The organism is Alistipes montrealensis, from assembly GCF_018362775.1.
Lineage (GTDB): Bacteria > Bacteroidota > Bacteroidia > Bacteroidales > Rikenellaceae > Alistipes > Alistipes montrealensis.
In genome coordinates this window covers 57,672-115,342 of record NZ_JAGYXY010000004.1, presented here as the reverse complement: position 1 = coordinate 115,342, position 57,671 = coordinate 57,672, and the positions used below count along the sequence as shown (strand labels likewise).

General features: G+C 58.8%; 48 protein-coding genes and 5 tRNA genes (2 of these 53 cut by a window edge). 17 read left to right on the top strand and 36 right to left on the bottom strand.

Annotated features, from left to right (window positions below):
- The 4 genes in view from KG007_RS09525 to KG007_RS09510 are tightly spaced (at most 26 nt apart) and all read left to right on the top strand, a layout consistent with a single transcriptional unit that may run on beyond the window.
- Positions 1 to 465, top strand: the 3' portion of a protein-coding gene (locus KG007_RS09525; RefSeq protein ID WP_213348470.1) for a SusC/RagA family TonB-linked outer membrane protein. 2,907 nt of this gene lie to the left of the window's left edge; only the last 465 of its 3,372 coding nucleotides appear in the window; its start codon lies beyond the left edge, outside the window; its stop codon occupies positions 463 to 465.
- Positions 466 to 484: 19 nt separating this feature from the next.
- Positions 485 to 2,371 (top strand): RagB/SusD family nutrient uptake outer membrane protein, encoded by a 1,887-nt coding sequence (locus KG007_RS09520; RefSeq protein WP_213348469.1) that lies wholly within the window; start codon positions 485 to 487, stop codon positions 2,369 to 2,371.
- Between the two features lie 21 nt (positions 2,372 to 2,392).
- Complete coding sequence (locus KG007_RS09515) at positions 2,393 to 3,715, top strand: BT_3987 domain-containing protein (protein ID WP_213348467.1); 1,323 nt, start codon at positions 2,393 to 2,395, stop codon at positions 3,713 to 3,715.
- 26 nt (positions 3,716 to 3,741) lie between these two features.
- Positions 3,742 to 5,364 carry a putative Ig domain-containing protein gene (locus KG007_RS09510; protein ID WP_213348465.1) on the top strand — a complete coding sequence of 541 codons (1,623 nt, stop codon included), beginning with the start codon at positions 3,742 to 3,744 and terminating at the stop codon, positions 5,362 to 5,364.
- Between the two features lie 430 nt (positions 5,365 to 5,794).
- Here the strand turns inward: KG007_RS09510 and KG007_RS09505 are convergent.
- The 3 genes from KG007_RS09505 to KG007_RS09495 form a co-directional block, all read right to left on the bottom strand.
- A tRNA-Val gene (locus KG007_RS09505) sits at positions 5,795 to 5,869 on the bottom strand.
- Positions 5,870 to 5,955: 86 nt separating this feature from the next.
- Positions 5,956 to 6,030 (bottom strand) — tRNA-Val (locus KG007_RS09500).
- A 114-nt stretch (positions 6,031 to 6,144) separates the two neighbouring features.
- A tRNA-Asn gene (locus KG007_RS09495) sits at positions 6,145 to 6,218 on the bottom strand.
- 125 nt (positions 6,219 to 6,343) lie between these two features.
- On the opposite strand from KG007_RS09495, the gene KG007_RS09490 reads away from it, so the two are divergent.
- Positions 6,344 to 7,102, top strand: a complete 759-nt coding sequence (locus tag KG007_RS09490; RefSeq protein WP_213348463.1) for a DUF1573 domain-containing protein — start codon at positions 6,344 to 6,346, stop codon at positions 7,100 to 7,102.
- 106 nt (positions 7,103 to 7,208) lie between these two features.
- Here the strand turns inward: KG007_RS09490 and KG007_RS09485 are convergent.
- Positions 7,209 to 7,283: transfer RNA gene (locus KG007_RS09485), tRNA-Val, on the bottom strand.
- Positions 7,284 to 7,397: 114 nt separating this feature from the next.
- A tRNA-Asn gene (locus KG007_RS09480) sits at positions 7,398 to 7,471 on the bottom strand.
- A gap of 125 nt (positions 7,472 to 7,596) precedes the next feature.
- On the opposite strand from KG007_RS09480, the gene KG007_RS09475 reads away from it, so the two are divergent.
- The 5 genes from KG007_RS09475 (at position 7,597) to KG007_RS09455 (ending at position 12,561) form a co-directional block, all read left to right on the top strand.
- Entirely contained in the window at positions 7,597 to 8,676 is a 1,080-nt protein-coding gene (locus tag KG007_RS09475) for a DUF1573 domain-containing protein (RefSeq protein WP_213348461.1), read from the top strand.
- 24 nt (positions 8,677 to 8,700) lie between these two features.
- Positions 8,701 to 9,585: a sulfide/dihydroorotate dehydrogenase-like FAD/NAD-binding protein gene (locus KG007_RS09470; protein ID WP_195461047.1), complete on the top strand. Its 885-nt coding sequence runs from the start codon at positions 8,701 to 8,703 to the stop codon at positions 9,583 to 9,585.
- A 3-nt stretch (positions 9,586 to 9,588) separates the two neighbouring features.
- Positions 9,589 to 10,980: an NADPH-dependent glutamate synthase gene (gene gltA, locus KG007_RS09465; protein ID WP_213348459.1), complete on the top strand. Its 1,392-nt coding sequence runs from the start codon at positions 9,589 to 9,591 to the stop codon at positions 10,978 to 10,980.
- Positions 10,981 to 11,010: 30 nt separating this feature from the next.
- On the top strand, positions 11,011 to 11,583 hold the full coding sequence (locus KG007_RS09460; protein WP_213348457.1) for a lipocalin-like domain-containing protein: 573 nt from the start codon (positions 11,011 to 11,013) through the stop codon (positions 11,581 to 11,583).
- 135 nt (positions 11,584 to 11,718) lie between these two features.
- Entirely contained in the window at positions 11,719 to 12,561 is an 843-nt protein-coding gene (locus KG007_RS09455; RefSeq protein ID WP_213348455.1) for a phosphodiester glycosidase family protein, read from the top strand.
- Between the two features lie 80 nt (positions 12,562 to 12,641).
- Here the strand turns inward: KG007_RS09455 and KG007_RS09450 are convergent, their stop codons facing one another.
- The 10 genes from KG007_RS09450 to KG007_RS09405 form a co-directional block, all read right to left on the bottom strand.
- Positions 12,642 to 13,574, bottom strand: coding sequence for a sugar phosphate isomerase/epimerase family protein (locus KG007_RS09450; RefSeq protein ID WP_213348453.1), 933 nt, complete (start codon positions 13,572 to 13,574; stop codon positions 12,642 to 12,644).
- Between the two features lie 57 nt (positions 13,575 to 13,631).
- Positions 13,632 to 15,392, bottom strand: a complete 1,761-nt coding sequence (locus tag KG007_RS09445) for a right-handed parallel beta-helix repeat-containing protein (protein WP_213348451.1) — start codon at positions 15,390 to 15,392, stop codon at positions 13,632 to 13,634.
- Between the two features lie 12 nt (positions 15,393 to 15,404).
- Positions 15,405 to 16,349, bottom strand: coding sequence for a phosphodiester glycosidase family protein (locus KG007_RS09440; protein WP_229095448.1), 945 nt, complete (start codon positions 16,347 to 16,349; stop codon positions 15,405 to 15,407).
- A 36-nt stretch (positions 16,350 to 16,385) separates the two neighbouring features.
- Complete coding sequence (locus tag KG007_RS09435) at positions 16,386 to 17,669, bottom strand: RagB/SusD family nutrient uptake outer membrane protein (protein ID WP_195461040.1); 1,284 nt, start codon at positions 17,667 to 17,669, stop codon at positions 16,386 to 16,388.
- An 11-nt stretch (positions 17,670 to 17,680) separates the two neighbouring features.
- Positions 17,681 to 20,992, bottom strand: a complete 3,312-nt coding sequence (locus KG007_RS09430; RefSeq protein WP_288331643.1) for a SusC/RagA family TonB-linked outer membrane protein — start codon at positions 20,990 to 20,992, stop codon at positions 17,681 to 17,683.
- A 95-nt stretch (positions 20,993 to 21,087) separates the two neighbouring features.
- On the bottom strand, positions 21,088 to 22,110 hold the full coding sequence (locus tag KG007_RS09425) for a FecR family protein (protein ID WP_213348447.1): 1,023 nt from the start codon (positions 22,108 to 22,110) through the stop codon (positions 21,088 to 21,090).
- Between the two features lie 16 nt (positions 22,111 to 22,126).
- Complete coding sequence (locus KG007_RS09420) at positions 22,127 to 22,699, bottom strand: RNA polymerase sigma-70 factor (RefSeq protein WP_213348445.1); 573 nt, start codon at positions 22,697 to 22,699, stop codon at positions 22,127 to 22,129.
- Between the two features lie 5 nt (positions 22,700 to 22,704).
- Positions 22,705 to 24,372, bottom strand: coding sequence for a DUF4886 domain-containing protein (locus tag KG007_RS09415; RefSeq protein WP_213348443.1), 1,668 nt, complete (start codon positions 24,370 to 24,372; stop codon positions 22,705 to 22,707).
- Between the two features lie 216 nt (positions 24,373 to 24,588).
- Complete coding sequence (locus KG007_RS09410) at positions 24,589 to 25,716, bottom strand: glycosyltransferase family 9 protein (RefSeq protein ID WP_249413298.1); 1,128 nt, start codon at positions 25,714 to 25,716, stop codon at positions 24,589 to 24,591.
- Positions 25,700 to 26,305, bottom strand: coding sequence for a DUF4254 domain-containing protein (locus tag KG007_RS09405; protein WP_195461034.1), 606 nt, complete (start codon positions 26,303 to 26,305; stop codon positions 25,700 to 25,702). Before KG007_RS09405 ends, KG007_RS09410 begins: the two co-directional genes overlap by 17 nt.
- A 69-nt stretch (positions 26,306 to 26,374) precedes the next feature.
- On the opposite strand from KG007_RS09405, the gene KG007_RS09400 reads away from it, so the two are divergent.
- The 4 genes from KG007_RS09400 (at position 26,375) to KG007_RS09385 (ending at position 31,113) form a co-directional block, all read left to right on the top strand.
- Positions 26,375 to 27,379 (top strand): glucosaminidase domain-containing protein, encoded by a 1,005-nt coding sequence (locus KG007_RS09400; RefSeq protein ID WP_213348441.1) that lies wholly within the window; start codon positions 26,375 to 26,377, stop codon positions 27,377 to 27,379.
- Between the two features lie 11 nt (positions 27,380 to 27,390).
- Positions 27,391 to 28,077 (top strand): hypothetical protein, encoded by a 687-nt coding sequence (locus KG007_RS09395; RefSeq protein ID WP_195461032.1) that lies wholly within the window; start codon positions 27,391 to 27,393, stop codon positions 28,075 to 28,077.
- A gap of 203 nt (positions 28,078 to 28,280) precedes the next feature.
- Complete coding sequence (locus tag KG007_RS09390; protein WP_394369668.1) at positions 28,281 to 30,416, top strand: S9 family peptidase; 2,136 nt, start codon at positions 28,281 to 28,283, stop codon at positions 30,414 to 30,416.
- A gap of 223 nt (positions 30,417 to 30,639) precedes the next feature.
- Entirely contained in the window at positions 30,640 to 31,113 is a 474-nt protein-coding gene (locus tag KG007_RS09385; RefSeq protein ID WP_213348439.1) for a methylated-DNA--[protein]-cysteine S-methyltransferase, read from the top strand.
- A 99-nt stretch (positions 31,114 to 31,212) separates the two neighbouring features.
- Here KG007_RS09385 and KG007_RS09380 read toward each other — a convergent pair whose 3' ends face one another.
- The 13 genes from KG007_RS09380 to KG007_RS09320 all read right to left on the bottom strand — a co-directional run bounded on the left by KG007_RS09380 (position 31,213) and on the right by KG007_RS09320 (position 42,515).
- Positions 31,213 to 32,640, bottom strand: coding sequence for an NADH-quinone oxidoreductase subunit N (locus KG007_RS09380; RefSeq protein ID WP_213348437.1), 1,428 nt, complete (start codon positions 32,638 to 32,640; stop codon positions 31,213 to 31,215).
- Between the two features lie 6 nt (positions 32,641 to 32,646).
- Entirely contained in the window at positions 32,647 to 34,131 is a 1,485-nt protein-coding gene (locus KG007_RS09375) for a complex I subunit 4 family protein (RefSeq protein WP_195461029.1), read from the bottom strand.
- Positions 34,132 to 34,143: 12 nt separating this feature from the next.
- Positions 34,144 to 36,036, bottom strand: a complete 1,893-nt coding sequence (nuoL, locus tag KG007_RS09370; protein ID WP_213348435.1) for an NADH-quinone oxidoreductase subunit L — start codon at positions 36,034 to 36,036, stop codon at positions 34,144 to 34,146.
- A gap of 22 nt (positions 36,037 to 36,058) precedes the next feature.
- A complete protein-coding gene (gene nuoK, locus KG007_RS09365; RefSeq protein WP_195461027.1) occupies positions 36,059 to 36,367 on the bottom strand; it encodes an NADH-quinone oxidoreductase subunit NuoK in 309 nt (102 codons plus the stop codon).
- Between the two features lie 12 nt (positions 36,368 to 36,379).
- Positions 36,380 to 36,889 (bottom strand): NADH-quinone oxidoreductase subunit J family protein, encoded by a 510-nt coding sequence (locus KG007_RS09360; RefSeq protein ID WP_195461026.1) that lies wholly within the window; start codon positions 36,887 to 36,889, stop codon positions 36,380 to 36,382.
- Positions 36,890 to 36,892: 3 nt separating this feature from the next.
- Positions 36,893 to 37,333, bottom strand: a complete 441-nt coding sequence (locus KG007_RS09355) for a 4Fe-4S binding protein (protein ID WP_213348433.1) — start codon at positions 37,331 to 37,333, stop codon at positions 36,893 to 36,895.
- Between the two features lie 2 nt (positions 37,334 to 37,335).
- Positions 37,336 to 38,412 carry an NADH-quinone oxidoreductase subunit NuoH gene (gene nuoH, locus KG007_RS09350; protein WP_195461024.1) on the bottom strand — a complete coding sequence of 359 codons (1,077 nt, stop codon included), beginning with the start codon at positions 38,410 to 38,412 and terminating at the stop codon, positions 37,336 to 37,338.
- Between the two features lie 12 nt (positions 38,413 to 38,424).
- Positions 38,425 to 39,972 (bottom strand): NADH-quinone oxidoreductase subunit D-related protein, encoded by a 1,548-nt coding sequence (locus tag KG007_RS09345; RefSeq protein ID WP_213348770.1) that lies wholly within the window; start codon positions 39,970 to 39,972, stop codon positions 38,425 to 38,427.
- Positions 39,973 to 40,034: 62 nt separating this feature from the next.
- Complete coding sequence (locus KG007_RS09340; protein WP_195461023.1) at positions 40,035 to 40,694, bottom strand: NADH-quinone oxidoreductase subunit B; 660 nt, start codon at positions 40,692 to 40,694, stop codon at positions 40,035 to 40,037.
- The gene (locus tag KG007_RS09335; protein ID WP_009599057.1) at positions 40,685 to 41,035 is read right to left on the bottom strand and encodes an NADH-quinone oxidoreductase subunit A; all 351 of its coding nucleotides are present in this window, start codon (positions 41,033 to 41,035) and stop codon (positions 40,685 to 40,687) included. Before KG007_RS09335 ends, KG007_RS09340 begins: the two co-directional genes overlap by 10 nt.
- A 107-nt stretch (positions 41,036 to 41,142) precedes the next feature.
- Positions 41,143 to 41,505 carry a hypothetical protein gene (locus KG007_RS09330; RefSeq protein ID WP_249413297.1) on the bottom strand — a complete coding sequence of 121 codons (363 nt, stop codon included), beginning with the start codon at positions 41,503 to 41,505 and terminating at the stop codon, positions 41,143 to 41,145.
- 183 nt (positions 41,506 to 41,688) lie between these two features.
- Positions 41,689 to 42,300, bottom strand: coding sequence for a superoxide dismutase (locus tag KG007_RS09325; RefSeq protein WP_213348431.1), 612 nt, complete (start codon positions 42,298 to 42,300; stop codon positions 41,689 to 41,691).
- A 32-nt stretch (positions 42,301 to 42,332) separates the two neighbouring features.
- Complete coding sequence (locus tag KG007_RS09320) at positions 42,333 to 42,515, bottom strand: rubredoxin (RefSeq protein WP_195461021.1); 183 nt, start codon at positions 42,513 to 42,515, stop codon at positions 42,333 to 42,335.
- 127 nt (positions 42,516 to 42,642) lie between these two features.
- On the opposite strand from KG007_RS09320, the gene KG007_RS09315 reads away from it, so the two are divergent.
- Entirely contained in the window at positions 42,643 to 44,019 is a 1,377-nt protein-coding gene (locus KG007_RS09315; RefSeq protein WP_213348429.1) for a tryptophanase, read from the top strand.
- A 9-nt stretch (positions 44,020 to 44,028) separates the two neighbouring features.
- On the top strand, positions 44,029 to 45,453 hold the full coding sequence (locus tag KG007_RS09310) for a sialate O-acetylesterase (RefSeq protein WP_213348427.1): 1,425 nt from the start codon (positions 44,029 to 44,031) through the stop codon (positions 45,451 to 45,453).
- A gap of 85 nt (positions 45,454 to 45,538) precedes the next feature.
- On the opposite strand, the gene KG007_RS09305 is transcribed toward KG007_RS09310, so the two are convergent.
- From KG007_RS09305 to KG007_RS09280, 6 genes are all read right to left on the bottom strand, one after another.
- Positions 45,539 to 46,759 (bottom strand): site-specific integrase, encoded by a 1,221-nt coding sequence (locus tag KG007_RS09305; RefSeq protein WP_213348426.1) that lies wholly within the window; start codon positions 46,757 to 46,759, stop codon positions 45,539 to 45,541.
- A 159-nt stretch (positions 46,760 to 46,918) separates the two neighbouring features.
- Positions 46,919 to 47,404 (bottom strand): hypothetical protein, encoded by a 486-nt coding sequence (locus tag KG007_RS09300; protein WP_195460997.1) that lies wholly within the window; start codon positions 47,402 to 47,404, stop codon positions 46,919 to 46,921.
- A 48-nt stretch (positions 47,405 to 47,452) separates the two neighbouring features.
- Entirely contained in the window at positions 47,453 to 48,445 is a 993-nt protein-coding gene (locus tag KG007_RS09295; protein WP_213348424.1) for an aspartate-semialdehyde dehydrogenase, read from the bottom strand.
- A gap of 201 nt (positions 48,446 to 48,646) precedes the next feature.
- Positions 48,647 to 51,049 (bottom strand): transglycosylase domain-containing protein, encoded by a 2,403-nt coding sequence (locus tag KG007_RS09290; RefSeq protein ID WP_195460995.1) that lies wholly within the window; start codon positions 51,047 to 51,049, stop codon positions 48,647 to 48,649.
- Positions 51,050 to 51,093: 44 nt separating this feature from the next.
- The gene (locus KG007_RS09285) at positions 51,094 to 54,033 is read right to left on the bottom strand and encodes a hypothetical protein (protein ID WP_213348422.1); all 2,940 of its coding nucleotides are present in this window, start codon (positions 54,031 to 54,033) and stop codon (positions 51,094 to 51,096) included.
- Position 54,034: 1 nt separating this feature from the next.
- The gene (locus KG007_RS09280) at positions 54,035 to 54,382 is read right to left on the bottom strand and encodes a translation initiation factor (RefSeq protein WP_213348420.1); all 348 of its coding nucleotides are present in this window, start codon (positions 54,380 to 54,382) and stop codon (positions 54,035 to 54,037) included.
- Positions 54,383 to 54,466: 84 nt separating this feature from the next.
- Here KG007_RS09280 and KG007_RS09275 point away from each other — a divergent pair, with 84 nt between their 5' ends.
- A complete protein-coding gene (locus KG007_RS09275) occupies positions 54,467 to 55,564 on the top strand; it encodes a DUF4435 domain-containing protein (RefSeq protein WP_195460992.1) in 1,098 nt (365 codons plus the stop codon).
- A gap of 72 nt (positions 55,565 to 55,636) precedes the next feature.
- Here the strand turns inward: KG007_RS09275 and KG007_RS09270 are convergent, their stop codons facing one another.
- Entirely contained in the window at positions 55,637 to 56,893 is a 1,257-nt protein-coding gene (locus KG007_RS09270) for an aspartate kinase (protein ID WP_213348418.1), read from the bottom strand.
- Positions 56,894 to 57,056: 163 nt separating this feature from the next.
- A protein-coding gene (locus KG007_RS09265; RefSeq protein WP_213348416.1) for a prolyl oligopeptidase family serine peptidase crosses the window boundary here: on the bottom strand, positions 57,057 to 57,671 show its 3' end. It continues 1,521 nt past the right edge of the window; only the last 615 of its 2,136 coding nucleotides appear in the window; its start codon lies off the right edge, out of view — the gene reads right to left on this strand; it ends in the stop codon at positions 57,057 to 57,059.

Sequence of the window (57,671 nt, the reverse complement as noted above, 5' to 3'; positions counted from 1 at the left end):
TTCGGATTTTCGCTGCAATGGAAGGCATTCGACCTGTCGGCCTTCTTCCAGGGCGTCGCGCATGTCAATTTTTCGATCATGAACGACCAGACCCAGCCATTCATCGCCCGCAATCCCAAAGAGGCAGGCGTCTTCGCAGACATCTACAACAACTACTGGACACCGGACAATCTCGACGCCAAGTATCCGCGGCTGACGACCGGAACCAACCCCAACAACAGCCAGTTGTCTACTTTCTGGATGGTCAACGGACGTTACATGCGCCTGAAAAACCTCGAAATCGGCTATACGCTGCCCAAACGCATCGCCAGCAAGATCGCCATGCAGAATCTGCGCATCTACCTTTCGGGCGTCAACCTTCTTACTTTCAGCCCCTTCAAGTTGTGGGACCCCGACCTGCAGACCGGCGCCACCAACTACCCGAACAACCGGATCATCAACATCGGTCTTACGATCGGTTTCTAATCCCTAACCGGCAACAATCATGAAAAACACAATCAAGATATTCATTCTGTTCCTGACCGCCGGGGCCTTGCTCGCCTCCTGCGATTCATACCTCGACCGTCAGCCCGACGAACCGCTGACCTCGAAGGACATCTTCAAAAAACAAAAGACCACCTACCAGTATCTGGTCAACATCTACTCCTGGCAACCGTTGTACGATCAACCGGCCTGCGTTTCGGCGTCGACCGGCAACCTTCCCTGGGAAGCCTGCTCCGACGAAACATCGTTTGCCTACCTGAACCGATACTATACCCAGATCAATTACGACTCCTGGACCCCGGCTCTCAATCTCTACCGCAATGCCACGTACAACAACCTGTACAAGGGCATCCGCGAAGCCAATTATTTCATGCAGCACGTTTACGAGTGCCCGCCGGAGGAACTGGGCGATGTCGACAAAGGTTACTATTACAACGAAGCCCGTTTCCTGCGTGCGCATTTCTACGCCATGATGCTGCCTGTTTTCGGCCCCGTCTTCCTCGTCGGCGACGACCCGGTCGACTTCACGCAGACCGGACTCGACGAACGCGAGCGCAATACGTGGGACGAATGCGTCAATTACGTAGCGAACGAGCTGTGGGAGGCGTCGAAAGGGCTGCCCGACAGTTGGCCGACCCACTTCTACGGCCGCGCGACCAAAGGCGCCGCCCTGGCGGCCCGCGCCCGCCTGCTGCTCTACTCGGCCCGCAAACTCTTCAACGGCAACGACCTCTATAACGGGGTAGTCAACAAATACGGCGACCACCTTTTCCCGACCCAATACGACGAAAAGAAGTGGGAAAAGGCCGCCCAGGCCGCCAAAGACGTGATGGATCTGAACCTCTACACCCTGGTCGGCGCCGACGGCGAAGATCCCTACGGCAGTTTCAATTCGCTTTTCACGTCGGTCGGCTCGGAAAAAGGCGCCGTGGAAAAAATCTACACGTTTATCGCCAGCGGCTACCAGGCGCGCGTCGTCGCCACACCCCCGAAGGTCGGCGGTACGGCCTACGGCGGCTACGGTGTAACCCAGAAAATGGTCGACGCATTCGCCATGTCCAACGGCCGCTATCCCATCACGGGTTATACCAACGACGATCAGTCGCAGCCCATCATCGATCCCGACGCAGGTTATAGCGAAACCGGATTCTCGAAATTCAAGCATCCGATCTACGGCGACGAACTCGACACCTACAAAATGTACCAGAACCGGGAACCCCGTTTTTACATCAACGTATTCTGGAGCGGCATGACCTGGCACGGTGCAAATAAGAAAACCGCCGATATTCAGTTTTTCACCAACGGCAACTCCGGACCGGGCGCTTCCCACAACTATCCTCCGACGGGTTATCTGGCTCACAAGTTCATCAATCCGGCGCTCGACACCTCCGTGGGCGGAACCGGTACGAACGTATTCGGATTCATCGATTTCCCGGTGTTCCGTTATGCGGAAGTCCTGCTCAACTACATCGAATCGCTCAACGAATACGATCCGTCGAACACGGACATCACGCTCTACCTGAACATGATCCGCAAGCGCGCCGGCGTTCCCGACATCGAGGAGGTTTATCCCGACGCCGTCGGCGACCAGACCAAGATGCGCGAACTGATCCGCCGCGAGCGCCAGGTCGAGCTGTGCTTCGAGAACCTGCGCTATTTCGACACACGGACCTGGATGACCGCCGAGACGGACAACAACATGCCCGTTTACGGCATGAATATCTCGGCCAAAGACCACAAATCGACCGGCGAATTCTGGCAGCGCGTCGTCTGCAAGTACGACGGCGGCCGCGACGGCAACCGCGTCTTCACCAAGCGCGGCTACCTCTTCCCGATCTCCCAGGAGGAACTCGATCGTGTGAAATGCACGCAGAATTACGGCTGGTAAACCACACTAATCCGGATAATTATGAAACTGAAAAATATATTGCTTCCCTTCGCCGGCATCCTGCTGCTGACCGCCTGCGAAAAAGACCACCGCAACGACAACCTGGTAGACCCGCGTGTCTACATCGTCAACAACGGGGCGCAGACTGCGACCTATTACGACGTGGAAGAGACGCTCGACTACAACATCTATGCTTACAGCAGCGGCTATTTCGGCCAGGCATCGGAGGTAAAGATCGTGCTCGACCCCGACGCCATCGGAGCCTTTAACGCCGCAAACGGTTCCTCCTACTCGCTGCTCGGCGAGGATTGCTACCAGATCATCAAAAGCTCCGGCTCGATCACGGCCGAAGGACGGCGTGCAACCTTCTCCGTACGACTCAACTGCCCGAAGATCATGAAGCTGCCCCAGATGAACGACTACGTCATCCCGTTCCGGCTTACGGCTGCGGGAACCGAAGTCAACGAAGAGCTGAACACGATCCTGGTCAATCCCCGCATGCAGCAGACCGAGGTGCTCGTCAGGAATGCCGGCCTCGTGGAATCCGACCTGAGCGCCGCCGACGCCAACACCCTCGAATTCGTCACCTACACCGAATTCAACAACAAGTGGGACACCGAGAGCACATACGATCACGGCAACGACGTGCTGGCCGAATACAATGCGGCGAACGGCACGCAGTATATCCCCCTGCCGGCCGATTCGTATACGTTCACCGAAGGCCAGCTGACAGCCGGACACAACGAAGCCGTATCGACGATCAAGGTCGACAAATCGAAACTCAGCACGGACCGTTACTACACGCTGGCCGTAAAACTCAAAAGTAATTCTAAATTCAAGATCAGCGAGAAAAACACGGTCCTTTTCCACATCTCGCTGCTCCCGATCGCAGACAACCGGAAAGAGTGGAAACTCATCCTGTGCAGTTCCTACTACACCGGCCGCGGTCCCGAACTGATGATCGACGGCGATCTGGTAACCCGCTGGGAAAGCCGTTACAACAACACCGGGCAGGGCGACATCAACCCCGATGAAGCGGCGACCGTCTGGGACATGGGCAAAACGTACTACTGGTGCGGCATGACGCTTGTCCGCCGGAGCGATTCGTACGTTACCGACCTCCGCGCCGGCTACGTCGAACTGTCGGACGACGGGGAGAACTGGACCAAAGCGCAGGATTTCGATTTCGGCGACAAGACCAACACCTCGACCACCGGAACATACTCCACCGAGCAGTGGACCGTTTCGGGCCGCTACATACGCCTGGCCGTAAATGCCAGCAACCGCAACAAGCTGTACTCCGTATCGGAATTTATCCCGGTACTGGCGGAGAAAACCGAATAACCGCAAATTCCATTTTTTCCAACCCGATGAAAAAAACGATTATTCTTTGCCTGACGACCCTCGCCCTCGCCGCACTCTGCGGCGGGGCGGCGGCCGGGCAGGCCACGGCGCAGACTGCGCCCGACATGTCCCGGTATATCCTGACCCCGAAACCCGCCGACACACCGCGCATCAACGGAGCGCGCATCTTCGGCGTCCGTCCCGGTTCGGAATTCCTCTACACGATCGCCGCTACCGGCGTCCGTCCGATGACCTTCTCCGCCGAAGGGCTTCCCAAAGGGCTGAAGCTCGACGCCAAAACCGGACGGATCACAGGCCGCGTAGCCGCTCCGGGCGAATACACCGTGAAACTGAAAGCCGAAAATGCACTGGGCAGCTACGACCGCGACCTGAGGATCGTCGTCGGGAGCGAAATCGCACTCACCCCGCCCATGGGCTGGAACAGTTGGAACTGCTGGGCGCGCGATGTCACGCAGGAACAAGTACTCTCGTCGGCACGCGCCATGGTCGAAAGCGGGCTTATCAACCACGGTTGGTCCTACATCAACATCGACGACGGCTGGCAGGGCAAACGCGGCGGCAAGGACAACGCGATCCAGCCGAACACGAAATTCCCCGACATGAAGGCCCTCACGCGCGAGATTCACGACATGGGCCTGCGGGTGGGCATCTACTCCACACCGTGGGTCGGAACCTACGCCGCACACATCGGCAGCTATTCGGACAACCCCGACGGCGAAAACGAATGGATCAAGAAAGGCCAGCACAACGAGCACTACCGCTATCAGAAGGAGGGCGGAAATTACTGGAAAGACCGCCGCGAGTATTACCACCTCGGCGCTTACTCGTTCGTAAAACCAGACGTAAAGCAGTGGGGCGAATGGGACATCGATTACCTCAAGTACGACTGGAGCCCGCTGGACTACTACCACGTCAAGGAGATGCACGACGCCCTGCAAACCCTCGACCGCGATGTCGTTTACAGCCTCTCTAACAGCGCGCCTTACGGCGACGCACCGCAGTGGATGCAGTATTCCAACTGCTGGCGCACGACGGGCGACATCCGCGATACGTGGGAGAGCGTCAGCAGCATCGGATTCAGCCAGGACCGCTGGCTGCCCTTCAACCGCCCGGGCCACTGGGCCGATCCCGACATGCTGGTTATCGGCATGGTCGGCTGGGGCCCGAAACTCCACTACACACAACTGACGGCCGACGAACAGTATACGCACATCAGCCTCTGGTCGCTGCTGGCAGCACCCCTGCTGATCGGCTGCGACATGGCACAGATGGACGACTTCACGCGGAGCCTGCTGACCAACGACGAGGTGATCGACGTTAACCAGGACCCGCTGGGCCTGCAGGCCGTACCCGTCTGGCAAGAGGGCGACCAGGTGATCTACGCCAAGCACCTCGACGACGGCTCGATGGCCGTCGGGCTTTTCAACCGGGGCTGGCAGCCCGTGAAGATGACCCTCACGCTCCGCATGCTGGGACTGCGCGGCCAGCAGACCGTGCGCGACCTGTGGCGGCAGAAGGACCTCGCACAGTGCACCGACAAGTTCGAGGCTACCGTCGCACCCCACGGCGTCGTCCTGCTGAAGTTCTATCCCGGCAACATCCGCGAAGAGATGCCTGAAAAACGCTGACCTTCGGGAAACGACCTCGGATTCGGAGCTCAAACCGCATCCGGAATACTTTAAACAAAAACCGCCCTGCTTTCGCAGGGCGGTTTTAAATTAGCGGTCAAACCCGAATCACTTCCCGAATCGGAATGGTCAGGTTTATCAGCCCGACGCCTGGACCGCGGCTCAGCCGCATCCGCATCCGTGAAATTACGCATACCCGCTCAGAAACAGAATAGGACTTATTTCAGTCACAAATATAGCGCATTTTCGAAGAAAAGAATCTCCGGCACGCGGGATTCCTGAAAAATAAAAAACCACTCTTCCGAGTGGTCTGATTTTCTTTCGATCGGTGGGAGCTGAGGGATTCGAANAAGAAAAGAATCTCCGGCACGCGGGATTCCTGAAAAATAAAAAACCACTCTTCCGAGTGGTCTGATTTTCTTTCGATCGGTGGGAGCTGAGGGATTCGAACCCCCGACCCTCTGCTTGTAAGGCAGACGCTCTGAACCAGCTGAGCTAAGCTCCCGAAAGACTCTCCCTTGCGGGAAAGTGGAAATATGTAAGCGGCTGCAAGGCCGACAAAAAAGCCACCCTTATCATACGGTGGCTTCGTGGGAGCTGAGGGATTCGAACCCCCGACCCTCTGCTTGTAAGGCAGACGCTCTGAACCAGCTGAGCTAAGCTCCCCTAAAAATGGCTTGGGACTGCAAAGGCAATCTTCCGATTACCCGAAAAAGCCATTACTGACCTCTTCTGCAGGCGTTTTTTTGAAAGAACCTTTACGCAACCCTCGCGCATCTGCGCCTGAACAAGGACTTGAACCTAGGACCCCATGATTAACAGTCATGTGCTCTAACCAACTGAGCTATTCAGGCTTTTTGAAACAAATTGTTTCGTTGTTTCGGAGTGCAAATATATAGCAAATTTTCATTCCCGCAAAATTATTGCACGAATTTTTCGTAAAAAAAGTATCTTTGCATGTCGCACAAATCATAAAGAAATGATCACAAAACGCGTTATTTCCCTTATTCTCTTGGCGCTATGCGCTTTAACGGCCCCGGCGCAGGAACGCCTGACATTCCAGCCCGCCGAATGGGACTTCGGTACGATCCGCGAGTCCGACGGCCGCGTGAGCCATACGTTTACGGGTGTAAACCGCAGCGACACCCCTTTGGTAATCCTCGACGTAGTGACCACCTGCGGCTGCACGGTCCCCGATTTTTCGAAAAAACCGATCCTTCCGGGCGAAAAGACGCAGGTCACCGTCACCTACGACCCCGCCAACCGTCCGGGCGCCTTCACCAAAGAACTGTGGGTCTACTCTTCGGAAAAGCGGAAAATCGCCACGCTCACCATCCAGGGCAGTGTCACGCCCCGGCAGAAAAGCGTCGAGGAACTCTACCCCGTCGACGCCGGCGGAGGGCTACGGCTGGCCGCGACGCTCAACGCCTTCTCCTATATATACCAAGGACAGCAGGTGCAGGGAACCATCGGTTATGCGAACACCTCCAAACGCCCGGTCCGCCTCGAACTGCGGCCCGAAACCACGAGCGGACTGCTCCGGAGCGACTATCCGAAACAGGTCGCACCGGGTGAACAGGGCGAAATCAACTTTTCCTACCTCATCCCCGCCGACAAGCCCCGCTACGGAACCGTACGCGATGCGCTGGCAGTCGTAGTCGACGGACGCAGCAACGGTGCAACGATCGTCACGCACGGTATCGGAGTCGATCCGCAGCCCGCGGATGCAACANTCTGAACCAGCTGAGCTAAGCTCCCGAAAGACTCTCCCTTGCGGGAAAGTGGAAATATGTAAGCGGCTGCAAGGCCGACAAAAAAGCCACCCTTATCATACGGTGGCTTCGTGGGAGCTGAGGGATTCGAACCCCCGACCCTCTGCTTGTAAGGCAGACGCTCTGAACCAGCTGAGCTAAGCTCCCCTAAAAATGGCTTGGGACTGCAAAGGCAATCTTCCGATTACCCGAAAAAGCCATTACTGACCTCTTCTGCAGGCGTTTTTTTGAAAGAACCTTTACGCAACCCTCGCGCATCTGCGCCTGAACAAGGACTTGAACCTAGGACCCCATGATTAACAGTCATGTGCTCTAACCAACTGAGCTATTCAGGCTTTTTGAAACAAATTGTTTCGTTGTTTCGGAGTGCAAATATATAGCAAATTTTCATTCCCGCAAAATTATTGCACGAATTTTTCGTAAAAAAAGTATCTTTGCATGTCGCACAAATCATAAAGAAATGATCACAAAACGCGTTATTTCCCTTATTCTCTTGGCGCTATGCGCTTTAACGGCCCCGGCGCAGGAACGCCTGACATTCCAGCCCGCCGAATGGGACTTCGGTACGATCCGCGAGTCCGACGGCCGCGTGAGCCATACGTTTACGGGTGTAAACCGCAGCGACACCCCTTTGGTAATCCTCGACGTAGTGACCACCTGCGGCTGCACGGTCCCCGATTTTTCGAAAAAACCGATCCTTCCGGGCGAAAAGACGCAGGTCACCGTCACCTACGACCCCGCCAACCGTCCGGGCGCCTTCACCAAAGAACTGTGGGTCTACTCTTCGGAAAAGCGGAAAATCGCCACGCTCACCATCCAGGGCAGTGTCACGCCCCGGCAGAAAAGCGTCGAGGAACTCTACCCCGTCGACGCCGGCGGAGGGCTACGGCTGGCCGCGACGCTCAACGCCTTCTCCTATATATACCAAGGACAGCAGGTGCAGGGAACCATCGGTTATGCGAACACCTCCAAACGCCCGGTCCGCCTCGAACTGCGGCCCGAAACCACGAGCGGACTGCTCCGGAGCGACTATCCGAAACAGGTCGCACCGGGTGAACAGGGCGAAATCAACTTTTCCTACCTCATCCCCGCCGACAAGCCCCGCTACGGAACCGTACGCGATGCGCTGGCAGTCGTAGTCGACGGACGCAGCAACGGTGCAACGATCGTCACGCACGGTATCGGAGTCGATCCGCAGCCCGCGGATGCAACACAAAAAGCCCCGAAAGCCGATTTTTCAGAAAATATCCTTAAATTTGGCCCGGTTAAGCATGCGGGGCCGGTTCGGAGAATGCACTTTATGCTCTCGAATACGGGTGATGCGGATCTGATCGTACGGGCCGTCGAGGGCGAAGGACGCGTAGCCACGACATTCGCCCCGGGCCGGAAAATCGCCCCCGGGGATTCGCTCCGCTGCGAAATACTGCTCGATCCCCGGACACAGGACTACGGCGTGCTGACCGAACACCTCGTGGTGGTGACCAACGATCCCGTGCGACCCATGCGGCGCATCCGGGTAACGGCGATCATCGAAGAGTGACACACAAACACATAACGGATTATAATGTACCCCATTCTTGAAAAAAGGCTCCTTGCTGAGGGCATCTGGCTGATGAAGATTCTCGCGCCGCGCGTTGCCCGCTCGGCACAGCCCGGACAATTCGTCATCGTGCGCGTCGACGAACACGGTGAGCGCATTCCGCTCACTATCTCCGATTTCGACGCCGCGGAGGGCAGCGTGACGATCGTCACGCAGGCCATCGGCGCCTCGACGCGCAAAATCTGCGCCCGGGAACAGGGCGAGGCCCTCGCCGATTTCGCAGGTCCGCTGGGCCACCCGTCGGAATTCGTCAACATTCCCCTCGAAGAGCTGCGCAAACGGCACTACCTCTTCGTAGCAGGCGGCGTGGGCACGGCCCCGGTCTATCCGCAGGTCAAATGGCTCCGGGAGCACGGCGTAAAAGCGGATGTCATTATCGGCGCCAAAAACAAACAGATGCTCATCTACACCGACGCCATGCGCGCCGTCGCCGAAAACCTCTATATCGCCACCGACGACGGTTCCGAAGGCTTCAAAGGACTCGTGACGGCCCTGATCGGGGAACTGATCGAGAAAGAGGGTAAACACTACGACGAATGTATCGCCATCGGGCCGATGATCATGATGAAATTCGTTGCCCTCACCACGAAGAAATACGGCCTGAAAACCACCGTGTCGCTCAACGCGCTGATGGTCGACGGTACGGGCATGTGCGGAGCCTGCCGCGTGACGGTCGGCGGCAAAACGCGCTTCACGTGCGTCGACGGCCCGGAGTTCGACGCCCACGAGGTCGACTTCGACGAGGCGATGCGCCGCCAGGGCATGTACCGCACCCAGGAGCAGCGCGCCGCAGCCATCGAAGCTGAACGCGTAGCAGGACATCAATGTAAGATCGGATTGGACAAATAAATTATGGCAAACAAGATACCGCGCGTTCCCGTGCGCGAACAAGACCCAAAACTCCGTGCAGCCAACTTCGAGGAGGTCTGCTACGGCTACAACCTCGAAGAAGCCACGCTCGAAGCCTCCCGCTGCCTGCGCTGCAAGAATCCCCGCTGCGTAGCGGCCTGCCCCGTAGGCATCCGCATCCCCGACTTCATCGCCGCATTGCACGAAGGCCGGCTGCAGGAGGCCGCCGACATCATCTCCGAGGACAGTTCGCTGCCTTCGATCTGCGGCCGCGTCTGCCCGCAGGAGAGCCAGTGCGAAGGTTCGTGCATCCTGGACATCAAGAGCGAACCGGTCGCCGTGGGTAAACTCGAACGTTTCGTCGGCGACTGGAAACTTGAACACGGCGCCCCCGTACAGCCCGCCGCAGCCCGCAACGGCCATAAAGTCGCCGTCATCGGCAGCGGCCCGGCCGGACTGGCCTGCGCCAGCGACCTGGCCCGCATGGGCTACGAAGTGAAAATCTTCGAGGCACTGCACAAGGTGGGCGGCGTATTGGTCTACGGCATCCCCGAATTCCGCCTCCCGAAGGAGCGGATCGTGGCGCGTGAAATCGCACAGGTCGAACGGCTGGGCGTCGAAATCGAAACCGACGTGATCGTGGGACGCACCGTGACGATCGACTCGCTGCTCGAAGAGGAGGGTTACGACGCCGTCTTCATCGGCTCGGGCGCCGGACTGCCCCGCTTCATGGGCATCCCGGGCGAGAACCTCAACGGCGTGGTTTCGGCCAACGAATTCCTCACGCGCGCCAACCTGATGCACGCTTACGACAAGGAGTACGACACCCCGATCTACGTCGGGCAGCGCGTCGTGGTCGTAGGCGGCGGCAACGTGGCGATGGACGCCGTGCGCACGGCCAAACGGCTGGGCGCAGAGGCGACGATCGTCTACCGCCGTTCGGAAAAGGAGCTCCCGGCGCGCGTCGAGGAGGTCCACCACGCCAAGGAGGAGGGCATCTGTTTCCGCATGCTGACCAACCCCACCGAGGTCCTCGGCGACGAAAAAGGCTGGGTCACAGGACTGCGCTGCGTGGAGATGGAGCTGGGCGAACCCGACGAAAGCGGCCGCCGATCGCCGGTCGTCAAGGAGGGTTCGGATTTCGAAATCCCCTGCGACGTGGTAATCATGGCGCTGGGCACTTCGCCCAACCCGCTGCTGGCCGCCACAACCGCCGGACTGGAAACCTCCCGCCGCGGCTGCATCACGGCCGACGAACACGGCGCAACGACCCGCCCGGGCGTTTTCGCCGGCGGCGACGCCGTGACGGGCGCCGCAACGGTCATCCTGGCCATGGGCGCAGGACGCACCGCGGCCAAAGCCATCGACGAATATGTAAAAAACGGAGCAAACTAGAAAACATGCAAATCCCTAAATAACAGCTTCATGAAAAACATCAAATCCCTGTTTGCCCTCCTGGCGGTCTGCGGCCTGGCCGCCTGCGCTGACAACACCCCCAAGACCTTCTCGGGAGTCATTACCGACGCCTCGATGAACACCGTCACCGTCCGCGCACTGACCGCCGACGATACCTACACCTTCTCGACCATGGACGCCGACAAGACCGACGCCAACGGCCTGCTGCTCGGCGCCCCGATCACCGTGGACTATACGGGCAAGCTGGAGGAAGGAACCGCTGCCACGAAGGTGGCCACCGACCCCACTTACGCCAAAGCCGTCGGCACATGGACGATGCCCGACCCGATCAACCCCGAGTCCGTCATGGGCGTCGAAATCATGGTCGAAGGCGAAGCCAAGTCGGTCAACATGGCGACGCTGGTCTACGCCTCGTGGGAACTCCAGGGCGAAGCCGATAAAATCCTGCTCAAGGGCCAGAGCCTCGGCAACGGCCAGACCATCGATTTCACCGAAACGGGCGTGATCGCCCGCAACGCCGAGGGCGACTACACCCTCACGATCGAAGGCTCCGGCACGGTCTACACCAAGGCCAAGCAATAAGCGGTTTTCAATCCCGAACAGAGCGCCTCCGAATACCCGGAGGCGCTTTCTTTTCGGAAAAATAGCAGCCCGCAAACTTGCGAAATCGGAGCTAAATGCGTAAATTTGTGGATACTAACTCCGTTTACTGAAACCATGAACAAAACCCTGCTGGGAGCCCTGGCGCTCCTCTGTTCTTTCACCGCCGCGGCGCAGACTCCCCGCGACTCGATTGCATTCGCTGCCGCCGAATGGCGCACGACCGACCTCGGCGACGGCGCCGAATGCCGCTATGCACAGATCGACATGTTCGGTTCGTGCCAGAGCATCTCCGTCGCCACCTACCCCGGGCGCAGTTTTACGACTGCCATCGTCCACCTCGACCGCAAGGCGGAGGCTACGAGCGCCCTGGGCAAAGCCGCCGGGGCCGAGATCGCCGTCAACGGCAGCTACTTCAACGTCAAGACCTTCGCTCCCGTCACCTTCGTGCTGCTGGACAAAAAAGTCGTAGGTCGAACCACCCCCGAAGAGCTGATGCGCACCAACGGCATCGTGGCTTTCAAGGACAAGAAGGGCCGCAAGATGGATATTTTCCCCTGCGACACGGCGCAATATCCCGACGTGGTGCGCCGCTACCGTTCGGCCCTGGCCGCCGGGCCCGTGCTGATCGATAACGGGAAGACGGTCGAATACACCTCCGGCGACAGTTTCTACACCCGCCGCCATCCCCGCACGCTGATTGGCAAGCGCGCCGACGGTACGGTCGTAATGGCCGTGATCGACGGACGTTTCAAGGGCCAGGGCGACGGCGCGACCATCGCCGAAACGGCCTACATCGCCCGCCAACTGGGCCTCACCGAGGCGCTGAATCTCGACGGCGGCGGCTCCTCGACGCTCTGGACTGCCAAGGAAGGCGTGCTCAACCATCCCTACGACAACCGCCGCTTCGACCACGAAGGCGAACGCGGCGTGCCCAACTGCATCGTAGTCCGCAAATAAGCGGCACACGATCCCGAAATCAAAAAACGCGGGTTGATGAAATCTCATCAACCCGCGTTCCCATTAACCTTAACACCTTTCTATTGCTTCGACTGCACGTACTGTTCGTACATCTTGTCGTAGCAGGCTTTCAACTCCGGGAATTCCGCCTTCTTGACTTCGTACATGAAAACGCCCCGGTAACGGGCATCCTCGTACAACGCTTTCAGGACAGCCACCCAGTCGTTGTCACCCCTGCCCTGCCAGGGCAGTTCGTGGCACTCGTTGCGGCCGTCGCCGTCGCTGACGTGGATCGTCTTCACCCGCGTGCCGAGCGCCTCGATCAGCAGTTCCGGATTGTCGATGTGGTTGGTATCAACCGCAGCATTCACCTCCCGGGGCATCAGCGACATGATGTGCAGCACCTCCTCGACCGTCCGGTTCAGCGGACGCTCGTAGTTCTCGTCCTTGACCAGTTCGTAACCCAACATGTTCTCGATAACCACCTCGGCGCCGATCTTCTTCGCATCCGGGAGCAACTCCCCGACCGACCGCACCAGGCAGGCGATCCGCGCGTCACGCTCCCCGTGGCCGAGATACCAGCTCGGGTGGAACAGCACGATCCGGGGCGACAGGATGCGGCAGAAACGCAGTACGCGCCGGTTCAGCTCGACGCTTTTTTGCCGGACAGCTTCGTCCGTCTGTGAAAGGTCGATCTCTTTGCCGTAAGGCATGTGCACCGACCAGATTTCAATCCCGGCTCGTTTGAGGTCGCGTTTCAACCGCCAGCAGCGCGCTTCGATCTGCTTATCGTCGGTCATCTCCTTGTCCAAAAACAGCTTCGAAGCGCTGATCTCGATGGCATCGATACCGGCCTTCTTCGCCTCGGCAAAGGTTTCGTAGGTCCAGTTGGAGACCGGCCCGAAAATCCCGGACGAAGAGCCCACCTTCAGCCGCGGTGCAGGCTGGCCTGCAAACACGGGGATGCCGACCAGGAGAACGAGCAGTGACACCGCTGTTTTCAATGATTTCATCGTTCGAAAAATTAAAAAAGGGCGTACCGAACTGCCGGCACGCCCCTGTGAATAACCTTATTTCACGACGGCTCCGATCACCGTCTTGCCCGTGCGCGATCCGCCGATCTGGTCGACCGTGCTGATCGCCTCGCCGAACGCCGGGTCGAGCGTTTCGCCCAGGATCTTCAGGTCCGAAGCGGACATTCCATACTGGCGGGCGGGATTTCCGTCACCGATCAGTACGCAGGTCTTCGTCACTCCGCCGTTATCGTTCAGCGGGCTGAGCATCGAAGCCGGATCGAACGACGCTCCTGCAACCACTCCGCCGTCGGCGTTGTAAACCGTGTTGCCGATGATCGAGCTGGCCACCTTGTAGTTGCTGCCTGCCCACACGACGTTGTCCTCCACGCCGCCCTGCGAGTTGCCCGCAACCAGCGTGTTGTAAACCTCCACAGCTCCGTAGGCATTCACCTGCTGGATACCCGGACCGCTCGCAGCCGTCACGTTGGTATTACCTGCAATCGTACAGCTGACAATCACGGTTTTGCTTGCCTTGGCTGCCGAACCGTAGACTGCGATACCGCCGCCCTTTCCGGCATGGTTGCCGTAAACCGTCGAATTGACGATCACCAGATTGCCGTTCTCGCGGACGTAGATACCACCGCCGTTCTTAGTGGCATGTTCGGGATTGACACTGTTGTTCGAGATCGTGGTGTTGCTGATCAGCACGTTGGTCTTGCCGCCCGTATCGCCGAAAATATAGATACAGATGCCGACGCCCGAGGTCTTATTGTTGTTAAAGGTACAGTTGTTGATTCGCAGCAAGTTGGCTCCGTCGACCCACAGACAGCCGCCGTTGTACGCTGCCGTCGATTTGGTTGCATTGTCCACAACCTGACAGTTGTCGAACAGCGCCTCGGCCCCCGCGTCGACGCGGATAGCACCCATACGGATATCCGTATTGTCCTTGATCTTGCAATTCAGCACATCCACCGTCGAATTACCGATGAAAATACCTGCGCCGTAACTTTGGTAGAATTTCACGCCGCCGATTGTCGTACTTCCCACCGTGCCGAACTGCGACGAACCGTTCTTGATCGTGAAACCGTTGAGCGTAGCCTTCATGCCGGCCATCTTGGCAGCCGTTACCGTAACCACGTGGCACACGGCCTTGTTACCATCCAGAATCGTTTCGTTCGCTTCGGGATCGGCCTCGGCGCCCGTGGCCGCATCGGCCGGATAACCGCCGATCATCGAGAAGTTGCTGTGGATTTCGAACGTGTTGTCCAGCGCCGTCTTCATACCCGTCAACGGAACCGAAGGCACGTAGGAACCGGCGGCCACGTGGATCACGTCGCCGTTCATCGCCAGTTCGATGGCGTTGTCGAGCGAAGTGGCCGTCTCCCACGTCAGACCGTCCTTGTCGGCCGTGGCATCGGCCTTGACATAGTAGTGCGTCGCGAGGTCCGAAGCGCTCGCAGCAGCCTGCTTCACGGGCAGGGAAGTATTCTCACCCTTGATGACATAGGCCGAGATCGTCGCCGTACGCTCGCTGAGCGTGCGGTTGGCGGCCACCGTCACCGTGATCGTAGCGTCACCGGAACCGAACGAGGGATCGAATGTCACCCAGTCCTTGTCGGCTTCGATACGCCAGGGAAGGTTGGACTTGATCGTAAGTTGATAGTCTCCGGTCGCTTTTCCGGCATCGATGCCGGATTCCACGAACGAGAGTTCGGGCGTCTCCGGCGTGAACGCCGAATCGTCGCTGAAATCCTGACAGGCTCCGAACGCCGCACATGCGGCAGTCAGGAGCAGGTATTGAAAAATCGTTTTCATCTGTTCCGTCGTTTATTGTTCAACAATCGCCAATCCGGTCGCTACTTTACGCATGACGCCGCCGTTGTCGGTCGGCCAGTTCAACAGTTTCAGTTCGCCCGATTCAATGTCTTTGGCAATGAAGGTCGAGGAACCGCCGCCGTCGAGGTTCAGGGCGTCGCTGGCGCCGCAGGCCGACATCAGGTTCATCAGGTCCAGCAGGTCGGCGCCGTTCGAATAGTAGAAGTTGCGGCCGTCGACGACCATCAGGTAAACCTCCTTGCCGTCCTGCGACACGCCGATTGCGGTGCGCGGCTCCATCGTCGCGGCAGGCATCGTGTTGGAACTCTGGTCCAACTGCTCGCCGTTCTTGAGCAGCAGCGTACTGCGGCCGCAGACCGCCTCGCGGACCTGATCCTTAAAGAGGGTATACTCCTCCGTCGTGAGGCAGTAGGCCGTATTGTCTTTCGATATCACGAAGACATTGCAGTCCTCGCGGCTGAACGAAGTCTTCACCGCCACGCCGTCGCGGTAGCATACGCCGTATGGAATGTAGGTCGTCGTATTGAAGAAGTCGGCGTTCGTGCCGCCCAACACCTTCTTTCCGTTCTTCTGCATCGCTTCGAGCTGGTTCATGATCGTCTGGCCGGTTCCCACCGCGTCCTTATCATTGGCAAGGGTCGTACGCAGGGTAATCCGGTCGCTCAGCGCGATTTTGAACAGGAACATCTGCATGGCAAGGCCGTCGTCGGCCAGGAAAGCCATCTCCAGCACATCCACGCCGTTCGCCAGGGTGTAGGTTTTGTCGCTCTTTACGTGAGCCACATAACCGTTCGATCCGTTGACGATGCTCTGCCCCCAGGCCGTCTCCGCCGTAGTATCGAATTTAGCATACTCGTCGAAACGGTTCGAGTTGTCGCACGACATCAGCAGCCATGCGCATAGGAGCATCCCAATCATATATTTATATAATCTCATCGTTTTCATAATTTTATCTCTATTGGACGATCCTTGTTAATAACCCGGATTGTTAGGTTTGAGATTCGGGTTGTAAAGCAGTTCGCGGCTCGGAAGCGGCATCAGGCACTGATAGTCTTTCGTCCCGAGCGTCTGCGTAGCCTTTCCGGTGCGCACCAGGTCGTACCAGCGGAAACCTTCGGCCAGGAACTCCAGGCGACGCTCCTGCAGGACAGCATCGAGGAACTCGGCTTCGTTGGCCGGACTCACCTTTTCAAGGCCGCGTTTCTCGCGCAGTTCGTTGAGCCGGTCGAGACCGCCGTTCAACCCCTGCGCCTCGGCACTGATCAGGTACATCTCAGCGAGGCGCGAAATGACCACGGGGTCGGACCCGGTCTGCCCGCTGGGGTACTTGTTGATGAAATTCAGGTTGTCGAGCGTGGTGATCGATATGTCTTTGCGCAAGTCGTTATCGGCGTACATCGTCATCACGTCGCCCGCAGGACGGTAGTTATAGCTGCCCTTGTTGGGGTGGTTGTACGAGTAGAACTGGTTGGAAATCTTGATCGACGAACCGTCCTCGGTCAGGCACGAGAAGGCAAAGATCACCTCCGTATTGGCCTTGCCGCGGAAAATTTTGCTGAAGTCGTCGAGCGCATAACGCGGATTCTCGATCAGGCTCTCGGCCAGCTCCTTCGCTTCGCCCTTTTTGCCCATGTAGAGCTTCACGCGGGCCTTCAAAGCGGTCACGGCAAACGGCGATACGTAGTAGTAGCTGTCGGCGGTCAGTCCGTTCAGGAAACCCGTAGCTGCGTCGAGATCCTCCTCGATCAGCGCCCACGCCTCCGATGCCGGATCGCGGGAAACCTTGTCCTGAGTGTTCTGGCGCAATACGGGCACGTCGCTGAAACGGGTCACCAGGCAGAGGTAAATGTAGGCCCGGAAATAGTGACACTCGCCCAGCACCCGGTTCCGCGTAGCGTTGTTGGGAAGCCCCTCGGCGATCGACATGACGTTGTTCACCTGCAAAAGCGCCTTGTAGTAGCCGTTCCACTGGCTGCTGATAAACGAATGCAGTGCATTGGAGAGCGAGTTGATCAGGTCGATCGGACGCCCCGTACTGGTCATCAGTTCACCGCCGAAAAGGTCGAAGGCGATGTAGGAATAATAGGTCGGGTTCTCCTGGACCTGGCTGTACATGCCCACACGCAGCGCTTCGATATCGCCGGAACCGACGACTGTCGGGGAGACCGCCGAGTGCGGTTCGATGTCGAGCATACTGCCACAGGCTCCCATCAGGGGCAGTAAGGCAAGCAATATGATTTTATGCAACGATTTCATGATTGTCGGATTTAAAAAGTGATGTTAAGGCCTACCTTGAAGATACGCGGCTGGGGAACGCCGTCGTTATCCTCGCCGTAGAAGCGCGGATCGAGGTTCACGCTCGTCTCGGGGTCCCAGCCGGGATAACGCGAGCAGAGGAAGAGGTTGTCGCCCTGGGCATAGAGCCTCAGTCCCTTCAGGTGAATCTTGTTGATCATCCGCTGCGGGAAGGTGTAACCCAGCGTCAGCGAACGCAGGCGGATGAACGAGCCGTCGGTCAGCAGGTTCGTGCCGTTCTTGGAGTTCCAGCCGCTGTACGAATAGATCGCACGGGGATATTCGTTCGTCGTGCCGGGACCCGTCCAGCGGTTGTCGGCAAACTGTTTCAGCAGCGAGCGGGTATAACCCGGTTTGGCGCAGGGAGTCATCCACGATGCGAAAACGTCGTTTCCGTAGCTGTACGTAAAGAACAGGCTCAGCTCCCAGCCCTTGTACTTGAAGGTATTGTTCCAGCCGCCCGAGAATTTGGGGTTGGGGTTGCCCGTAACGATACGGTCGTCGTCGGTGATGTCGCCGTCGCCGTTCCGGTCCCAATACTTGACATCGCCCGCGCGTACGCCCTTGTCGTAGAGTGCCTGGGGAACCTCGCCGTCGTACTGGTAGATGCCGTCCTTGCGGAAAATATACCACGATCCGACCGTTTTGCCGATTTTCAGCGCACGGTTCGAACCGATCGCCAGCATATCGTCTTCGAGCAGCGAAGTCAGCTTGTTGACGTTGCGCGCAATGTTGAGCGACGAACTCCACGCGACCTTGCCCAGGTTGAAATGGGTGTTGATCGTAAACTCGACACCCTTGTTGCGCATCGAACCGATGTTGCTCAGGATCGAGGTCTCGCCGGTCGTGGCGTGCACGGGCTTCGAATAAAGCAGGTTGTTCGTATTCTTCAGGTAAACGTCGGCGATCATGTTGATCTTGCCGCCCAGGAAACTCAGGTCGAATCCGGCGTTGTACTGGTCGGCGGTCTCCCACGTCAGTTTATCGTTGCCGCTCGACGAGATGGCAATACCGCTCTGCCCGCCGTAGTTGACGCCGCCGCTGATCAGGGCCTGCCATCCGTAGTTGCTGATTCCGTCCTGGTTACCCGTACGGCCATAGCTGGCACGGATTTTCAGTTCGGTCTTATCGGCATCCCAGAACGGCTCGTTCGAGACATTCCAGCCGACCGACACCGAGGGAAACCAGCCCCAGCGGCTGTCGGGAGCGAACCGCGACGAACCGTCGGTACGGATCGTCGCATTGACCACGTAACGATCCTTGTAGGCGAGGCTCAGACGGGCAAAATAGGACTCGATGGCATATTCCGACAGTCCGGCGCTGGCGCCGACGATATTGGCGGCCACGCTCGCCACGTCGAATGCGGGCGAGGGATAGTTCTGCGCGTCGATATACGACGTGCGGCTCTTCGTCTTGAGGAACGAGTGGCCCACCATGGCGCCCAATTCGAAATCCTCGCCGAGCTTGCGGTCGTAGTTGGCGTAGAGGTCGATCGTATTGGTCATCACGAACCGGTTACGGTCCAGGATACGGCCGTTGTCGGCGGCATAGGGGTGGTTCTGGTTGTAATAGACGTAGTCGTAGGTGTAGGCCGAGTCGTTGTTGTACGACGCCTTGACCTTCAGGCCCTCGATAATCTGCGCCTCGGCCCAGAAGGAGCCGATGAAACGGTAGTTGTCCGTATAGGAGGTCTCCTCGGCGAGAATCTGCACGGCGTTGTGCAGCAGCAGCTCGTCGGTTCCGCCCGTGTAATAGTCGCCGTTGGGCTTGTAGGGGCGGTCGAAAGGACGCTGCTGTACGGCGCGGCCGATGATCGTCGAGCCCAAATCAGCGCCCGGGATACGGTTGTTGTGCAGGTAGTTGCCGCTGATGTTGGCGCCTACCTTCAGCCATTTGAACATCTCGTGGCTGATGTTGGATTTGAGGTTGACCTTCGAAATGTCGTTCGTCTTGATGACGCCCTCCTGGTAATTGTAGCTTCCCGAAAGGTAGTATTTGGTCTTGGCGTTGCCGCCCGAGAACGACAGGTCGAGGTAATGCGACTGCCCGAGGCGGGTGATCAGGTCGAGCCAGTCGGTGTCGGGCATGTTCCCGTAGGGATTCTGGATGTGCTTGACATAGCCCGAGTTGTTGACCGTGAATCCGTTCTGGCGGTTGTAGTTGTCGACACCTTCGTTGAAAACCTCGACATACTGTTTCGAGTCGACGTATTCGCGGCGGTTCCTGTTGGCGAACTGCGTGATGCTGAAACCGTAGTTTACCTTGATCTCCGATTTGCCCTCGCGGCCCTGCTTGGTGGTGATCAGCACGACACCGTTGGTGGCGCGCGAACCGTAGATGGCGGCCGACGCGGCGTCCTTCAGCACCTCGATCGACTCGATGTCCGTGAGGTTGAGCGTCGCCAGCGAACTCATGCTCTCACCGAACGAATAGAGCGACGCGGAGTTGTTCGACAACGGAATACCGTCGATCACGTAAAGCGGCTCGTTGCTCGCGCTAAGCGACGACGAACCGCGGATGCTCATCTTCTCGGCCGAACCGAGGTTACCCGAACTGGTGGAGATCGACACACCGGCGATGCGGCCCTGGAGCAGTTCCGACGGCGACATCACGCTGCGCATGTTCTCTTCCGTGGGTTTGAACTGGCTGATGGCGTTGGTCACCAGGCTGCGGCGCTGCGTACCGTAACCGACAACGACCACCTCGTCGAGCGCCATGTTGTCGTTTTCGAGACGGACTTCATAGAACCGAGACGGGTCGCCGACCGCAACTTCCCTGGTCTTCAGGCCGAGGTAGGAGACGATCAGGCGAATGTCCTTGCGCCCGCCCACCTTGACCGAGAACGAACCGTCGAGGTCAGTGGTAGCGCCAATCGTCGTGCCGTCGACAATCACCGTAGCGCCCGTGATCGGGTTTCCGGCGCTGTCCTTGACCACGCCCTTCACGACCGCATTGGCCGAAGCACGGCCGGCCGGCTCCTCCTTTGCGGGCGTGGATACGATGGCGATCATCTTGCCCTCGACGCTGCTCACGACGTTCTGTCCGGCGAACATCTTGCCGACAACAACGCCGATCTCCTCGTTTTTGACATCCAGGGTGATTTTCTTGTTTACATCGGCATCCTTCGTCTTGATGACGAACGAATAGCCATAATCCTTTTGCAGGCGTTCAATCGCCGCTTTGATGGTCACATTACGGACCGACAGGCTCACCTTCTGGGCCTGCGCCGCAGAAGCCTGGAACATGAAGCACAGGACTGCGACAAGCGTGATTAAACTTTTCACGGAAGGTAAAAGTTTATTCATTACATTGAAATTTGAAGTTTAAAGAAATAGGTCATTGAGGTTTCCATCTGTTTTTCGCTTACTACATGGTATGGTTATTTTAGGGGTGGCGATATGTAATAGACCTCGGCCTCCTTGCGGACCGAGAACAGGAGGTCCTTGTTGAGTGCAGCGAGGATTTCGTCGAGCGACTCGTTGTTGATGAACGACGCATAGTAGGTCTCCCCGCACAGCGACTTGTCCGTGACAATGATATCGACGGCGAAGTGGCGGCGCAGGTCGGCGACGATGTCGCCCAGGGTCTGCTCCACGAAGAAGAAATTGTCGTTGTCGATCCAGTTCGCGTAGGAATCGGGATCGAAATTCAGAAAATCGATGTGATTGTTGGTCTTGTTGAAGCGGAGAATATCTCCGGGCTCGAGGGTGAGTTTCCCGTTCATTTTCGACGCCTTGAGGCTGACCGACACCTTTCCGTGCACGAGGCTCACCTCCGACTTCACGTCCTCCTGGTACGATTTGAAGTTGAACTGCGTGCCGAGGACCGTCACCTCCAGCCGGTCGGCCGAGACGATGAACGGACGGTCCTCGTCGTGCCGGACATCGGCGAACATTTCGCCCGACAGGTAGACCTGCCTGATCGTCCGGTTAAATTCTTTGGGATAGATGAGTTTGGTTCCCGCGTTGAGCCACACGTGGGAACTGTCGGGCAATACGATCTCGCGCCGCTCGCCCATATCGGCATAGACCTCCACCCATTCGCGCGGGGTAGCGGCCTGATGCCTGTAATGAAAAGCCAGGGCTACGGAAACGACGACGGCTACGTATTCGGCTATACGCAAGGGTGTCCGCCACCACCGGGCGCTACTCCTGCGGGGGGGGGAATTCGGAGCGGGGCAGGCGGAAAGGATCGAATCCAGTTTGCGGCGCACGCGCTCCTTTCCCTCGGGGTCGTATTCGATCTCGGTGGCATCCAGCAGGTCGCTGAACATCTGGTCCATTCCGGGGTCTTTCAGCCGCTCCCGCAACCACATGCGTACCTGCTGCGCCTCGGCTTCCGTACATTTATCCTGCATGTAGCTCAGCAGCAATTCACGCGATATATTTTTCTTGGTATCCATAGGGTTTCGTCTTTTTTCAGGAGAACATCACGAAGAACAGCATCACGACGGAGATTGTCTTTCGAATCTGCTTGATCGCCAGGTCGACGTGTTTTTCGACCGTGCGGATCGAGAGATTCAGCGCCCGGGCGATCTCGGCGTTGGTCATGTTGCGGTCGTAACGCATGGCGAATATCTCGCGGCGCTTGTCCGGCATCGAGCGCATCACCGAGTCGATGAACCCGACCCGTTCGCGGACATCCACATAGTCGTAAACATCCGTATCCGTGTCGGCGACGTTGAGCATCGCATCGTTGATGTCGCTGCGCAGCAGATTATACCGCAGCCGCATGTAGTCGAACAACTCGTTGCGCGTAGCCACCAGCAGGTAGTTGCGCACCGAGAGCTTCGAGTCGACCTGCTCCTTGCGCATCCACATCTTGACGAAGACGTTCTGGATAATGTCCTCCGCCACGGCAGAATCCTTGATAATATGTTTAGCAAACGTATGCAGCAGGTCGTAGTAGCGGTCGAAAAGCACTCCGAACGCTGCTTTGTCGCCGTTCTGCATCATCACGACGAGTTCCGAATCCCGTAAACAATTCTGCATGTCCATCAGAATTTACTCATATCCGTAACCGCATACGGCTCCCGGCAGGCTTCCAGCCCCGCCCGGATCGCCACCGGGGCGTTGGCATCGGTAACCGGTGTCGAATAGCCGGTCGGCGAAGTGCTGCCGGCCGAATAGCGGTAACCGTTTCCTTCGACGCTGACACCCGTACAGGGTGTGACGAGCGTCCGGAACACCGTCGCTGCCGCAGCATAACGGCTGATTCCGTAATCCATGTGGTAGGAGTCGCGCGTGAGATCCATCCCGTTGTCCTTGTTCAGCGACGAGGTCCGCAGGTTCTGCAACGACGTTCCCGAGGGGACCACAATGTCGATGCACGTCTGCGCGGTGATCTTCCGCACCTGCGCCACGATCGCCCCGAACATCGCCTGCTGATTGGGGAAATACTTCGGATAATAATCAGACGAAGCTCCGTACGCCTGTGCCATGATGTAACCGATCGTGGGCCGGTCGAGGGGCTGTGCCTGCTGGATGTAGTCGCAAAGTCCCGATATCGCGCCCCGCTCGGTCTCGTCCCACTCCCACGCATAGTACGAACCGGTGTGCTCCTGCAACGTCACGATGTCCCACGTATCCGATTCGACAATGCTCTTGAGCGACCGGTTCAGCGTTCCGTCGTTGGTCCACTTCGTCGCGCCCGGCTCGCAGTAATAATAGGTGCAGATGTCCGGCGCAGCGTAATTCTCGAAAAATTCGGGCAGCTTGTAACCGCCGTGGTAGGCCCTCACCATCCGGATATGGGTAATCCCGGCGCTTTCGAGCATTCCCGGCAGGTGCTCCGTGGCGTCGACCGTAAAGCTGTTGCCGATAAAAAGTATCTTGAGTGATTTGCCTCCCACGGGAAGCGGCGGATTGAAGGTTCCGTCGAGCTCGCTGCCGATCCGGATAACCTCGCCGTCGGCAAAGACGAAACAGATGTATTTCCCCGTATTGAGCACACAGCGCAGGTCGACGGTCCCGCCCGCAGGAGCGGCAATACCCGTATCGGCTCCGTCCAGGGCGATCTTGCCGCCCGGGGTCATGGTCACCTCAGGCGACGCCCCGCCCCGCAGAGCCTCCGCATCGGCCTTCACCGATGTCGCGGCGCCGTCCGCAGCCCAGTAACCGTTATTATTTACCGCAAAGACGGGAATCGACTCTTTCTTTACGCCGCGCGTCGCAGCGCCCTTGAACCCGAATTTCAGCATGCCTCCGGCAGTCGTCGTCACCGACTCGGCATAATTACAGGCGTCGACACGCGCTTTCAGGAAAGTTTTCATCTCCCCGGTCGAGCCAAACAGGTCGACCTGCTCCTCCCCGTCCACTTTCTGGGAAACGGGAATCACCGCCGGCTCCGCGCCGCCGTATGCGATCATCAGCGACGACGTGCGCGGCTGGGTCAGCGGATTCGCCTGTGCCGTAATTTCGACCTTCGCCGAGCCCGTGCCTTCCGACGGGGCGGCGCTCAGCCACGTGTCGTCACACGTTATTTTCCAATGCGCCGTCGTCGAGATATTCAGTTGCAATGCGTTTTTTCCGGCTTCGAAGTTCAGCGAAGCCGGCGTTGCATAAAATCGAACATCGGGATTTCCGGTCTCTTCCTTATCGGACGAACAGCCGCCGGCTGCCGCAAACGCGGCTAAAATCAGGAGATAGCGATAAAGTTTCTTCATAAGTTCATCAGGTCGGTTATAATAAGTACGAATGGGACAAGCCCTGTACGTAACCAAAAAATACGATTTCACGAAAATGAAATACGATGCCCCGGAACCGGGGAGCCAAAATAAGAGGAATCAAATCCAAAACAGAAACCGGGAACTGATTCTCAGCCCCGTTTCCCGTCCGGTATCGCTCCGGGAAATCGTCCCGGAACCTGGTTACGTTTTAGTTTATTTATCTGTTTCCGGAACAGTCCGGACAGTTGCCACAATCTTCGCCACCCGTTCGGCGACCATTTCCGGGGTCACGGCCTTCAGGCAGCGATAGTCCCCATAACGGCAGGGCTTGTTGCCGAAAACCGAACAGGGCCGGCAAGCCATGTCGGCCTGCAAAATCCCCTCCTGCGACACCCCGTAGCCGAGGAATCCCAGTCCGGGGTGCGTCGCGCCCCATACCGACACCACGGGCGTCGCCACGAGCGATGCCAGATGCATGACCAGCGAATCCATCGAGACCACGCAATCCAGGTTGGCGATGAGGTCCATCTCCCCGGCAAAACGGACTTTGCCGTACAAGGCCGTAACGTTGGGATATGCGCGTTCCATCTCTTCGGCGAACACCTGCTCGCCGCCTCCGCCCCCGTGGATGAAAACCCGGTCGTAACGCTCCGAGAGCATCCGCACCAGTTCGCGGCTCTGCCCGTCGGGATAGGTCTTGCCCCGGTGTGCCGAGAAGGGTGCGAACCCGACCCACACACCGTGTTTCTCCCCGAAAGGATTGGGACGTTCCCGATGCACGGCGGGCGCAGGATCGTCCAGCACGAAACCCAACTTCCGGAAAACGTCGCAGTAGCGCAGCACCGTATGGCGCAGCGGCTCCATGCCGCGGCCTCCGCAGCGGATGAACTCCCGTTTTTCGGCGCGCCCCTTGTAAATCGAAGCCTCGGGAACGCCGTGCAGCCGCATCAGCAAACGGAACGTCTTCGAACGCAGCACGTCGTGCACGTCGGCCACGGCATCTACGCCCAGCCGCCGGGCCTGGGCGGCCAGCCGCCACATCCCCACGAGGGAACGGTGGACGCCCTGGGTATCGACATCGAGAAACCCGACATCCAACCCCTCGAAGAAGGGCCTGAACATCGCCCGCGTCGCCACCGTGACCCGCAGGCCGGGATAAGCGGCCATCAGCGCCCGGAGCGCATGCGGCAGCATCGCCACATCGCCCATCGCCGAAGTCCGGATCACCAGCAAATGACGCGGAAGCACATCCGGCCGGACTGTTACGCCGCTCGCTGCGCCGCCCGCCCGGTCGTTGTCCGTCCTGCCATTCGTCGTTACACCTCTATTTTTTCTGACCATAGAGCACCGGATTCAGCGCAGGGTCGTTGTACATCTTCATCTGTTTATACGTCTTCATGTACTTGCGTCCCGCTTCGATATCCTCGATCAGTTCTTCGATGGCCCCCGAAAGGTCGACCTGCTGCGCAAGCAGCACGTCCAGTTTCTTGCGGCAGGCTGCGCGGTGCGCCTCGTCCACGTCCGTACGCTCCGCCTCGCGCGCCATGTGGTAGATTTTCAGCGCGAGGATCGACAGGCGGTCGATGGCCCAGGCCGGGGTTTCGGTGTTGAGCCGTGCGCCCTCCACAGGCTTCACGTCCTTGTATTTGTCCAACAGGTAGGAATCCACGTATTCCACCATGTCCGTACGGTCCTGGTTCGACTTGTCGATGCGGCGTTTGATCTTCAGCGCCTCCGCGGGGTCGATGGCCGGATCGCGGATAATGTCCTCCAAGTGCCACTGTACCGTATCTATCCAGTTCTTGTGGTAGAGCAGATGATCGATCGAACCCGGTGCATACGGGTTGTCGATCGGATGATCCACATCATCCCAGCGATGATACTCTTCGATAGACTGGTTGAAAATACGGTTCGCGTTTTCGGTAAACATAGCTTTATAGTATTATTGTAATTTTCGCCGGAAAGTTATACCTTTGTCGGTAACGATTAAACAAAGATAATGACTTTTTCCAAAAAAGCAATACTCCTTTCGGGAATCCTCCTCTGCTGTTTCGCGCAGCTCGGGGCGCAGGTGCGCCAGACGCGCGAAGAGTATATCAGCCGCTACATGCCCATCGCCATCGCCCATATGGAACGCTACGGAATCCCCGCCAGTATCACCATGGCGCAGGGAATCCTCGAATCCGACTGCGGCAACAGCCTGCTGTCGATGAAGTCCAACAACCACTTCGGCATCAAGTGCAAGCGCAACTGGACGGGCGACAAGGTCTACCACGACGACGACGCCAAGGGCGAATGTTTCCGCTCCTACTCTTCGGTCGAAGAGTCGTACCGCGACCATGCCGAGTTCCTCGACTCGCAGCCGCGCTACGATTCGCTCTTCGCCTACCCTTCCAACGACTATAAAAGCTGGGCGCGGGGCCTGAAGGCCGCAGGCTACGCTACGGCCCCCGACTATGCGCAGCGGCTCGTCCGCATCATCGAAGAGAACCAGCTTTTCCTGCTCGACCGGCCCGACGGCGCGCAACTCTACGCCTCGCGCTACGGCCTGAAACGCGATCCCGAAGAGTGGTTCTCGTCGCAGAGCAGCGTCGAAGAGCTCGCCCGGACCGAAGGCGCCATCGACCCCGACAACTACCGTGTGACGATCAACGCCCACCAAGGCTACAACGTCTATGCCACCAACGGCGTGCACTACGTGCTGGCCAAGGAGAACGACACGTTCGAGAACATCGGGCAGAAATTCCGCCTCTCGCCGCGCAACCTGCGCAAGTTCAACGACCTGAAGGACAAAAAGGCCCAGCCGGTGACGGGCGAGGTGGTCTATATCGAGCGCAAGCAGAAGCGCTGGATGGGCAACGCCAAGCACCACATCAGCCGCCGGGGCGAAACGGCTTACTCCGTAGGCCAGTCCTACGCCATCCGTACGCGGTCGATCGAAAAACTCAATAAACTCCGGCCCGACGAAGAGATCGCCGCAGGGCGCGAAATACGCATAAAATAAACCTACATACCATGGATACAACCCCGCTGAGAGCAAAGATCCTCGATACGATCATCCGCAAATCGACGCTGAAGCAGAAGGTTTTCGACAACACCTTCGGAGCGTTCAACCTGCTGAAGGAAACGCTGCTGGAGATGGCTTCGGAGATGGACGACGAACTGGACGGCAAACTCGACCGCCGCGTGCGGCTCGAATACCGCGACCGCGGCAAATTCGAAGCCCAGTTGCAGGTGGCCAACGACATCCTGATTTTCCAGATGCACACCGACGTTTTCGAATTCGACACCAACCACCTCATCTGGCAAAACCCCTACGTACAAAGCGACTGCGACAACTCCTACTGCGGGCTCATCAACATCTACAACTTCCTTTCCGACTCGTTCAAATTCAACCGCAACGCCGACGAAGGCTACCTGATCGGGCGCATCTTCATCAACCGCGAACACCGCTATTTCGTCGAAGGCAAGCAGCAGGGCTCGATGCGGGCGACGGATTTCGGCAAAGCGGAGATCGAGCAGGAGGCGCTGGTGAACATTCTCGAAGCGGCGATCTCCTTCGCACTGAATTTCGACCTGCTGATGCCGCCCTACGAGGAGAACAAGCGCGTGACGGTAGACCAGTTCAACACCAAGATGGACAATTCGAAATTCGTTACCGGAAAACGCCTCGGCTACGATTTCGACGTAGAAGACATATAGGCAGTCGGAGACCCCCGCACGTCTCCGACCCGCCGGTTCCGGTCCGCCCGTAACAACCCCGATAAGTCCGGTCATTTCACCGTGACGACAAACAGGGGCAATCGTTTGAGGCTGCTGGACGCCAGGACCGAAACAGGTCCAATTCTCCGCAGGCCCCGTTCCGGCGGGGCTTAGCGAGCGATACAAATAAAGACAACACAATCGTGACAATCAAGCAAACCATCCTTACGGGACTGCTCGCGGTAACCGCCGGAGCAGTTCTCGCCCAGAACGAATACGCCGAAATCGCCCGCCTGCGGGGCCTCAACGAATCGGTGCACGGCATCCGCTCGATGGCCGACGGCGAGCATTACACCACCCTCGAAGCCAACAACATCCTCCGTTACAGCTACGCCTCCGCCGCCCCCGGCGAAAGCATGCTCCCCGCGCCTGCGCCGAACCTCGTCATTACGGACTACGCTTTTTCGCCCGACGAACGGGCCATCCTGATCGCCTCGGGCCGCAAGCCGATCTACCGCCACTCCTATACGACCACCTATTCGCTCGTGCGCGACAACGCCGTACGGCCCGTACTGCGCGATGCCGAATCCCCGCGCGACGCCTCCTTCTCGCCCGACGGCCAGAAAATCGCCTACTCCGACCGCAACGACCTCTATGTCTACGACATCGCCACGCAGGCTACACGCCGCATCACCGACGACGGAGCCTGGAACACGGTCATCAACGGCACGACCGACTGGGTCTACGAAGAAGAGTTCGGCATCACGAAGGCATATGCCTTCTCGCCCGACAGCCGCCGCATCGCCTACCTGCGCTTCGACGAGAGCGAAGTGCCGCTGATGGAGATGATGCGCTTCGACGGCAAACTCTACAACCACGCCTATTCGTTCAAATACCCCAAAGCCGGGGAACGCAACTCCGTGGTCCAACTCTGGATCGCCGACCTCGAAACCGGCGCCAAAGAACGCATCGACACGGGTTCCGAAACCGATCAATATATCCCCCGCATCGGCTGGACGCCCGACGGACGGCCGTGGTACTACCGCCTCAACCGCCGCCAGAACACCTTCGAGATGCTCGTCTGCGAACCCCACGGGGCACAGCGTACGGTCTATGACGAACGTGCACAGCAATACGTCGAGCGCGTGGACGACAAAACCGTGACCTTCGTTGACAAGGATCGCTTCCTCGTACGGCAGGAGAGCCACACGGGCTACATGCACCTCTACCTGTACAGTCTCCGCCGGGGAATCCTCGAGCAGGTAACCAAAGGCGACTGGGAGGTGACCGATGTCGTGGGAACCGACGGCAAACGCGTGTGGTTCCTCTCGACCGAGACTTCGCCGCTGCGCCGCAACCTTTACAGCGTGCACCTCGACGGCAAGGATAAACAACGCCTCACCACGGGCGAGGGCTTCTACACCGCAGCCCCGAGCGCCGGGATGAAATACTTCATCACCACCTTCTCCAACGCCTCGACGCCCAACCTGACGGAGATCTGCGACGCCCAGGGCAAACCGATCCGCACGCTGGCCGACAGCCGAGAACTGCGCGAAGAGCTGGCCGCCGCAAACCGCCCCGTCAAGGAGTTCTTCACCTTCACCACCGAGCGCGGCGACTGCCTGAACGCCTATATCGTCAAACCCCGCGGCTTCGACCCCTCGCAGCGCTACCCCGTGCTGCTGACCCAGTATTCGGGCCCCGGCTCGCAGTCCGTACGCGACCGCTGGTCGATGGACTGGGAGGACGCCCTCGCCGACAAAGGCTACATCGTGGTCTGCGCCGACGGCCGCGGCACGGGATTCCGGGGCGAGAAATTCAAGAAACAGACCTACGGCCGCCTGGGTGCGCTGGAGGTCGAAGACCAGCTTTCGACGGCCCGCTACATGGCGGCACAGCCTTATGTCGATCCGGCGCGCATCGGCATCTACGGCTGGTCCTACGGCGGATTCATGGCCCTTAGCTGCGCCATGAAGGGCCTCGGGCTGTTCAAGATGGCGATCGCCGTGGCTCCCGTCTCCTCGTGGCGCTACTACGACACGATCTACACCGAGATCTACAACAACCTCCCGCAGTACAACGCCGCGGGCTACGACGACAATTCGCCGATCAACTTCGCGCGGATGCTCGACGACAAGCAAACCCGCCTGCTGATCATCCACGGCACTGCCGACGACAACGTCCATTTCCAAAACACCGTCGAGATGACCCGCGCGCTCAACCGCGCCGGCAAGCAGTACGACATGATGGTTTACCCCGATCAGAACCACTCGATGATGCCCGACGCCACGGCGCACATCCGACAGAAAATGATCGACTATACGCTGAGGAACCTGTAACGGTCCGGCCTGGTTTTTCAACACCCGACGGGTGCTGTCACGCTCCTGGCCGTGTTTGCGCATACGACCGCCCCGCCTGCAAACAACAGGCGGAGACATGTCGCATGCGGATTGCCCGGCTGCTGCGACACCAAAACGGCCCCGCAGCCCTGCCCCGGATTGGGACCGGTCGCAGAAACGGAAAGAACTACCTGAAGAAGTTGACAAATAACGCTGAAAAACTATGACACGCACATTACAGATCGAAACGCCTGTCGGTCCGGTGATGATCACGGCAACCGACAAAGCCATCACTTCCATCCGTTTCGGCACGGAAACGCCCGAAAACTCCACATCCACAGCCGACCCCGCCTCTGCACCCCTGTTGCAGGAGGCAGCCCGGCAACTCCGGGAATACTTTTCCGGCACGCGCCGCGATTTCACGCTGCCGCTCGAGCCCGACGGGACCCCGTTCCAGAAAACCGTATGGCAGGCGCTGCTGACAATCCCCTACGGCGAGACACGCACCTACGGACAGATCGCCGTACAGATCGGCCACAACAAATCGTTCCGCGCCGTCGGCATGGCCAACAACCGCAACCCCATCGTCATCGTCGTCCCCTGCCACCGCGTGCTGGGTTACGACGGCAAACTCACGGGCTATGCCGGGGGTCTCGACATCAAAGGGCAACTGCTCGACATCGAGAAACGGAAATAACATCCCGGCGACCGGCACAGCCTTTCCGACCGGCACAACGCCACAAAAAATGCGAGGCACGGTTTTCCCGTGCCTCGCATTGCATATTCCCGCATCCGGTCAGAGCCCGAATGCAAAGGCATTGATACCGTCGTAAACCGCGCTGACGAGGCCCAGCAGCAACACGCCGGCCATGCAAAGCACAAGGCTGATACGCGTATAGCGGTCGCTGCGGAACGTTGCGATCGGCGTATCGTTGGGCGTAATATACATCGCCTTGACGATCAGCAGGTAGTAATAGAGCGAAATCACCGTATTGATCAGGGCGATGAAAACCAGCAGGTGAAACCCGTCCTTGAAAGCCGCGGCGAAGACGAAGAATTTCGAGAAGAACCCGGCGAAAGGCGGAATTCCCGCCAGCGAGAACAGCGCAAGGATCATCAGCACGGCCAGACGGGGATTGGTACGGGAAAATCCGTTATAATCCTCCAGTCCGACTTTGCCGTCACTGTGCTGCTCAACGACCGACAGCACGCCGAATACAGCAAGGTTCGCAGCCATGTAAACCAGCACATAGAAGACCAGCGAGGTCATGCCGATGGCGCTGCCGCCGATAACGGCCAGCATGATGTATCCGGCCTGGGAAATCGACGAGAAGGCCATGAAACGCTTGAGGTCCTTCTGGCGGATGGCGAAGAGGTTAGCGACGGTAATGCTCAGCACCGTCACGACATAGAGCAGCGTCTGCCACTCCCGGACCATCGGGGCAAAAACCTTGATAAGCACCGTCAGCAGGACAAACGCCGCAGCGCCCTTCGAAACCACCGAAAGGTAGGAAGTCACGTTCGTCGGCGCACCCTGGTAAGCATCCGCCGTCCAGAGGTGGAAGGGCACGAGCGAAATCTTGAACCCGAGGCCGGAGAAGAAGAAAACCAGGGCCATCACCTGCAACGGCGAACCGGTTATGCGCGCGGCCATATCGTCGAAATAGAGCGTCCCGGTGGTCCCGTAGAGGAACGAAATGCCGTAAAGCATCAAACCGCTCGAAAACAGGGCGCAGAGGATGTATTTCGCCCCGGCCTCGGCCGAATAGCGTTTGTATTTGTCGAAAGCCACCAGGCAGGCCATCGGCACGGAAGCCAGCTCCAGCCCGATGAAGAACAGCAGGAAATTGCCCGCACCGATCATGAAGTACATGCCCAGCAGCGTCGAGAGCGTCAGAATGTAAAATTCGCCCTGCTTGTGGCGCGTGTCTTCGCGGCGCAGCCACGTGTCGGACTGCAGGAAAACGATGAGCGCCCCGACGGAGAGCATGCTCTTAACGATGCCGTCCATCGGCGTATACTGGAACATGCCGCCGAAGGCTTCGCCCGCCGCAGCCGGAACGAGATTCACGACGACCTGCACCACCATCAGGGAGCAGGCCACGGCCGAGAAATAGCGGCGTCCGCGCTCCCCGGCCATGAGGTCGTAGAGAAACAGCAGGACGAGAATCGCCGTGAGGGTCACTTCGGCCCGCATCAGCGTAAATATCGAGGTGTAATCCATAGTTGCTTAGTTCATTATGTGCGTAATAACCTCCGAAACGCTGCCGCGGATCATGTCGCTCACCCACAGCGGCGCGAGGCCCATGCCGGCGATGGCGACGACGAGGCAGACGACCGACAGCCGCTCGTCCCACGTGGCGTCGGAGAGCTTCAGGTGTTCCGGGTTTTCACACGTCCCGTAGAGAATTTTTCCGACCACCCGCAGGATGTAGACCGCCGTAATGACGATCGACGTGCAGGCGATGATGGTCACCACGCGATGGAACGTGTCGGCATTCATGAACGCGCCGTTGAAGATGGTCATCTCGGCGACAAAGCCGCTCAGGCCCGGCAGTCCGAGGTTGGCAAGGCCCGCAATCACATACCCGACGGCGAGGAACGGCATCACCTTCATCAGCCCGCTCAACTGGCGGATGTCCCGCGTATGCGTACGGCCGTAAATCATGCCGATCAGGGCGAAGAACAGGGCCGTCATCAATCCGTGGCTCAGCATCTGGAGCACGGCGCCCGTACCGGCCGTGGTGTTCATCATCAACACGGCGAACAGCACCAGTCCGCAGTGCGACACCGAGGAGTAGGCGTTGATGTACTTGAGGTCGGTCTGCACGCAGGCCGAGAAAGCGCCGTAGACGACGGAAATGGTTGTCAGGATGATAAATATCCAGCTCAGTTCCTGCGCCGCTTCGGGCAAAAGGTACATAGCGACTCTGAAACAGCCGTATCCGCCCAGTTTCATCAGCACGCCGGCATGAAGCATCGACACGGCGGTCGGCGCCGAAGCATGGCCGTCGGGGCTCCACGTATGAAACGGGAACAGCGCGCCCAGCACCCCGAAACCGACGAACACCAGCGGGAACCAGATACGCTGCAACGCGACGGGGATGTTGTGCAGCGCGGCGATCTCCTGGATGTTCATCGTCGTCGCCCCCGCACCGAAGTAGATGCCCAGGATACCGATCAGCAGCAGCGCCGAACCGCCCATGAGCATCAGCGTCAGCTTCATGGCGGCGTATTCCTTGCGCCCGCTGCCCCAGACACCGATCAAGAGGTACATCGGAATCAGCGCCACCTCGTAGAACATGAACATCGTGAAGAGGTCGACCGAAATAAAGAACCCGAACACACCTACGCTCAGCAGGCAGAACCAGAGGAAATAGGCCTTGATGTCGCTCTTCATCTGCCACGATGCGAACGTGCCCGTGAAGACGATGATGGCCGACAGCAGCAGCATCGCCACCGAGATTCCGTCGACGCCCACGGCATAGTGGATGTTGAGCGGCGCATACCAGACATGACTTTCGGTGAAGAGCATCGCCGCCGTCTCGCCGGCGCCGCGCAGGCCGAGGTATTGCACCACGAGCACGACGGCCAGCGCCACGAGCAGCGAAGAACCCGCAACCATCACGGCGTGAATCTGCCGCGTCGACTTCGAGAGCCACAGACCCAGCATCATCACGAGCGGAACAGCGGGAAACAGAGATAGTATATTCATAACTCGTTCGGATTAACAGATTAGAAGAATCAAGATCGTAAGGCCTAGCGCACCGCCGAGGAACCAGATGCAGTAACGCTGTACGCTGCCGCTCTGCATGTCGCGAATCGCATAGGCGACGCCGTTCGTGCCCCAGGCCAGGAAATTCATGAACCCGTCGACCACATGGCGGTCAAACCACGCAATAGGGGTCGAGATGCAGGCGAAAATCACCCGGTGGGTAATGAACTGGTAGATTTCGTCGATGTAGAACCGGTGGTAAGCCGCCCGGTGCAGACCGCTGAACGTCGCGGCCAGTTTGTCGGCCACGGGCTGCCGGTCGCGGGCGTACATCCACGTCGCCAGCGCGATGGCCGCCGCGGCAACGCAGAGGCTCACGGCGGCGACGCTCCAGTCGATATGGATCGCATAGGCCGCGCCGTCGCTCGACACCATCTCCCCGAAGGGGATGAATCCCGCCACGCAGGTCACTGCGGCAAGCAGTACGAGCGGCAGGGTCATCGTCAGCGGCGCTTCGTGCGGCGCGTGGCGCGCATGCAGTTCGCTGTTCTCCTTACCCCAGAAAATGCCGTAATAGAGCCGGAACATGTAGAAAGCCGTAAGTCCCGCAATGGCGGTCATCAGCCACCCCATCACGGGGCTGAAGGAGAAGCAGGCCGTGAGAATCTCGTCCTTCGAGAAAAAGCCGCTCAGGGGCCAGATGCCCGCAATGGCGAGGCACGCCACGAGGAACGTCGCATGGGTCAGCGGCATATAACGCCGCAGGCCGCCCATGGCCGACATCTCGTTGGAGTGTACCGCATGAATGATACACCCCGCGCCGAGGAACAGCAGGGCCTTGAACATGGCGTGGGTGAAGAGGTGGAACATCGATGCCATGTAACCCAGTCCGCCGGTGTGCGGGTCGGTCGAAGTGCAGACGCCCAGCGCCACGATCATGAAGCCGATCTGCGAAATGGTGCTGAACGCCAGGACGCGCTTGATGTCGCTCTGCACGCAGGCTACAACGGCCGCATACAGTGCTGTAAAGGCCCCGATATAGGCTGTCCAGTGCAGCACTTCGGGCGCATAACCGATGAAGAGCGGGAACATCCGCGCTACGAGGTAGACGCCCGCCACGACCATCGTCGCGGCATGGATCAGGGCCGACACGGGGGTCGGACCTTCCATCGCATCGGGCAGCCAGATATGCAGCGGGAACATGGCGCTCTTGCCCGCACCGCCGATGAACATCAGCCCCAGCGCCAGCGGAATCATCGTTCCGGCGGCCACCAGCAGGTTCGCTTCGGGCGTAAAGGAGAACGTTCCGGCGTAGTAACCGTAGACGAGGATGCCGACGAGAAAACCCAGGTCGGCGAAACGTGTCACGATAAAGGCCTTCTTCGACGCGGCCACAGCCTCCCTCTTCGTATAGTAGAAACCGATCAGCAGGTAAGAGCTGACGCCCACCAGCTCCCAGAAGAGGTACATCTGGAAAATGTTCGTAGCGACGACCAGCCCGATCATGCTCATCGTAAAGAGCGACAGGAACGCGTAATAGCGCTGGAAACCCCGTTCGCCCTTCATATAACCGAAAGAGTAGATGTGGACCATCAGCGAAACCGTGGAGATCACCACGAGCATCATCACCGAAATCGGGTCCAGCAGGATGCCCAGGTCGATGTGCAACTCTCCGCCGATGGGCAGCCACACCATATTCCACGGCACGAGGGTCGGGAACACGCCCGCGGCGTCGCGCCCGGCGGTGAAGTATTCGAAAGCCGTGTAATAGCTCAGCAGCGCCACGACGACCAGCACCGCCGTACCGACGACGCCCGCCGCCACAGGCCGGAGTTTCATGCCCGCGAGCCCCAGGAAAAGGAAGCTCAGCAGCGGCAGCAACAAAATCAGAATCGTATATTCCATAGAATGTCGTTTTTTCGGGCCGTTACCACTTCATTTCCCGCAGGCTCTTGGCTCCGATGTTGCGGATGTTGCGGTAGATATTGATGATGATGGCGATAGCCACGGCAGTCTCCGCGGCGCTGATTCCGATGGCGAAAAGGGTGAAGAAGAACCCTTCGAGCTGCTCGGGGAAGAGGAAGCGGTTGAAGACCACGAAGTTGATGTCCACCGAATTGAGGATCAGTTCGACGGAGATCAGCATCGCCAGCAGGTTGCGGCGCGTGACGAATCCGTAGATGCCCACGAACATCATGATCGTGGAGACAACGAGGTAGTATTCCATGTGTATCATAGTCGTACTTTTTTAGCGTTTGCGGGCGATGAGGATACCGCCGACGATGCAGGCCAGCAGCAGCAGGCTGATAACCTCGAAGGGCAGTATGTAACCGAATTTTTCGCTGCTCATCAGCGCATGCCCGATGGTCCGCACATCCAGTTCGCCGTGCTCGAAATGCGAAGGCAGGAAGTTGTGGCCGAGCGTGATCCAGAGGCAGATGCCGAGGCTGGCCAGCGTGGCGGCCAGTCCCACGAAGAGTTTATAGCCTTTCAGGTCCTCGGTCTTGTCGCCCTGGCTCGATGTCAGCAGGATCGAGAAGACGTACAACACGGTGATACCGCCGGCGTAGATCAGCAGTTGCACCGCTCCGAGGAACGAATAGTTGAGCTGGAAGTAGATGCCCGCCGTGCCGAACAGGACGAACAACAGGTAGGTCGCAGCGCGCAGGATGCGCTTGGTCGTCACGGCGAGTATCGCGCTCACGCCGATAAACAGCGCGAGAATGACGAAAACAATGAGTTCGAGTGTAATTTCCATGACCTACTGTTTATTGAGTTGTTTAACCAGTTTTTCGCGCGTGTAGACGGCGTGTTCGAAATCGGTCGAGAAGCGGATCGCACCCGTCGGGCAGGCGTTGACGCACAGGCGGCAGAACATGCACGCCCCCAGGTCGTATTCGTAGAGCGCCAGCCGTTTTTTGCTCTTGCCCGTCTCGGGGTCGGTGACCGTCTCGGTCGTGATGCGGATGGTTTCGTTGGGACAGGCCGATTGACAAAGCCCGCAGGCGATGCACTTGTTGTTGCCCCCGGCATCGTGGGGCATCGTCAACTCGCCGCAGAAACGGTCGAACATCTTCAGCGTGGCCCGGTTCTCGGGGTATTGCTCGGTGATCTTGGGGGTGAAAAACTCGCGTCCCGTCACTTTAAGTCCCGTCATAAGGCTTCCCAGTCCGTGGAAAAGACCTTTGATATAATTCATCATAATCAGAAATGCAGTTTAAAGACGACGACGATAACCATCAGCAGCAGGTTGGCGAGGCCGATGGGAACCAGATATTTCCATTCGAGCGTCAGGATCTGGTCGATCCTCAGGCGGGGGAAGGTCCACTTGATCCACATGAGCAGCCACACCACGAAGAAGGCCTTGCCGAAGAACCACACGAAACCCGGAATGTAGTCCATCACGGTGTTGAAGCCCTCCCAGCCCGCAATGTGCAGCGGCATCCAGCCTCCGAGGAAGATGGTGGCGGCGACGCCCGCGACGATGAACAGGTTGACGAATTCGGCGACGTAGAACAGGCCGAAGTGCATGCCCGAATACTCGGTATGGTAGCCGGCCGTGAGTTCCGACTCGGCCTCCGGGAGGTCGAACGGTCCGCGGTTGACCTCGGCGTTGCCCGCGATCAGGTAGATGACAAAGGCGATGAGCGCCGGGATATGTCCCTTGAAGAGGAACCACCCGTCGGCCTGCCGGGCCACGATTTCGGAGAACTGCATGGTGTCGGTCAGCACAATGATCGTGAGGATCGAAATACCGATGGAAAGTTCATACGAAATCATCTGTGCGCCGCTTCGCATGGCGCCGATGAGCGAATACTTGTTGTTGGAGCTCCACCCGGCAAGCAGGATGCCGACCACGCCGATCGACGAGGCGGCCATCATGAAGAAGACGCCCACGTTGAAGTCCAGCACCTCCAGCCCTTTGTTCACCGGCAGGCAGGCGAAGGCCAGCACCGATGCCAGAATGACAATGTAAGGGGCGAGGTTGTAGAGGAACTTGTCCGAACGGCGGATGGTGATGATCTCCTTGGTGAGCATCTTGAACACGTCGCAGATAACCTGCACCGTACCCCACGGACCCACGCGCATGGGGCCCAGGCGGCACTGGAAAGCCGCACAGACCTTGCGCTCCATGAAGATCATCAGGATGGCGATCACCGTGTACATCAGCAGCAGGCAGCCGCCGACGATCACGCATTCGATGAAAACAGCCAGTCCGAGGGGCATGAAAGAGGTCAGCAACCCGTGGACCCAGCTCGTAATTATTGAGAAATCGAACATATTAACTCTTTTTTATCTGTCAATATCCGGAACCACGTAATCGAGCGTACCGCCGATGGCGATCAGGTCGGCGATCTTCGTTCCCCGGGCGATGGTTTCCAGGCAGGCGACCAGAGGCAGTCCCGTCGAGCGGAATTTCACCCGGTAGGGGAACTTGTCGCCCCAGCTCTCGATGAAGACGCCGAACTCACCGCGGCTCCCCTCGACGGCGGCGTAGTAGCTGCCCTCGGGAATGCGGATCACCGGTTTCATCTTCTGCCGGAAGTCGCCTTCGGGAATATTGTCGATCAACTGCTCGATGATGCGCATGCTCTGTTCGATCTCCTTCATGCGGACCATGTAGCGGGCGAAACAGTCGCCTTCGGTGAAAAGCACCTCCTCGAAATCCACTTTGCCGTAAACGGCGTAGGGGTGGCGTTTGCGCACGTCGCAGGCCCAGCCCGCAGCGCGGCCCGTACCGCCCGTGGCGCCGAACGAAACGGCGTCTTCGCGCGTCAGCACGCCCGTACCTTTCAGGCGCTCCTGCGCAATGACGTTGCCGGTGAAAATCTCGTGGTACTCGCGCAGCATCGGGCGCATGTAGGCAATAAACTCCTTGACCTTACGCACAAAGTCGGGATGGATGTCGGCCTCGACGCCGCCGATGGTGTTGTAGGTCTGGATCAGGCGGCCTCCTGTCGTCTGCTCCAGGATATCGAGCACCTTCTCGCGGTCGCGAAAACCGTAGAAAAAGGCTGTCAGCGCGCCCATGTCCATGCAGAGGCAGGCGAAGAACAGCAGGTGCGAGTCGATGCGCTGCAATTCGTCCATGATCGTACGGATGTACTGGACACGCTCCGAAACCTCGACGCCCAGCCCCTTCTCGATACACATGCAGAGCGCATGGCGGTTCTGCGAAGCCCCGAGGTAGTCGAGACGGTCGGTCAGGGCCAGCGTCTGGGGATAGGTCAGCGCCTCGCACATCTTCTCGATGCCGCGGTGGATGTAGCCGCAGTGCACGTCGAGTTTTCGGATGATCTCGCCTTCGAGCGACACGCGGAAACGCAGCACACCGTGCGTCGCCGGGTGCTGGGGGCCTACGTTGATGACGTACTCCTCCTCCTCGAAAAGCACGTTGCGGCCGCGGATGAAGCTGCCGTCGGGTTGCAGTTCGATGGTCGGGGCGGAATCCTTCGACACTTCGTTACTCATACGAAGCGGATTCGACGCCGGATCGTAATCCTTGCGCAGGGGGTATCCCACCCAGTCGTCGCGCAGATAGAGGCGGCGCATGTCGGGATGGTTCAGGAAGCGGACGCCGAAAAAGTCGAACACTTCGCGCTCGTTCAGTTCGGCGGTTTTCCACAGGTCGCATACCGAAGGCAAGACGGGGCGTTCCCGCTCGGGGGTCAGCGTTCGCAGCACGACATTCTCTCCCGTCGAGGTCGCTTCGAGGTGGTAAACCACGCCGAAGCCCTCTTCGCCCCAGTCCATGCCGGTCAGGCTGCGCAGGAAATCGAAACCTTCGGCCTTCAGGCGCTCGGCCAGGCCGCGAAAAGCCTCCGCAGGCACGGTGAACATCCCTTCGCCGGCCTTGGACCATACGGCGGCAGGCTCCCAGGTCTTTATTTTATCTGTCAGGGTCATAATTCTCTTTTTTCTTCTTCGTCCACATTCAAATCGTCCTGTCCCGCCGTCAGGTCGCGCCGGAGGAGTTCTTCATACTCCCGCTGGTCGATCTGGCGGTTCACGCCGCCGAAGAAACGCTGCAGCTTCACCTTGCGCTGAAGCTGCATCAGGCCGTAGAGCATCGCCTCGGGGCGCGGCGGACATCCCGGGATATAGACATCGACGGGCAGAATCTTGTCCACGCCGTTGACCACGTGGTACGACTTCTTGAACGGCCCGCCGCTGATGGCGCAGCCGCCCACGGCGATCACGTACTTGGGGTCGGCCATCTGGTCGTAGAGGCGTTTGAGCACCGGGGCCATCTTGTGGGTGATGGTTCCGGCCACCATGATGAAGTCGGCCTGCCGCGGGGAGGCGCGGGCCACTTCGAACCCGAACCGGGCAAAGTCGTAGCGCGCGGCGCCTACGGACATGAACTCGATGCCGCAACAGCTCGTGGCAAACGTCAGGGGCCAGAGGCTGTTGCTGCGGCCCCAGTTGATCACCTCGTCGAGACACCCCACGATCACGTTGGTTCCGTTTTCGCGCAACTCGTGCGTCATCTGTTCGAGGTATTCGTTGTCGTTGAAGTCTTCATACTTCATCGACTTGATTTTCGGTCTCTTTATTTCCATTCCAAAGCTCCTTTCCGCCATGCATAGGCAAGGCCCAGAATCAGTACTACCAAAAAGAAAAGGATGCTGACCAGTCCGTAGACACCCAGTTCCTGCACGACGACGGCCCATGAAAAGAGGAACACCGTCTCAACATCGAACATCAGGAAGAGAATGGCGAAGAGGTAGTAACCCACCTTGAACTGCATCCACGAACGTCCCCGCGTCGGGATGCCGCACTCGTAAGCCTCTCCTTTCTGGGGATTGTACGAACGCGGCGACACGGCGCGGGCGATACCCAGCGCGACTGCGACCAGCGCAATGGCCGTAAGGATGACGACCACCAATAGCGTGAAATACATAATATATAGTTGTTTTACGATTTTAATTCCGACACGTCGAAACACGCACCCACTCCGCGGACGACAGAGGTCCGGGAAACAGGCGACAGGCAACAGACGAAAAAGGACTAAATCCGGATGCGTCCCAGGGAAAAGACGTAGTAATCCACGGCGTCGGCATGCAGGGCCCTGAAACGGGTCCGCATCACCGTATGCACGTCGTAGGCGGCCGATGCGGCGGCACGGGCGCCGGCCAACTGCCGCACGATGGCTTTATGATCCGAAGGAGCTATGGATGTTTCGATGGAAGTTGCACTGGGGCAGATCGCTACGGAAAAGTAATTGTGGACCGCGGTGTGCGAATCGGAGAGCATCGACACCTTCAGGGCCGGGTGTACTTTTCCCGCATCGCTGCGGAACGACGTACCCTCCAGACTCCCCGCCAGTACGAAGAGCGACAGGATCAAAATAAGCTGAATTCTCCCCTGCATTTGGTCCGAATGAAATTTTCTGCGTTGCGAAGATACATTTTTTATTATGGAAAAACGCGTTGGCGAACCAAAAAGATAACAAAATGGCGAATATTGATTACATAAGCGCGAATTGCAGCCTGTCCCCGAAATACAAAAATGCCGTTCCCGGAAAGGAACGGCATCGAACATCGGCGGAACCGCCTATTTTTTAGCGTAGCGGTCGCCCACGACCTTCCAGTCGACGATACCCCAGAGGGCATCGACGGCATCGGCGCGGCGATTCCGGTAATCGATGTAGTATGCATGCTCCCACACGTCGAAAGTCAACAGCGGTTTCATGCCATGGCGCATCGGATTGCCGGCGTTCTGCTCGCTGACAATAGCCAGCCGTCCCGACGGGTCCTCGGCGAGCCACACCCAGCCCGAACCGAAAAGGCCCGCGGCTGCGCGGTTCATCTGGACTTTCAGTTCGTCGAACGAACCGAAATCCCGGTTGATGGCCTCCAGCAGTTCGCCCGAAGGCTTCGCCTGGGGATTGGGCGAGAATTCCTCGAAGAGAAACTCGTGGTTCCAGGCCTGCGCAGCGTTGTTGTAGATCGCCCCGTCGGCCGAAAGGATGATGTCTTCGAGCGGCTGCCCGGCAAAGGGCGTGTCGACGATCAGTTCGTTGAGTTTGTTGACATAGCCCACATAGTGCTTGTCGTGATGGTAGCGCATCGTCTCCTCGGAGATCGCGGGTGCGAGCGCATTGTACGCATAAGGCAGGTCCTGCGGCGTGAAACGCGCCCCGGGAGCGGCATCGGTCGTTGCCATAATCAGGGGTATTAAAAAGTGGATAAACGGAATCATATATCATCGGTTTTTTGGTCTTCCATCGCTTCGAACGCCCACTTGCCCTTGCCGCAGACGGGGCACACCCAATCGTCGGGAAGGGCGTCGAAGGGTGTGTTCCGCCCTACGTTGTGTTCGGGGTCGCCCAGCACGGGATCGTAGATGTATTCGCAGTAAGTGCAGCGGTATTTTCGCATCGTATCCGGGGAATTAAATTCAGCACAACTCCGAACAAATAGGATGCCCGTTTTACAAATATAGAAAAAAATTCGTAAATTTGGTTAAGAATACAGACAACCCATAATCTAAAACCTGCCATACGCGATGACACTTCCATATGCCGAGCCCTACAAAATCAAGATGACCGAGGCCATCCGCACCTCCTCGCGCGCCGAGCGGGAGGAGTGGATTCGAGAAGCCCGTTACAACCTCTTCAAACTGCGTGCAGACCAGGTGACGATCGACCTTTTGACCGATTCGGGCACGGGGTCGATGTCCGACCGCCAATGGGCCGCAATGATGACCGGCGACGAGAGTTACGCCGGGGCGTCGTCCTACTTCCGGCTCAAAACAACGGTCGCCGACCTGTTCGGCATGCCGTGGCTGCTACCCACGCACCAGGGACGCGCCGCCGAGAACGTGATCTTCTCGGTGCTGCTCAAAGAAGGCGACATCGTCCCCGGCAACTCACATTTCGACACCACGAAGGGCCACATCGAGTTCCGCCGCTGCCACGCCGTGGACTGCACGATCGACGCCGCAGCCGACACGCAGCTGGAACTGCCGTTCAAGGGCGAGATGGACCTCCGCAAGCTCGAAACGGTGCTCCGCGACAATCCCCGCGAAAAGGTCCCGTGCGTAGTGCTCACCGTCACCAACAACACGGCCGGAGGCCAGCCCGTGTCGATGCGCAACATCCGCGAGACGGCCGAACTGTGCCGCCGTTACGGCGTGCCCCTTTTGATGGACTCGGCGCGCTTCGCCGAGAACGCCTATTTCATCAAGACCCGTGAGGAGGGCTATGCTTCGAAGACAATCAAACAGATCGTCCGCGAAATGTATACCTACGCCGACATCATGACCATCTCGGCCAAGAAGGACGGCGTAGTGAACATGGGCGGCTTCGTGGCAATGCGCTGCGAAGAACTCTATAAACAGGCCATGTCGTTCAGCATCCTCTTCGAAGGTTATGTCACCTACGGCGGCATGTCGGGGCGCGACATGGATGCGCTGGCCGTGGGATTGGACGAGAACACGGAGTTCGGGCAACTCGACGCCCGCATCCGACAGGTGAAACTGTTGGGCGACCTCCTGGACGAATACGGCGTTCCCTACCAGCGCCCGGCAGGCGGCCATGCGATCTTCGTCGATGCGAAAAAGGTGCTTCCGAACCTCCCGAAAGAGCAGTTCATCGCCCAGACGCTGGCCGTCGAACTCTATCTCGAAGCGGGCATCCGCGGCGTGGAGATCGGCTCGATACTCGCCGACCGCGACCCCGAGACGCACGAGAACCGCTACCCCGCGCTCGAACTGCTGCGCCTGGCCATTCCGCGCCGTGTCTACACCGACAACCACATCCGCGTGATCGCCGCCGCATGCCGCAACATCTACGCCCGCCGTTCGGAGATCACCACCGGCTACCGCATTTCGTTCGAGGCGCCGATCCTGCGTCACTTCACCGTAGAACTCGAAAAAATCTGAGATACATCCATGAAAAAAATCCTTCTCTCACTGGCCGCCCTGGGTGCGGCCCTCGGCGTGCAGGCGAAAATCGTCCTGCCCGGTATTTTCGGCGACAACATGGTGCTCCAACAGCAAACGGAAGCACAGTTCTGGGGCAAAGCCGCGCCCGGAAAGAAAGTCACGATCCACCCCTCGTGGAGTACAAAAGCCATTACAGCCAATGCGAACAAAGACGGCCGTTGGAAGGCCGCCGTACCGACCCCCGAAGCCGGAGGTCCCTACACAATCGAACTGAGCGACGGTGAACGGCTGACGCTCCGCAACGTCTTGATCGGCGAAGTGTGGCTCTGCTCCGGGCAGTCGAACATGGAGATGCCGATGCGCGGATTCAACAACCAGCCCGTAGAAAGCTCAGCCGACGTGATTATCCGGGCGAAGGCCTCGACGCCGATCCGCCTCTGCACCGTAAACCGCAGCACGGCGCGTAGCCCGCAGGAGGAGTGCACGGCGCAATGGCAGGAAAACACCCCCGAGGCGGTGGCCGGAACGAGCGCCACGGCCTATTACTTCGCGCAATACCTGCAAAACGTGCTGGACGTTCCCGTGGGTGTCATCGTCACCTGCTGGGGCGGCACGCCCGTAGAGGCGTGGATGGACCGCGAAACGATGTCCGGATTCAAAGAATTCGACCTCTCGTTCCTCGACGATTCCGCAAAAATCAAAGGCCCGGAAAACAAGCCCTGCGGACTTTACAACGGCATGATCGCGCCGCTCGTACCCTTCACCGTCAAGGGATTCCTCTGGTATCAGGGCGAATCGAACCGGCTGAGGCCCACCCAGTACCGGGCGCTGATGAGTTCCTTCGTCGGGATGCTGCGCAGCCGCTGGGCACAGGGAGAATTGCCGTTCTACTATGTGCAGATCGCACCCTATCGCTATGAGAACCCCGACGAAGTCGGTTCGGCGCTGCTGCGCGAGGCGCAACTGCGCAATCTGGAGGACATTCCATCGAGCGGCATGGCCGTCACGCTCGACATCGGCAACGCGAACTGCATCCACCCGGCCAAGAAACAGCAGGTCGGAACGCGCCTCGCATGGCTGACCCTGTCGAAGACCTACGGCATGAAAGGCATCAACGCCGATACGCCGGTCTACGAAAAGATGGAAATAGCCGACGGCAAAGCCTACCTGACGTTCCGCGCCGGCCGCGAAGGCCTCGCCCCTTACGGCGACAAACTCGCAGGCTTCGAAATCGCCGGCGCCGACCGTGTATTCCATCCCGCCACGGCCTGGATCGAAAAAGGCAGAGGCCGCCTGATCGTCACGAGCGACGCCGTCGCCGAACCCGTCGCTGTCCGCTACGCCTTCAAAAACGCTCCGGAAGCCTCCCTTTTCAACGGCTCCGGCATCCCGGCCTCGTCGTTCCGTACGGACGACTGGGAAGTGAAATAGGATTGCATACACCTGAAAAATCCGGCCGGGAAAGCAATGTTTTTCCCGGCCGGATTTTAGTAATGGACCGGAGTATCCGAAAAATTCAAAACGAGGCGCATCGGTTCAGCGAGGCCAGGATTTTCCGATTTGCACAATCTATTACCGATGTTTCCAGCGCCGACAGATAAATCTGGGTCGTGCGCTCGGATGTATGCCCCATTCCTGCGCTGATGACCGGCAAGGGAACGTTATGGTTACGGGCTGCCGTCGCCCAACTGTGCCGCGAGGTATAGGACGACAGGCCGGAATCCAGCCCCAGCATCGAGGCTAGTTTTTTCAGCAGGCGGTTGTAATAGTTCAGGGCAACCTGATATTGCTTATAAGCCCTGGCCTGTTCCACTGCGGTCAGCACCGGAAAAAGATAGGGCGTATCGCGTGTACGCGGCTCATAACGGCTGATGATTTCGCGCATACACGCCTCCAGGCGGACGGCCATCCGCTGACCTGTTTTGCGGCGCACATAGTGAATCGCCCCGTCCTTCACATCCCGTTTGCGGAGATAAGCCATGTCTACGAAGGCCATGCCGCGCGTACAATAGCTGAAGATAAACAGGTCGCGGGCCAGCGACAACGGGGCCTCGGCCTGCAGGTCGAGATTCCTCAGACGGGCGATGAGCCGTTCGTCGATGGCCCGTTTGCGCGTACGGTCCACCCCCGTATAAACGCCGCCGAAAGGCGTCGCCGGCTCGGCGAGGTGCTTCCGGACCGCCTTGTTGTAAACCGAGCGCAGGATGCGCATGTAGAACGACACGGTATTGCGGACAACTCCGCGACGCAGCAGATAGGCATTGTACTCTTCGACCAGCCGTTCGGTAAATGCCGAGAAAGGAAGATTAGCACCCCCGAGAAAGCCCGAAAAACTGTTGAGCGTCCGCGAATAGTTACGCGCCGTACCCAGCCGGCCGTCGGCTGTCAACTGCGCAATCTGCTCATGCATAAACGACAAAATGCCAACGCCCTGCGACAATATACGGAAGCGATTGGCAACATCGTCCACCGTATACGGACGCCCCTCGCGAATCAGGTCGCGAATGATCCGGTGCATCAAGCCCACATCGCCGTCTATCCGGCACTGGCAAACCGGGAGTTGCCCCGACGCGGACGGAACGGTTCGCTGCGCCGAAGCGTCCCACTCGCCGGGCAGCAGCCGGATGTCAGTTTTAATAAAACAGGTCCGGCGAAGATGGGTTAACTGATAACAGATGGCTCCGGCCTTGCCGGATACGCGCGATGCGCGGAATTTTACCTTTACGGAAGTAATCATAATAAGAGAAGTTTGTTCCGAAAGGTCGCAATTATCCTCTATTTCGCGCGTATACCCAGCCCACTTAACCGAGTAAGACCTTCATTCCAGGCCGGAATCCGGAAACACAAACGGAGCCCGGTCCTTCCGAACCGGACTCCATTTGTCAACAAAGTGCCGCTATTCGCCGCAAATCAAAATCAATGCGACCATCGGTACAACGGACCACCACGAACGCCGCCGTTCCTCGGCAGGAAACAGCCGGGCAATGTCCTCCGAACGTTCGAAATAACGCAGCGCCCCGAACCACAAAACACACGTCACCACATTGGTCAATACCAAGCGTACGATATCCGAGTGTCCCCAGGAATCGTTAAAGAGCGGAAGAATCAGAGCGACGAAATGTGCGGCGGCCTTCAATCCCACGTACAGGCTGACCTGCTGCACAGCATAGGGGCTCCGTTTCAGCAGCAGCCAAAACAACAGCAGCGGCAGCAACGCAGCGAGAAATACGCCAAGTTCAACAGAGGCGGTCAACCACGTCGCCGGCAGGCTCCCGGAGATAACCCGTCCGATCAGCCACGACCACATCCGGAAAACGCCGTAAGCGCCGAAAACCCATACGGGTCCGGGCATCGCATTGAGTTCTGCAAGAAGTTTTTTCATATTCCGAATCGAGCAACGGGCGGCAATCTCCATATCAGGCCGCAGAAACTAAATCAGCGTTTCGAGTATCTGCACGGCATTGAGCGCCGCACCCTTCTTGATCTGGTCGCTCACGCACCAGAAGGTCAAACCGTTGTCCGAAGTCAAATCCTTGCGGATACGTCCCACGTAAACGGGGTCCTGTCCGGCGATGAAGAGCGGCATCGGATAGACCTTGCCGGCGGGATCGTCCATCAGCACCACGCCCTTGGCCTTCGAGAAGGCTTCGCGGGCTTCGGGAACCGACACGGGACGTTCGGTTTCGAGCCACACGCTCTCCGAATGGGCGCGCATCACCGGGACGCGCACGCAGGTCGCCGACACGGCAATGTCCGAGTGCATGATCTTGCGCGTCTCGTGGAACATCTTCATCTCTTCCTTCGTATAGTCGTTGTCGGTGAAAACGTCGATATGCGGAATGACATTGTAAGCCAACTGGAAAGCGAATTTCGCCACGGTAGGCTCTTTGCCGCCGCACAACTCGGCATGCTGCGCCTCCAATTCCATCATGCCGGCAGCCCCGGCGCCGCTGGCCGACTGGTAGGTCGACACATGAACACGGCGGATGTGCGACAGGTCTTCGATCGCCTTCAGCGTCACGACCATCTGGATGGTCGTGCAGTTGGGATTGGCGATAATGCGGCGGGGTGCGTTCTTCGCGTCTTCGGGATTGACCTCCGGAACGACGAGGGGCACGTCGGCGTCCATGCGGAAAGCGCTCGAATTGTCGATCATGATCGTACCGTGCCTGGTGATCGTCTCGGCAAACTCCTTCGACGTACCGGCCCCGGCCGATGTCAGGGCAAAATCGATTCCCTTGAAATCGTCGTTGTGTTGCAGCAGTTTGACGGTAAGCTCTTTTCCGCGGAATTTATAAGTACGGCCCGCACTGCGCTGCGAACCGAACAGCACGAGTTCGTCGATCGGGAGATTGCGCTCCTCCAAAATCCGCAAAAATTCTTGGCCTACAGCACCGCTGACGCCCACAATAGCAATCTTCATTTTTGATAAAATTAGAATGTGATCATCGCTCCCGCTCGGACGAACCGTACACAGGAGTTCGGTGGCAAATATAACGAATTCAGGGTGAACTGCAAAAAAATCAGTCCGATAATCCCCCAATAACTCCCCGGCGGATACACAGCCCCGGAGCCAGAAACGTTACGGCCGGCCATCGTCCCCGAGGTTCGCTCTCGGGGCGGGTTAATCGAAGAAGTTTTCGTCCTCGGCGTTGTTCGGGCCTTCGGAGTCCGCTTCGTCCTCGCAGTCATAGCGGGGCATCATCGCCGGACGTACGAACTGGTCCGAACGGCTGATGCCGAAACGCCCGTCGTCGTAGATTTTTTTCAGGTATGCGCCCACGATCGGCAGGGCCATCACACTGCCCTCTCCGCCCCGGATGAAATGCACCGACTGGTCCTCACCGCCGACCCAGGCTCCTGTCACGAGTTTCGGAGCCACGCTCATGAACCACGCGTCGCGGTTCTTGTTCGAGGTTCCGGTCTTACCGCCGATCTCCATGTTAGTCAGCCCGAACTGCCATCTCAGGCGGCCCGCCGTTCCCGAGTTGACCACATCCTGCAGCATCGTAAGCATCGTATAAGCCGTACGTTCGCTGACAGCGTCCTGCGACTGGGGAATGAAACTGGCGATCAGGTTGCCCTGACGATCTTCGATCCGCGTCACAAAGATCGGATCGGTGTGCACGCCCTGATTGGCGAAGGTCGAAAAAGCGCTCACCAGTTCGTAAACGTTCGACTCCGAGGAGCCGAGGGCCAGCGCCGGAACGGGATCGATGTAACTGCGGATACCCATGTTATGGATGAAGTCGGCCACAGCGGCAGGCTGTTTGGCCTGCTTCATGATCCACGCCGAATAGTTGTTGCGGCTGCGCGCAAGGCCCCATTTCAGGGGATGCAGCACGCCGTCGTACTCGACATTGCCGGCCTCCTTGGGCGACCATGCCGTGCCGTTGGCGGTCTCAATGGTCGTCGGCAGGTTCGGGACCATCGTGCAGGGCGTCAGGCCCAGGTGGTCGATGGCGAACGTGTAGACGAAGGGCTTGATCGTAGAACCGATCTGGCGTTTGCCCTGCTTGGCCATGTCGTACTTGAAGTAACGGAAGTTAGGTCCTCCGACATAGGCCTTTACGAAACCCGTACGGGGATCGAGCGACACCATCGCTGCACGCATGATGCGTTTGTGGTGGAGGATCGAGTCGCGCGGCGACATCAGCGTGTCGCGCTCGCCCTTGTAGGTGAATACCCGCATGTTGCAGGGTTTGTCGAACGCCGCGGTGATCTCCTTCTCGCTCGCCCCGGCGTTCTTCATCTCGCGGTAACGGTCGGAATAGCGCACGGCATGGCGCATGATGCGGTCGCGCTCCTCCTTGTCGGCGTCGACGAAGAGCGTCTTCGTCGCCCGGAACTGCGCATCCATCTTGGGCTGAATCTCCTTCTCCATCTGCTGCTGTACGGCCTGCTCGGCGTAGGTCTGCATCACGGAGTTGATCGTGGTATAGATTTTCAGTCCGTCGCGGTAGATGTTGTAGGGCGTGCCGTCGGCCTTGCGGTTCTTGTGACACCAGCCGTAAAGCGGATTCTCGTTATACTCTTTGAGTGCCTGGTCGTAGTCCCACTCATTGTAGAACTGGCTGCGCTTGGGCGGCTGGGCGTTCATCACCAATCGCAGCATTTCACGGAAATAGGTCGCTGCGCCTTCGTTGTGGGATACGGGCTTGTAATTCGTCACGATCGGCAGCGCCGAAAGCGAATCGCGCTGTTTGCGCGTCAGCGCCCCGGACTCCTCCATACGCGAAAGCACGAGATTGCGGCGCGCGAGGGCGTTCTTGGGATTCAGGATCGGCGAATAGCGCGTCGGGGCGTTCACCACGCCCACCAGCACGGCAGCCTCCTGCACGTTGAGTTCATCGGGTTCCTTGTTGAAGAAGGTGTGCGAAGCCGACTTGATGCCGAAGGCATTCGAGCCGAACTCCACCGTATTGAGGTACATGGCGGCAATCTCCTCCTTCGTGTAGTTGTATTCGAGTTTAAGGGCCGTGATCCACTCCTTCAGTTTCGAGGTCACGAGTTTGGCTTTGCGCACGACGGCGCCGCGGTTGCGGGCCGTGTCACGCGGAAAGAGGTTTTTGGCCAACTGCTGCGTAATCGTCGATCCGCCGCCCTGCGACGTGTTCTGCAAAAGCAGCGTTTTTACGGCCACACGCGCCAGCGAAGGGATGTCGATACCCGAATGGGTACGGAAACGGGCGTCTTCGGTCGAAATGAGCGCCGCAACGATGGGCGGGACTTCGTGCCCGGCCAGCCGGATGTGGAGCGTCGAGTCCGACGGATAGAGGTCGGCATACTGCACGTAAGAGCGGTTCTGCACGAAGAAGGTTCCGATCACCTTGCCGTCCTCGGAGTAAACCTCCGTGGCGAGGTTGCTGCGGGGATTTTCCAACTCTTCGAACGAGGGCATGCGGCCGAATACCCCGAAGGCTGTGAGCAGCAACAGCAGGGCCAGGAGCGCGAAGGGCGCGAACGCCACATACCAGATCCATTTTATCGTTTTCGGGCTGACGCCCGTCTTTTTCTTTTGTGCCATACGACTCTATTTGCGACAAAGATACGAAATATATTGCAAATCCTTTAAAAAGGCAGCCCCACCGATGCGGCGACATAGACGCCGCCGTTCGACGGATGGTAACACGACAGTTTGAAGGTCGACGTAGCCGACGCCGGCTGCCGGAAGGCGTTGAAGTCGACGACGATGTCCCCGCCCACCGACCAGATCCGCCGCCACTCCATGCCTGCGCCTGCGGGACGCCGGAACTGCGCGTAGTCGCCTCCGACGTTGAGCCGGATGCGTTTGAGGTAGACGACCGAACCGATACCGCCTTCGGGATACCACACCGGCAACTGGTAGTTGACCGCAGCGGCGGTGTAGTTGTTCGAAACGATGTCCGCCGAGGTAAAGCCACGGGGAATCAGCCGCGAGGATTTGTAACTCAGCGGCGCATAGCCCGCCGGGAACTTGTAACCGCCGACCGAAGTCTGGTAAGTCGCGGCGACGAGCACCGAGTTGTGGGGTGCGAATCCCGGCAGGTAAGCCTGCCCGTAGAACGACATCAGGTCGCTGAAATGGGCGTTTGCCGGATTGAACGTGTAATTCGTGCTGAGGGTATAGCCCCAGCGGGGTGCGATGTCACGGTGGGCCATGCGCACCTGGTCGGAAAATCCGACGCCGAACGAAACCTTGTGCAAACCCTTGTTGAAGCCGATACGCTGGATGTTGTGGATACCGCCGTTGCTCCACTCGATCTTGTCGAGGTCGGCGACCATGCCGTTCGAATAGTTCCAGCCCGCCGAAACGGATAACTGGCGCGTATGGTAACCCCGCTGGAAATAGAGCGGGAGGGTCGTCGACAACCCCACGGAGTAGTATTTGTCGGGTGCGGGGCGGGTCTGGTAGACCGGATTGCCCTCCTCGTCACGCCCGGCCAGCGAGTAGAAGAGCTGGTTGCCGCCGTAGGAGGCGTCCAGGTCGAAACGCATCCCCAGCCCGAAATAGCGCACGCCGAGGTTCACGAGCGACCCTTCGTGGCGGTTCCAGCCGTAGGAGGCGTACGCCTCGGTGTTCGACAGCAGGTTCTGCGACATCAGCGTGAGGCCCACATTGAGGTCGATTACATGTTCGTCGACCGCGGCGAAGGGATTGAACGCCACGGGCATCCAGCTATGGACGTTCACCAGGTTGGGAACCTTGCGGTAACGCTTCGCGCGGAACGTGCCGCACTGTTCGACGGAATCGAGACGCGTATAGTTCACCGTATCGAGGTTCACCACATCCCAGCGCTTGCGGGGCGGATTCACGAGGTTGACGGGCAGTTGCGAGGGCGTAACGGGAATCAGCAGACTGTCCGAAGGGTCCGCCGCCTGCTCCGTCACCCGGTAACCGAGGCGGTCGTAGGTCGTCAGCAGCACCCCGCCCTCCGTCGGGACGGGTGCGAAGGAGCCGTAAGCCGAAGTGGTGATGCGGTATTCGCGGCGGGCCATCAGGTCGTAGCAATGGGCTTCGTCCTTACCCGAAGCGATCGAACCGTAGTAGAGTTTGCCGTCTCCGGCCCGGAGGTTCGAGAGGGTGATATAGGCCCCCTCGGTGATCGGGTGCATGCCGTCGGAGTCGATACGGCCGATCCACATGCCGCTGTCGTCCGTGACCAGTACATACCACGCCACCGTCAGGTCGTCCCACGCCAGTCCGTGAATCTCGGAGCGTTCGGGCGTCTCGAACTGCCGCTGGGCAGCATCGCCGTGACGCACGAAAACCGTATAGCGGCCATCAGGATTGTATTCCACCCATCCGAACTCCTCCCCCGAAGCCGTGGGATAGAGCACCCTTCGCTGCCGGGCAACCGAACGGGGCACACCGTCGGCAAGGTCCATGTAGCACAGTTGCGAGTTGACGCGCTGTTCGAAAAGCGCCGAGCGGCGGTACTCGGTCCACCAGACGCGGCCGCCCGACATCGACGGACGCGTCGAAACCTGCCCCGTACGGCAGATCGTGCGTTCCCCGCCCGTGCGACGGTCGACCTCGACGAACCGCGACACGCGGTCGAGGTCGGTTTTCAGCACCAGCACAGCCGTATCGCCCAGCGGCAGGGGCCACTGGTAAGTCGTGTAGTTCTTCTCCGGAAGCGGGGTGAGCGTCTTCGCGCTGTCTTCGACCTTCGGCAGCGAATCCCAGTAGTGTTCCAGTTCGTCGAAGGTCTCGCGGAAGAGTTTCATGACGTTGGTTTTATAGAACTTGCCCAACGCGACACGCGTCGTGGCCAGCACATAAGGATTGCGCGAGCCGTACCATGCGACCTTGTCCCAGACGTTCTCGCCGTAACGTTCGTAGGCATAAGAGCAAATCTGGTAACCCAGTTCGTAGTGGTCGGGAATGTAGTCGCGGTAGGACCCGCAGAACCAGCGGTCGATGTTGCGGCGGTCGCGGCCGACGCTCCCTATGGCGCGGTAAGCCAGCGAGAAGGAAGGTTGCAGGCCGCGGCCGAACGACGACATCATCGTCTCGGACATCACGGCGTCGCCCTCCATGGCCCAGATCGGCATGCACAGCAGGCCGATGGTCGAACCCTGCTGCCCGAGCACATAGCTCAGGGCGCGGATAACGCCCCGGTCGAGGTTGTTGTACTGCACGGCATGGCGGTATTCGTGGGCCACGAGTTGTTTGTACCACGGCATCGAATAGCTGTCGACGGCAGGCGAGGTGAGGAACTCCACACGTTTGGGAAGATACATCACCAGCCCGTTCGACTGGAAATTCTCGGGGTGCATGACGAAGGGAATGCGCATCGGACCGTGGCGGAAGCCGTAACCGATGTCGGGCCTCACGGTGCGGATGTAGAACAGCGTGCGGCGGGCAATGTCGGAGACCGTATCGGGATAGATCATCCGCACGTCGGGCGTACGGATCGTCGACCATTTCAGCGGAGGATCGGAACCCCAGGTGTAATACTGGGCGGCGGCGCGCTCCGTGCCGCACACCGCGCACAGAAGTGCGAAGAGGAACAGCAGCCGGCGCACGTTACGATCCGGCTTTTTTGCAGCGGTAGCCGCTGCGGGTGAGCAGTTCGACCACGCGGTCGCGGTGGTCGCCCTGAATGATGATTTCGCCCTCCTTGGCGGAGCCGCCGACACCGCATTTGGATTTCAGCAGGCGCGCCAGTTCCTGAAGGTCGGCATCGCGGCCCACGAAACCCTTGACGAGGGTCACAACCTTGCCCGCCCGCTGCTTGCGGTCGAGCCACACACGCAGGTCCTGCCGCCCGGGCGGCAGGGTTTCGGCTTCGGATTCTTCGTCCGTTTCGTAGTTGAAGCCCGGATCGGTCGAGTAGACCATCCCGAGCCGCGATTTCCAATCGTTGTCGGCCATAGTTGTTCGAATGGTTGAAATTAAACGCTGAAAGCGGCGTAATATATTGCGCAAAATTAGTAAAATATTTATCTTTGTTGACGCATGGCTAAGAAGTTCCGCGAAAAACTGCGCAAGCTCAACCCCTTCACGCGTCCGATGACGCTCGACGAGCTGCCCAAACCGCTGCCGGCAAACCCCGACCAGCGCCTGGTGAAGGTCTATGTCGAAGGTTACGAAGACGTAGCCTTCTGGCGCGGTATCTTCGACCACTTCCAGAATCCCTACCTGCATTTCGAAATCTCGGTTCCCGACCGCGGCGACCTGCCCAAAGGCAAGAAGGTGCTCATGGGAATGATCCCCCGTTCGTCGGAGGAGATGATCCTCTGCGTCGACTCGGACTTCGACTACCTCTTCGCCGGACGCACGCCCCAGTCGAAGGAGGTCGCAGGGGCCCGCTTCATGTTCCACACCTACGCCTACGCCACCGAAAACTACCTCTGCTACGCCCCTTCGCTGCACAACGTCTGCGTCAAGGCCACCAAGAACGACACGCGCATCTTCGATTTCGTGAAGTTCATGCACGCATATTCGTGCACGATTTATCCGCTGTTCCTCTGGTACGCCTACTCGGCGCAACTGGCCTCGGAGAACGTCTTTCCGCTGATCGACTTCAAGCAGTCGGTGCGCATCGGCTACCTCGACATCGAAGACAACGGGGCCAAGACGATCGAGTGGCTCAGGCGCAACGTCTCGAAACGCGAAAACCTGCTCCGCCAGCGCAATCCGCGGATGACCGAACCGATGAAGGAGTTCGAAGAGCAACTCAAAGAACGCGGACTGACACCCGAAAACGCCTACCTGTTCATGCACGGCCATACGCTGATGGACAACGTGGTGCTGATCATGCTCAACACCGTGTGCGAAAAACTGCGGGCCATGTCGATCGCCAAGATCACCGCCTCGAAGAAACAGGGCGTAGCGCTCAAGAACGAAATGTCGAACTACACCAACTCGCTGCGCTCGATCCGCGACGTGCTGCTCGACAACGAGAACTATACCAGATGCCCGCTTTACAAACGCCTGCAGCGCGACATCGAGCGTTACATCGCCCGCACGATCTGGAACATGAAACGCAGCGGCGAAATCAAGGACACATCGATGATCGGCATTCTCCACAAGCTGCGCTCGGGACAACAGTAACCGCCGCGTCCGGGTACGAAAAACGGCAGTCTCCTTGCAGGAGGCCGCCGTTTTCGGTTTCCGGCAGAGCGTTTACTCGCGCTTGCGCACCACACGTACGGTCGACTGCGTAGCCTGCCGGACAAAAACCTGCGGACCGCGGGCGTATTTGCGCCACAGTTCGTCGGTATAGCCGCGCACCGTGAGCAGTTCCATGTTCTCGGCCTTCATCACGTCGAAGCCCGCTTCGCGCAACGCCTCGATCGCCTCGTCGATATGCCACGAATTATCGACGCACAGGCTCAGGTTCACGGCCGAATTGTGGATCAGGTTGGCCTTGATGCGGAAACGCTCCAGCAGCGAGAAGATCGTGGCGAATTTCTCCTCCAGTACGAACGAGAAGTCACGCGAACGGATCGTCAGCAGCACCTGGTCTTTCTTGAGGATCAGGATGGGTACGTCGACCGGGGCCGACATGCCGCGGATCACCGTACCGGGCTTGCGCTTGTCGCCGAAGGGACGCACGTAGAGCGGGATATTCTTGTTCTGGAGCGGTTTGATCGTCTTGGGGTGGATGATCTGCGCACCGCTGTAAGCCAGTTCGATGGTATCGAGGTAGTTCAGTTCGGCGATCTGCACGGCGTCGGGAAACGCCTTCGGGTCGGCGTTCATCACGCCGTCCACATCCTTCCACACGGACATCGACTCCGCATCGAGGATGTTGGCCACCACGGCCGCCGAGTAGTCCGATCCTTCGCGGCCGAGGGTCGTGGTCGTGCCGTCGGGCGCACCGCCGATGAATCCCTGTCCGATGAAGATATTTTCGACACAGCTGCCCAGCGCATTTTTCAGCAGCGCCGTCGAGGCTTCGATGTCGACGCCCGCATCCTTGTGGCGCTGCTCGGTGAGGAAACAGCGGCGCATGTCGATCCAGTGGTTCGACACCCCGGCGTAGTTCAGGTATTCGGAGATGATCGTCGTCGACACCAACTCTCCGAAGGCTACGATCGTATCGTACCACAACTCCGCATCGGCGGATTTGTAGACGGTCTGAGTCGCGACCGTCTCCAGTTCGTCGAACAGTGTGTCGACCGTCGGCAGCCGTTTGGGCTCGTGCCACAAATCGTCGACGATCTCCGCATGGTACTTGCGCAGGGATTCGACGTGCTCCATGGAGAGCTGTTTATCGCCTTTCTGAAGCCCTTCGAACACCTTTTCCAGGGCATTGGTCGTCTTGCCCATCGCCGAAACGATGATGAACAGATTCTGCTCGTCGTCGATGATCTTGCGCAGATTCCTTACGCCGTCGGCATTCCGCACCGACGCGCCTCCGAATTTGTAAACTTTCATGTTATCTCTCTTTTTAACCTAACGTAGCTTCTTTACCCGTCCAGGGGCAACCGACCGCCGGACTCCCGCGGCGGAACGCCGCGTTTACAAATCTACCCCACCCCAAGCCCTTCCCTCGGGAGGGGCTTGTCGCAGCGCGACCGGGACTTCGCCCGGAATAGTTCTACTTTTTCACCTCTTTGTACGGCACACCGATGTTCTGGAACAGGAATGCGTACATGTCGGCCGCCTCGTCGATGCGTTTCGAAGTGGGTTTGCCTGCACCGTGCCCCGCTTTCGAGTCGATGCGGATAAGCACCGGAGCGTCGCCCGCCTGGGCATGCTGCATCGTGGCTGCGAACTTGAACGAGTGGGCCGGAACGACGCGGTCGTCGTGGTCGGCAGTCATCACCAGCGTCGCGGGATAGCTCACACCCTCCCTGATATTATGCAGGGGCGAATACTTGTAAATATAGGCAAACTGCTCTTCGTTGTCCGACGAGCCGTACTCCACAGCCCAGCCCCAGCCGATGGTGAACTTGTGGTAGCGGAGCATATCCAGCACACCTACCGCCGGGAAGCAGACGGCGTAGAGGTCCGGGCGCTGCACCTCGCAGGCACCGACCAGCAGGCCGCCGTTCGAACCGCCATGGATAGCCAGTTTCGACGACGACGTGTATTTTTCAGCCACGAGGTACTCGGCGGCAGCGATGAAATCGTCGAAGACATTCTGTTTGTTTTCGAGCATGCCGGCCTTGTGCCACGCTTCGCCGTACTCCGAACCACCGCGCAGGTTGGC

Coding starts and splice junctions, on each gene's coding strand:
- KG007_RS09520 (WP_213348469.1), top strand. CDS start 485: ATGAAAAACACAATCAAGATATTCATTCTGTTCCTGACCGCCGGGGCC.
- KG007_RS09515 (WP_213348467.1), top strand. CDS start 2,393: ATGAAACTGAAAAATATATTGCTTCCCTTCGCCGGCATCCTGCTGCTG.
- KG007_RS09510 (WP_213348465.1), top strand. CDS start 3,742: ATGAAAAAAACGATTATTCTTTGCCTGACGACCCTCGCCCTCGCCGCA.
- KG007_RS09475 (WP_213348461.1), top strand. CDS start 7,597: ATGATCACAAAACGCGTTATTTCCCTTATTCTCTTGGCGCTATGCGCT.
- KG007_RS09470 (WP_195461047.1), top strand. CDS start 8,701: ATGTACCCCATTCTTGAAAAAAGGCTCCTTGCTGAGGGCATCTGGCTG.
- gltA (WP_213348459.1), top strand. CDS start 9,589: ATGGCAAACAAGATACCGCGCGTTCCCGTGCGCGAACAAGACCCAAAA.
- KG007_RS09460 (WP_213348457.1), top strand. CDS start 11,011: ATGAAAAACATCAAATCCCTGTTTGCCCTCCTGGCGGTCTGCGGCCTG.
- KG007_RS09455 (WP_213348455.1), top strand. CDS start 11,719: ATGAACAAAACCCTGCTGGGAGCCCTGGCGCTCCTCTGTTCTTTCACC.
- KG007_RS09450 (WP_213348453.1), bottom strand. CDS start 13,574: ATGAAATCATTGAAAACAGCGGTGTCACTGCTCGTTCTCCTGGTCGGC.
- KG007_RS09445 (WP_213348451.1), bottom strand. CDS start 15,392: ATGAAAACGATTTTTCAATACCTGCTCCTGACTGCCGCATGTGCGGCG.
- KG007_RS09440 (WP_229095448.1), bottom strand. CDS start 16,349: ATGAGATTATATAAATATATGATTGGGATGCTCCTATGCGCATGGCTG.
- KG007_RS09435 (WP_195461040.1), bottom strand. CDS start 17,669: ATGAAATCGTTGCATAAAATCATATTGCTTGCCTTACTGCCCCTGATG.
- KG007_RS09425 (WP_213348447.1), bottom strand. CDS start 22,110: ATGGATACCAAGAAAAATATATCGCGTGAATTGCTGCTGAGCTACATG.
- KG007_RS09420 (WP_213348445.1), bottom strand. CDS start 22,699: ATGCAGAATTGTTTACGGGATTCGGAACTCGTCGTGATGATGCAGAAC.
- KG007_RS09415 (WP_213348443.1), bottom strand. CDS start 24,372: ATGAAGAAACTTTATCGCTATCTCCTGATTTTAGCCGCGTTTGCGGCA.
- KG007_RS09410 (WP_249413298.1), bottom strand. CDS start 25,716: ATGGTCAGAAAAAATAGAGGTGTAACGACGAATGGCAGGACGGACAAC.
- KG007_RS09405 (WP_195461034.1), bottom strand. CDS start 26,305: ATGTTTACCGAAAACGCGAACCGTATTTTCAACCAGTCTATCGAAGAG.
- KG007_RS09400 (WP_213348441.1), top strand. CDS start 26,375: ATGACTTTTTCCAAAAAAGCAATACTCCTTTCGGGAATCCTCCTCTGC.
- KG007_RS09395 (WP_195461032.1), top strand. CDS start 27,391: ATGGATACAACCCCGCTGAGAGCAAAGATCCTCGATACGATCATCCGC.
- KG007_RS09385 (WP_213348439.1), top strand. CDS start 30,640: ATGACACGCACATTACAGATCGAAACGCCTGTCGGTCCGGTGATGATC.
- KG007_RS09380 (WP_213348437.1), bottom strand. CDS start 32,640: ATGGATTACACCTCGATATTTACGCTGATGCGGGCCGAAGTGACCCTC.
- KG007_RS09375 (WP_195461029.1), bottom strand. CDS start 34,131: ATGAATATACTATCTCTGTTTCCCGCTGTTCCGCTCGTGATGATGCTG.
- nuoL (WP_213348435.1), bottom strand. CDS start 36,036: ATGGAATATACGATTCTGATTTTGTTGCTGCCGCTGCTGAGCTTCCTT.
- nuoK (WP_195461027.1), bottom strand. CDS start 36,367: ATGATACACATGGAATACTACCTCGTTGTCTCCACGATCATGATGTTC.
- KG007_RS09360 (WP_195461026.1), bottom strand. CDS start 36,889: ATGGAAATTACACTCGAACTCATTGTTTTCGTCATTCTCGCGCTGTTT.
- KG007_RS09355 (WP_213348433.1), bottom strand. CDS start 37,333: ATGATGAATTATATCAAAGGTCTTTTCCACGGACTGGGAAGCCTTATG.
- nuoH (WP_195461024.1), bottom strand. CDS start 38,412: ATGTTCGATTTCTCAATAATTACGAGCTGGGTCCACGGGTTGCTGACC.
- KG007_RS09345 (WP_213348770.1), bottom strand. CDS start 39,972: ATGTTCACCGTGCCTGCGGAGGCTTTTCGCGGCCTGGCCGAGCGCCTG.
- KG007_RS09340 (WP_195461023.1), bottom strand. CDS start 40,694: ATGGAAATAAAGAGACCGAAAATCAAGTCGATGAAGTATGAAGACTTC.
- KG007_RS09335 (WP_009599057.1), bottom strand. CDS start 41,035: ATGTATTTCACGCTATTGGTGGTCGTCATCCTTACGGCCATTGCGCTG.
- KG007_RS09330 (WP_249413297.1), bottom strand. CDS start 41,505: ATGCAGGGGAGAATTCAGCTTATTTTGATCCTGTCGCTCTTCGTACTG.
- KG007_RS09325 (WP_213348431.1), bottom strand. CDS start 42,300: ATGGCAACGACCGATGCCGCTCCCGGGGCGCGTTTCACGCCGCAGGAC.
- KG007_RS09320 (WP_195461021.1), bottom strand. CDS start 42,515: ATGCGAAAATACCGCTGCACTTACTGCGAATACATCTACGATCCCGTG.
- KG007_RS09315 (WP_213348429.1), top strand. CDS start 42,643: ATGACACTTCCATATGCCGAGCCCTACAAAATCAAGATGACCGAGGCC.
- KG007_RS09310 (WP_213348427.1), top strand. CDS start 44,029: ATGAAAAAAATCCTTCTCTCACTGGCCGCCCTGGGTGCGGCCCTCGGC.
- KG007_RS09305 (WP_213348426.1), bottom strand. CDS start 46,759: ATGATTACTTCCGTAAAGGTAAAATTCCGCGCATCGCGCGTATCCGGC.
- KG007_RS09300 (WP_195460997.1), bottom strand. CDS start 47,404: ATGAAAAAACTTCTTGCAGAACTCAATGCGATGCCCGGACCCGTATGG.
- KG007_RS09295 (WP_213348424.1), bottom strand. CDS start 48,445: ATGAAGATTGCTATTGTGGGCGTCAGCGGTGCTGTAGGCCAAGAATTT.
- KG007_RS09290 (WP_195460995.1), bottom strand. CDS start 51,049: ATGGCACAAAAGAAAAAGACGGGCGTCAGCCCGAAAACGATAAAATGG.
- KG007_RS09280 (WP_213348420.1), bottom strand. CDS start 54,382: ATGGCCGACAACGATTGGAAATCGCGGCTCGGGATGGTCTACTCGACC.
- KG007_RS09275 (WP_195460992.1), top strand. CDS start 54,467: ATGGCTAAGAAGTTCCGCGAAAAACTGCGCAAGCTCAACCCCTTCACG.
- KG007_RS09270 (WP_213348418.1), bottom strand. CDS start 56,893: ATGAAAGTTTACAAATTCGGAGGCGCGTCGGTGCGGAATGCCGACGGC.